Source organism: Nocardiopsis alba (assembly GCF_000710955.1).
Classification (GTDB): Bacteria; Actinomycetota; Actinomycetes; order Streptosporangiales; family Streptosporangiaceae; genus Nocardiopsis; species Nocardiopsis alba.
Genome location: NZ_BAZE01000009.1, coordinates 56,628 through 114,298, shown reverse-complemented (window position 1 = coordinate 114,298; position 57,671 = coordinate 56,628). Strand labels below are relative to the sequence as shown.

Annotated in this window: 44 protein-coding genes, 2 tRNA genes and 1 pseudogene (1 of these 47 only partly in view); 13 read left to right on the top strand and 34 right to left on the bottom strand. The window is 69.8% G+C overall.

All coding sequences use genetic code 11. The annotated features are described in order from the left end of the window. The 14 genes and pseudogenes from TR33_RS17265 to TR33_RS17200 all read right to left on the bottom strand — a co-directional run. Positions 1–476, bottom strand: partial view of a type I polyketide synthase gene (locus TR33_RS17265; protein ID WP_042284126.1) — the 5' end (the start) only. 2,842 nt of this gene lie to the left of the window's left edge; 476 of the gene's 3,318 nt are visible here — the first part of the coding sequence; it begins with the start codon at positions 474–476; its stop codon lies off the left edge, out of view. Continuing rightward, positions 463–6,819, bottom strand: coding sequence for a type I polyketide synthase (locus TR33_RS17260; protein WP_199806151.1), 6,357 nt, complete (start codon positions 6,817–6,819; stop codon positions 463–465). Before TR33_RS17260 ends, TR33_RS17265 begins: the two co-directional genes overlap by 14 nt. A 397-nt stretch (positions 6,820–7,216) precedes the next feature. After that, a complete protein-coding gene (locus TR33_RS17255) occupies positions 7,217–8,476 on the bottom strand; it encodes a styrene monooxygenase/indole monooxygenase family protein (RefSeq protein ID WP_042284123.1) in 1,260 nt (419 codons plus the stop codon). 56 nt (positions 8,477–8,532) lie between these two features. Then, a pseudogene (locus TR33_RS17250) lies at positions 8,533–9,107 on the bottom strand (GTP-binding protein). Between the two features lie 22 nt (positions 9,108–9,129). Continuing rightward, entirely contained in the window at positions 9,130–9,489 is a 360-nt protein-coding gene (locus tag TR33_RS17245) for a DUF742 domain-containing protein (RefSeq protein ID WP_077689177.1), read from the bottom strand. Between the two features lie 48 nt (positions 9,490–9,537). Further along, positions 9,538–9,963, bottom strand: a complete 426-nt coding sequence (locus TR33_RS17240; RefSeq protein ID WP_014911173.1) for a roadblock/LC7 domain-containing protein — start codon at positions 9,961–9,963, stop codon at positions 9,538–9,540. Positions 9,964–10,051: 88 nt separating this feature from the next. Then, on the bottom strand, positions 10,052–12,289 hold the full coding sequence (locus TR33_RS17235; RefSeq protein ID WP_369386046.1) for a sensor histidine kinase: 2,238 nt from the start codon (positions 12,287–12,289) through the stop codon (positions 10,052–10,054). Positions 12,290–13,259: 970 nt separating this feature from the next. Further along, positions 13,260–14,498 (bottom strand): crotonyl-CoA carboxylase/reductase, encoded by a 1,239-nt coding sequence (gene ccrA, locus TR33_RS17230; RefSeq protein ID WP_014909323.1) that lies wholly within the window; start codon positions 14,496–14,498, stop codon positions 13,260–13,262. 262 nt (positions 14,499–14,760) lie between these two features. Further along, on the bottom strand, positions 14,761–16,572 hold the full coding sequence (locus tag TR33_RS17225) for an ABC transporter substrate-binding protein (RefSeq protein ID WP_042284120.1): 1,812 nt from the start codon (positions 16,570–16,572) through the stop codon (positions 14,761–14,763). Beyond that, the gene (locus TR33_RS17220) at positions 16,569–16,760 is read right to left on the bottom strand and encodes a hypothetical protein (protein WP_042284118.1); all 192 of its coding nucleotides are present in this window, start codon (positions 16,758–16,760) and stop codon (positions 16,569–16,571) included. The genes TR33_RS17225 and TR33_RS17220 overlap by 4 nt, the downstream gene beginning before the upstream one ends. 5 nt (positions 16,761–16,765) lie before the next feature. Next, positions 16,766–17,845 carry an ABC transporter ATP-binding protein gene (locus TR33_RS17215; RefSeq protein ID WP_014910133.1) on the bottom strand — a complete coding sequence of 360 codons (1,080 nt, stop codon included), beginning with the start codon at positions 17,843–17,845 and terminating at the stop codon, positions 16,766–16,768. After that, complete coding sequence (locus TR33_RS17210) at positions 17,838–18,908, bottom strand: ABC transporter ATP-binding protein (protein WP_017535586.1); 1,071 nt, start codon at positions 18,906–18,908, stop codon at positions 17,838–17,840. Before TR33_RS17210 ends, TR33_RS17215 begins: the two co-directional genes overlap by 8 nt. A gap of 5 nt (positions 18,909–18,913) precedes the next feature. Beyond that, positions 18,914–19,792 carry an ABC transporter permease gene (locus TR33_RS17205; protein ID WP_014908405.1) on the bottom strand — a complete coding sequence of 293 codons (879 nt, stop codon included), beginning with the start codon at positions 19,790–19,792 and terminating at the stop codon, positions 18,914–18,916. Positions 19,793–19,808: 16 nt separating this feature from the next. Next, on the bottom strand, positions 19,809–20,897 hold the full coding sequence (locus TR33_RS17200) for an ABC transporter permease (protein WP_017535585.1): 1,089 nt from the start codon (positions 20,895–20,897) through the stop codon (positions 19,809–19,811). A 346-nt stretch (positions 20,898–21,243) separates the two neighbouring features. Between TR33_RS17200 and TR33_RS17195 the strand changes: the two genes are divergently transcribed. Next, entirely contained in the window at positions 21,244–22,869 is a 1,626-nt protein-coding gene (locus TR33_RS17195; RefSeq protein WP_042284116.1) for an alpha/beta fold hydrolase, read from the top strand. Positions 22,870–23,332: 463 nt separating this feature from the next. On the opposite strand, the gene TR33_RS17190 is transcribed toward TR33_RS17195, so the two are convergent. The 5 genes from TR33_RS17190 to TR33_RS17170 all read right to left on the bottom strand — a co-directional run bounded on the left by TR33_RS17190 (position 23,333) and on the right by TR33_RS17170 (position 26,799). Next, positions 23,333–23,893, bottom strand: a complete 561-nt coding sequence (locus TR33_RS17190; RefSeq protein ID WP_017535583.1) for a septum formation family protein — start codon at positions 23,891–23,893, stop codon at positions 23,333–23,335. 276 nt (positions 23,894–24,169) lie between these two features. Continuing rightward, a tRNA-Lys gene (locus tag TR33_RS17185) sits at positions 24,170–24,246 on the bottom strand. Between the two features lie 207 nt (positions 24,247–24,453). Then, a tRNA-Lys gene (locus TR33_RS17180) sits at positions 24,454–24,527 on the bottom strand. Between the two features lie 123 nt (positions 24,528–24,650). Then, on the bottom strand, positions 24,651–24,836 hold the full coding sequence (locus TR33_RS17175; RefSeq protein ID WP_026125184.1) for a hypothetical protein: 186 nt from the start codon (positions 24,834–24,836) through the stop codon (positions 24,651–24,653). 178 nt (positions 24,837–25,014) lie between these two features. Then, entirely contained in the window at positions 25,015–26,799 is a 1,785-nt protein-coding gene (locus TR33_RS17170) for an AfsR/SARP family transcriptional regulator (RefSeq protein ID WP_042284114.1), read from the bottom strand. Between the two features lie 211 nt (positions 26,800–27,010). Here TR33_RS17170 and TR33_RS17165 point away from each other — a divergent pair, with 211 nt between their 5' ends. Both TR33_RS17165 and TR33_RS17160 read left to right on the top strand, forming a co-directional pair. Next, the gene (locus tag TR33_RS17165; RefSeq protein WP_026125183.1) at positions 27,011–28,003 is read left to right on the top strand and encodes a MurR/RpiR family transcriptional regulator; all 993 of its coding nucleotides are present in this window, start codon (positions 27,011–27,013) and stop codon (positions 28,001–28,003) included. 77 nt (positions 28,004–28,080) lie between these two features. Continuing rightward, on the top strand, positions 28,081–29,058 hold the full coding sequence (locus tag TR33_RS17160; protein ID WP_014909215.1) for an N-acetylmuramic acid 6-phosphate etherase: 978 nt from the start codon (positions 28,081–28,083) through the stop codon (positions 29,056–29,058). A 41-nt stretch (positions 29,059–29,099) separates the two neighbouring features. On the opposite strand, the gene TR33_RS17155 is transcribed toward TR33_RS17160, so the two are convergent. Beyond that, the gene (locus TR33_RS17155) at positions 29,100–30,662 is read right to left on the bottom strand and encodes a DUF885 family protein (protein ID WP_042284112.1); all 1,563 of its coding nucleotides are present in this window, start codon (positions 30,660–30,662) and stop codon (positions 29,100–29,102) included. Between the two features lie 110 nt (positions 30,663–30,772). Between TR33_RS17155 and TR33_RS17150 the strand changes: the two genes are divergently transcribed. Continuing rightward, the gene (locus TR33_RS17150; RefSeq protein ID WP_042284110.1) at positions 30,773–31,516 is read left to right on the top strand and encodes a SanA/YdcF family protein; all 744 of its coding nucleotides are present in this window, start codon (positions 30,773–30,775) and stop codon (positions 31,514–31,516) included. A 54-nt stretch (positions 31,517–31,570) separates the two neighbouring features. Here the strand turns inward: TR33_RS17150 and TR33_RS17145 are convergent, their stop codons facing one another. From TR33_RS17145 to TR33_RS17135, 3 genes are all read right to left on the bottom strand, one after another. Then, positions 31,571–33,007: a hypothetical protein gene (locus TR33_RS17145; protein WP_042284108.1), complete on the bottom strand. Its 1,437-nt coding sequence runs from the start codon at positions 33,005–33,007 to the stop codon at positions 31,571–31,573. A gap of 66 nt (positions 33,008–33,073) precedes the next feature. Then, entirely contained in the window at positions 33,074–33,685 is a 612-nt protein-coding gene (locus TR33_RS17140) for a SanA/YdcF family protein (RefSeq protein ID WP_187294599.1), read from the bottom strand. 88 nt (positions 33,686–33,773) lie between these two features. Next, on the bottom strand, positions 33,774–34,394 hold the full coding sequence (locus tag TR33_RS17135; RefSeq protein WP_014913309.1) for a DUF1707 SHOCT-like domain-containing protein: 621 nt from the start codon (positions 34,392–34,394) through the stop codon (positions 33,774–33,776). Between the two features lie 736 nt (positions 34,395–35,130). Between TR33_RS17135 and TR33_RS17130 the strand changes: the two genes are divergently transcribed. Continuing rightward, on the top strand, positions 35,131–36,969 hold the full coding sequence (locus TR33_RS17130) for a UvrD-helicase domain-containing protein (RefSeq protein WP_026125182.1): 1,839 nt from the start codon (positions 35,131–35,133) through the stop codon (positions 36,967–36,969). A 76-nt stretch (positions 36,970–37,045) separates the two neighbouring features. Here the strand turns inward: TR33_RS17130 and TR33_RS17125 are convergent, their stop codons facing one another. Together TR33_RS17125 and TR33_RS17120 are read right to left on the bottom strand one after the other, a co-directional pair. Next, positions 37,046–38,446 (bottom strand): DUF6114 domain-containing protein, encoded by a 1,401-nt coding sequence (locus TR33_RS17125; protein WP_017535575.1) that lies wholly within the window; start codon positions 38,444–38,446, stop codon positions 37,046–37,048. Between the two features lie 4 nt (positions 38,447–38,450). After that, a complete protein-coding gene (locus TR33_RS17120; RefSeq protein WP_014908940.1) occupies positions 38,451–39,098 on the bottom strand; it encodes a DUF6230 family protein in 648 nt (215 codons plus the stop codon). 219 nt (positions 39,099–39,317) lie between these two features. Here TR33_RS17120 and TR33_RS17115 point away from each other — a divergent pair, with 219 nt between their 5' ends. Continuing rightward, positions 39,318–41,177 carry a GMC oxidoreductase gene (locus TR33_RS17115; protein WP_014911099.1) on the top strand — a complete coding sequence of 620 codons (1,860 nt, stop codon included), beginning with the start codon at positions 39,318–39,320 and terminating at the stop codon, positions 41,175–41,177. A 46-nt stretch (positions 41,178–41,223) separates the two neighbouring features. Here the strand turns inward: TR33_RS17115 and TR33_RS17110 are convergent, their stop codons facing one another. After that, a complete protein-coding gene (locus TR33_RS17110) occupies positions 41,224–42,003 on the bottom strand; it encodes a MerR family transcriptional regulator (RefSeq protein WP_017535574.1) in 780 nt (259 codons plus the stop codon). Between the two features lie 175 nt (positions 42,004–42,178). On the opposite strand from TR33_RS17110, the gene TR33_RS17105 reads away from it, so the two are divergent. From TR33_RS17105 to TR33_RS17080, 6 genes are all read left to right on the top strand, one after another. Beyond that, complete coding sequence (locus TR33_RS17105) at positions 42,179–43,090, top strand: AurF N-oxygenase family protein (protein ID WP_042284104.1); 912 nt, start codon at positions 42,179–42,181, stop codon at positions 43,088–43,090. Between the two features lie 208 nt (positions 43,091–43,298). Continuing rightward, positions 43,299–44,153, top strand: a complete 855-nt coding sequence (locus TR33_RS17100) for an SDR family NAD(P)-dependent oxidoreductase (RefSeq protein WP_014909706.1) — start codon at positions 43,299–43,301, stop codon at positions 44,151–44,153. A 13-nt stretch (positions 44,154–44,166) separates the two neighbouring features. After that, on the top strand, positions 44,167–45,081 hold the full coding sequence (locus TR33_RS17095; protein ID WP_042284102.1) for an AurF N-oxygenase family protein: 915 nt from the start codon (positions 44,167–44,169) through the stop codon (positions 45,079–45,081). Positions 45,082–45,355: 274 nt separating this feature from the next. After that, on the top strand, positions 45,356–46,879 hold the full coding sequence (locus TR33_RS17090; RefSeq protein ID WP_017536323.1) for a flavin-containing monooxygenase: 1,524 nt from the start codon (positions 45,356–45,358) through the stop codon (positions 46,877–46,879). A 15-nt stretch (positions 46,880–46,894) separates the two neighbouring features. Then, a complete protein-coding gene (locus TR33_RS17085; RefSeq protein ID WP_017536324.1) occupies positions 46,895–47,227 on the top strand; it encodes a DUF4873 domain-containing protein in 333 nt (110 codons plus the stop codon). 132 nt (positions 47,228–47,359) lie between these two features. Then, entirely contained in the window at positions 47,360–48,253 is an 894-nt protein-coding gene (locus TR33_RS17080; RefSeq protein ID WP_199806154.1) for an alpha/beta fold hydrolase, read from the top strand. A gap of 15 nt (positions 48,254–48,268) precedes the next feature. Here TR33_RS17080 and TR33_RS17075 read toward each other — a convergent pair whose 3' ends face one another. Together TR33_RS17075 and TR33_RS17070 are read right to left on the bottom strand one after the other, a co-directional pair. Next, on the bottom strand, positions 48,269–49,621 hold the full coding sequence (locus TR33_RS17075) for a four-carbon acid sugar kinase family protein (RefSeq protein ID WP_017536325.1): 1,353 nt from the start codon (positions 49,619–49,621) through the stop codon (positions 48,269–48,271). A 167-nt stretch (positions 49,622–49,788) separates the two neighbouring features. Beyond that, positions 49,789–50,670: an NAD(P)-dependent oxidoreductase gene (locus tag TR33_RS17070; protein WP_026125330.1), complete on the bottom strand. Its 882-nt coding sequence runs from the start codon at positions 50,668–50,670 to the stop codon at positions 49,789–49,791. A gap of 115 nt (positions 50,671–50,785) precedes the next feature. Between TR33_RS17070 and TR33_RS17065 the strand changes: the two genes are divergently transcribed. Further along, positions 50,786–51,175, top strand: a complete 390-nt coding sequence (locus TR33_RS17065) for a winged helix-turn-helix transcriptional regulator (protein ID WP_042284096.1) — start codon at positions 50,786–50,788, stop codon at positions 51,173–51,175. A gap of 9 nt (positions 51,176–51,184) precedes the next feature. Here TR33_RS17065 and TR33_RS17060 read toward each other — a convergent pair whose 3' ends face one another. The 6 genes from TR33_RS17060 to TR33_RS17035 all read right to left on the bottom strand — a co-directional run bounded on the left by TR33_RS17060 (position 51,185) and on the right by TR33_RS17035 (position 57,610). Further along, positions 51,185–52,291 carry a Gfo/Idh/MocA family oxidoreductase gene (locus tag TR33_RS17060; protein ID WP_014909163.1) on the bottom strand — a complete coding sequence of 369 codons (1,107 nt, stop codon included), beginning with the start codon at positions 52,289–52,291 and terminating at the stop codon, positions 51,185–51,187. A 66-nt stretch (positions 52,292–52,357) separates the two neighbouring features. Further along, positions 52,358–53,287 (bottom strand): fructosamine kinase family protein, encoded by a 930-nt coding sequence (locus tag TR33_RS17055; RefSeq protein WP_378628235.1) that lies wholly within the window; start codon positions 53,285–53,287, stop codon positions 52,358–52,360. Positions 53,288–53,302: 15 nt separating this feature from the next. Then, on the bottom strand, positions 53,303–53,830 hold the full coding sequence (locus tag TR33_RS17050; protein WP_026125331.1) for a low molecular weight protein-tyrosine-phosphatase: 528 nt from the start codon (positions 53,828–53,830) through the stop codon (positions 53,303–53,305). A gap of 94 nt (positions 53,831–53,924) precedes the next feature. Then, entirely contained in the window at positions 53,925–54,359 is a 435-nt protein-coding gene (locus TR33_RS17045) for a response regulator (protein WP_017536330.1), read from the bottom strand. Between the two features lie 24 nt (positions 54,360–54,383). Then, on the bottom strand, positions 54,384–56,324 hold the full coding sequence (locus tag TR33_RS17040) for a sensor histidine kinase (RefSeq protein WP_378628169.1): 1,941 nt from the start codon (positions 56,322–56,324) through the stop codon (positions 54,384–54,386). 26 nt (positions 56,325–56,350) lie between these two features. After that, positions 56,351–57,610 (bottom strand): PP2C family protein-serine/threonine phosphatase, encoded by a 1,260-nt coding sequence (locus tag TR33_RS17035; protein WP_199806150.1) that lies wholly within the window; start codon positions 57,608–57,610, stop codon positions 56,351–56,353. Between the last annotated feature and the right edge of the window lie 61 nt (positions 57,611–57,671).

Below are 57,671 nucleotides of genomic sequence, written 5' to 3'. Positions count from 1 at the left end.
GTGACCCCCATGTACACACCGGTGGCGCTCCCGCCCAGCGAGGAGGGGTCGATCCCGGACCGTTCGAGGGACTCCCAGGCCACCTCCAGCAGCTGCCGCTGCTGGGGATCCATGGCGGCCGCCTCCTTGGGCGAGATACCGAAGAAGGCGGCGTCGAACTCCGCGGCCCCTTCGAGGAACCCGCCCCGGTCCGTGGCGGACAACGGCGTGGAGCCGTCGTTCCCCAGCAGGGCGTCCAGGTCCCAGCCCCGGTCGAGAGGAAGAGGCGAGAGCGCCTCGCGTCCCTCCGACACCAGCCGCCACAACGCCTCGGGCGAGTCGATCCCTCCGGGGAGTCGGCACCCCATCCCGACGATCGCGATGGGGTCCGACCTGGTGTCGAGCTCACGGTTGCGGTCGCGTAGGCGCGCATTCTCCTTCAACGCCGACCTCAGCGCGGTGACGAGCTTGGCGCTCTGGTCGCTATCGGTGGCCATCGGCGGTCTCCTGTTCACCGTCGGAAAGATGCTCCGCCCCCAGGGCGAGATCCAGCAGGTCGTCCACGTCCATGTCGTCGATGTCGTCGACACCGTGATCATCGTCCACCCTCGGATCCCGCGCGGGCCCCGCGTCGGTCCCCCGCGTGGCGGCGGGCTCCTCCTCGGAGCGCCGCGTGTCTCCGAGGGCGACCAGACCGACGAGCAGTCGGGCCAGGGCCCGAGGGTTGGGATGATCGAACACGGCGGTCGCGGTCAGTCGGGCACCGACCTCCCCCGAGAGGCGGTTGCGCAGTTCGACCGCGCCCATCGAATCCAGCCCCAGATCGCGGAAGGACCGGTCGGCCGGGACCGCGGCGACCCCGGCGTGACCGAGGACCTCCGCGGTGTGCGCCCGCACCCTGCCCAGGAGCACGCGTTCGCGCTCTCCCTCGGACAGGGAGGCCAGCCGTTCGGGCGACGCCTTCGGCTCCGTCGAGGGGGTGGGCGGAGGCGGGGCCACGACGGGACGTGTCGGCTCGGCAGGCGGCCCGGATCGGCCCTTGCGCGTCCGGCGGGCGCCGCCGCGCGGAGGTCCGCCGCGGCCGGAGGTCGTACCGACCCCGGGCAGGAACGGATGTTCGGGGGCGTCGTCCTTGTTCACCAGGGCCGGAACGTACACATCGGATTCCAGGTACAGCGCCGCGTCCAGCTTGGCGAGCGCCCGGTCCGGCGGCATCGGGGCGAGCACGCCCCCGTCCCAGGGGTTCTCCGAGGACGGTCCGAGCCCGCCCCACCGGCCCCAGGCCAGAGAGGTCGCGGGGAGACCGCGCTCACGCCGATGGTGGGCGAGCGAGTCGGAGAAGGCGTCGGCGGCGGCCGAGTGGTGCCTCCCGGGTGCGCCCAGCACCCCTCCGGCAGAGGAGAACAGGACGAAGGAGCCGAGCTCCCGGTCGAGGGTGAGCTCGTGCAGGTTCCAGAGGGCGTTCACCCGGTTCCTCAGCGCCGCCACACCGTCGATCGGTTCGGACTCGTCGAGTACGGCGTCCTCCGTGTGGACGACGGCCCCCAACGGACGCTCCAATCCGTCCAAGAGCCGGGACAGGGCCTCCCGATCGGCCACGTCGCAGGCCTTGACCTCGACCTCGGCCCCCAGAGAGCGGAGTTCGCCGGTGCGGCCGTCCTGACCGGGCGCGGCGGCGCCGCCCGGCCCGACGAGGGTCAGATGGCGCACACCGTATCCGGCGACCAGGTGACGGGCCGTCCGGTGTCCGATCTCCCCCGTCCCCCCGGTGACCAGGACGGTCGCCCCTGCCGGGAACGGTTCGGGGAAGGTCAGCACGGTGCGGCCCACGTGGTCTCCACGCCGCAGGGCCTCCAGGGCCTCACGGGCGTCGTGCACGTCGTAGACGGTGACCGGTAGAGGGCGCAGGGTTCCGGCCTCGAACAGCTCCGTGACGCGGGTGAGCACCGTGGCCACCCGGTCGGGGCAGACCTCGGCCAGGTCGAGCGGATGGTAGCCCCGCCCCGGGTGGGCCGCGGCCACCTCGGCCTCCGAGCGCACGTCGGTGACGCCCAGTTCGACCAGGCGACCGCCCACTCCGGCCCCGTCCGCGGGCGATCGCAACAGTCGCAGCGAGGCGTCGACGAACCGACCCGTCAGGGAGTTGAGGACCACGTCGAGCCCGCGGTCGCCGTTGGCGGCGCGCAACCGGTCCTCGAAGTCCAGGTCGCGTGAGGAGGCCAGGTTCTCCGGCGGGACCCCGTACTCCTCCGGCAGCGCCCACTTGTGCGGGGCGGCCGTGCCGAAGACCCGGGCACCCATGTAGCGGGCCAGTTGGACCGCGGCCAGACCCACCCCGCCGGCGGCCGAGTGCACCAGGACGCTCTCGCCCGGTCGGACCCCGGCCACGTCCACCAGGGCGTGGTAGGCGATCAGGAAGGACAGCGGCACCGAGGCGGCCTGTTCCAGGTCCCATCCTTCGGGAACCCGCACCAGGGCGCGCCGATCGGCGACCGCCAGCGGTCCCAGCGCTCCGCGGAACACCCCCATGACACGGTCTCCGGGGGCCAGGTCGGTGACATCGGCGGCGGTCTCCACGACCACGCCGGCCCCTTCCAGACCCATCCGTTCGTCGAGCAGCCCCAGCCCGACCGCGACGTCACGCTGGCCGACCCCGGCCGCGCGGACGGAGATCCGCACCTGACCCGCGTCGAGTCGGGCGGTCGCCTCGGGGGCGACCGTCAGGATCGGTCCTCGCGCGGAGCCGGAGGGGTCGGGCCCCAGGCGCCAGGCGGCGGAGGGCGGGACCGGACGATCCGGTTCGCACGCCGGGGCCAGACGGGGCGCGAGGGCGGCCCCCGAACGCAGCGCCAACTGCGGACGTCCCGTGCTCACCGCGTCGACCAGGACACGGTGGGAGTCCTCCGAACCGTCGGAGTCCACCAGGACCACGCGGCCGGGATGTTCGCGCTGGATGGAGCGGATCACGCCCCAGACGGGGGCTGCGGCCGGCCCGCCCAGGCGGTCCTCCCCCGAGGTCACCACGGCACGCCAGGTGATCAGGACCAGGCGGGAGTCCACGGTGCGCGGGTCGGTCAGCCACTCCCGCACCGTCGCCAACGCCGCCTCGACCCCCTCGCTCACCGCGTCGGGCACGGGCTCGTGCTCGGCGTAGACCTCGCGGGCGGGCAGCTCGGCGTAGACCGTGTCGGGCACCGGTCCGCCTCCGGCCAGGTCGGCCGGGGAGACCAGTCCCACCGGCATCCGACCGTCGCTCTCGGGCAGGGAGAGCGGTTCCCAGAACAGGCGGTACAGGCCGGGCTCCTCCCCCTGGGGAGGGGGCAGGGTCTCGCTCTCCAGCGACCGCAGCCGTACCTGTTCGGCCTCCAGCAGCGGGGTGCCCGAGCGGTCCGTGACGGTGACCCGATAGCGATCGGGGCCCACCGGTTCCAGGGCCACCCGCGCCTCGGTCGGGACCGAGGCCGAGAGGACCCGGACCCCGCGCCATTCGACGGGGACCAAGGGCGGCCCCTCGGTGCGCGGTCCGAAGAGGAGTACCGCGTGCAGGGAGGTGTCGAGCAGCAGGGAGCGGGTGACGGAGGACGGCAGGCCGTGCCCGGAGGGCAGGACCACCCGGGCCAGCAGGGTGTCGCCCAGGCGCCAGACCTCGCGCAGTCCCCGGTTCAGGGGCCCGTGCGTGTGGCCGCGTCGGGCCAGCCGCCCATAGGCCTCGTCCGGGTCGAGGTCGACCGTCACCGCCTCCGGAGGCGGCCAGGCCGCGGGCTCGGCGGTCTCCCTCCGGGTCCGGTCCGGGGCCAGGGTGCCGAGGGCGTGGTGGACCCACTCCCCGTCCGCGGTCCCTCGCGAGTGCACCTCGACCTGGCGCGTTCCGTTCTCCGCCGCCGCGCCCACGGTCACCTGCACGTGGGTGGTGCGGTCTCCGGAGGAGAGCAGCACCGGTTCGGTCAGGTCCAGCCCTTCCACGGCGCCGGTGCCCACCACGTCTCCCGCGTGCAGGGCCAGCTCCAGCACCGCCGTTCCCGAGAGGACCGTGCGACCGAGCATCCCGTGATCGCGGACCCACGGCTGATGGGCCTCGTCGATCCGCCCGGAGAACACGGTGCGGCCGTCGACCAGTTCCACCCCCTGATCGGGCAGGAGGTCGTCGGAGCGGCCGGAGGCCCCCTCCGGGCGCCGCGCCGGTGTGCGCGGCCAGTGGCGCTCACGCTGGAACCGGTAGGTGGGCAGATCGGTACGGCGGGCCCCGGTCCCCTCGAAGAGGCCGGCCCAGTCCACGTCCACCCCCGCGGTGAAGGCGTGGGCGGCCGCCGTCAGCAGACGGGCCTGATCGCCCTCGCCGCGACGCAACGTCTCCAGGACCCGTCCCCGGATCCCCTGTTCGGCCAGAGTCCGTCGGATCCCGTAGGAGAGCACCGGATGCGGTCCCACCTCCAGGAAGGTCCGGTATCCGGCTCCGGCCAGCGCGGCCACCGCCGGGGCGAACAGCACCGGTTCGCGTAGCCCCGAGTACCAGTAGGAGGCGTCCAGATCCGGGGAGTCCTCGCCCAGTTCACGGCCGGTGAGGGTCGAGTAGAAGGGCACCTTGGGGCGCTGCCATCGCACCCGCCCCAGGTAGGAGAACAGGCGTGCGCGGATGCGCTCCACCTGGGCCGAGTGGGACGCGTAGTCGACGTCCACCATCGACCCGTGCAACCCCTGGTCCACGCAGCGGCGCACCGCTTCGCGCACCGAGTCGGGGTCGCCGGAGACCACGACGGCGTTCGGTCCGTTGATGGCGGCCAGGTACAGGTCGGGGAGGCTCTCCGTGAGGGTCTCGGCCTCGATCGCGGACATCCCCAGGGAGGCCATCGCGCCGCTGCCGCCCAGCCCGGTCAGGGCCCGCCCCCGCAGGGCCATGACACGCGCCGCCTCCTCCAGGGTCAGGGCTCCGGCGACACAGGCCGCCGCGAGTTCGCCCTGGGAATGGCCGACCACCGCGGCCGGACGGACGCCCAGCGTCTCCCACACCCGGGCCAGGGACACCATGACCGCCCACAGGGTCGGTTGCACGACGTCCACCCGGGCCCCCTCCCCCATGAGGGCCGGGGCCTGAGGGTCACCGCGCAGCACCGCCGTCAACGACCAGTCCACGTGGGGTTCCAGAGCGCGTTCGCACGCGCGGATCCGCTGCGCGAAGGCTCGGGCGAGCACACCGTCGCCGGCCAGCAGATCACGTCCCATCTCGGCCCACTGGCCGCCCTGGCCGGGGAAGACCAGCACCGGCCCCGGCGTGTCGGCGTCCATGGGGGTCTGCCCCTCGGGCAGGACCGACTCCAGTTCCCGGGTGCTCCCCTCCCCCGAGGCGAACACCACGGCACGGTGTTCGAAGACGTCCCGTGTGGTGGCCAGGGACAGCCCCACGTCCTGGGCCCGGGTCCCCTTCCTGGAGGAGACGTGAGCGTGCAGGGCGGAGGCCTGTTCGCGCAGGGCCGTCTCCGAACGGGCGGAGAGCACCCACGGGACCGGGTCGAGGGCTCGGGCGCCCGAGCCCCCGTTGTCCACCGTGCCCTGTTCGGGGAGCGGCGCCGGGCCCAACACCATGTGGCAGTTGGTCCCGCCCATGGCGAAGGCCGACACCCCGGCCAGGGGCGCGTGACCCGGCCAGGGCTCACGTCGGGTCTGGACCGAGAGCCGCAGGGCCTCCAGGTCGATGTCGGGGTTGGGCTCGACGAAGTTGAGGGAGGGCGGCAACGTCTGGTGGTCCAGGCTCAGCACCGTCTTGACCAGACCGACGATACCCGCCGCGCCCTCCAGGTGTCCGACATTGGTCTTGGCCGACCCCACACGCAGGGGGTCGGGGCGTTCCTTGGAGAAGACCGAACCCAGGGCCCTGGCCTCCACGGGGTCCCCGGCCGGGGTACCGGTGCCGTGCAGCTCCACGTAGCCGACCCGGTCGGGACGTTGACCGGAGTTCTCGTAGGCGGCCCGGATGACGGCCTCCTGGCCGGCCGCGGTGGGTCGTGTGAGGTACTCGCCCGCACCCGAGTGGTTGACCGCTCCGCCGTGGACGACCGCGTGCACGCGATCCCCGTCGGCCAGGGCCCGGGAGAGCGGTTTGAGCAGGACGACGGCCCCGCCCTCGCCTCGTACGTAGCCGTTGGCCCGAGAGTCGAAGGTATGACAGCGCGCGTCGGGGGACAGACCACCGAAACGGACCACCGCCTCGGTGCTCTCCGGGACGAGGATGAGGCTGACCCCACCGGCCAGCGCCAGCTCCGATTCCCCCCGGCGCAGGCTCTCCACGGCCATGTGCACGCCGACCAGGGACGAGGCCTGCCCGGCGTCGATGGTCAGGCTGGGGCCGCGCAGTCCCATGGTGTGGGAGAGACGGTTGGCGATCAGGCTCCGATGGGTTCCGGTGAGGGTGTGCCGGGTGATCGCGTCGGCGCCGCCCCGGTCCTGGAGCAGGTGGTGATCGGAACCGATCGCACCGACGAACACGCCCACCCTGCTGCCACGCAGGGTGCCCGGCGCGACCCGGGCGTTCTCCACCGCCTCCCAGCCCAGTTCGAGCATGAGGCGTTGTTGGGGGTCGGTCGCCACCGCCTCGCGCGGGGAGAGTCCGAAGAAGGGGGCGTCGAAGCCGGCCACGTCGTCGAGGTATCCGCCCCAGTCGTGTCCGCGTTCGGGCGAGAGCGTCCCCAGCCTCTCGGGAGGAGCGGAGATGGCCTCGCGTCCCTCCGAGAGCAATCGCCAGAAGGCCTCCGGCTCCGGAGCTCCGGGGAGCCTACAGGCCAGGCCGACCACGGCGACGGGTTGCCAGGTGTCAGGGGATACGGCCCCGTCCGCTGCGCCACTCACGATCGCTGCCTTTCACTCTCGGCCGTCCCGTCGTCCCCGCCGCGGTGTCCCATCCGGCGGACAGAACATGCTTATGCCCGTGCATCTGCACAGACCAGGGTCTTTGGGCCATGGATTCGGTCACCGCCCCACGTTCGCCCCGAAGGAGGGGACCACGTGCGGGGGAGAACGGCAACCAACCCACGAAAGGCCATTAAGGAACAAATGGACATCAACCCCGATGAGCGTAACGCTTGCTCACAACGACTGACAATGGAGAGTACTTTTTCGGACGGCTGTTTCGTCCTACCCCGCCCCCTCGCCTCCGACGACGTGACCCCCGACACGCAGAAGGGCCCGGCGTCCACTCGGTCGCCGGGCCGGAACCCACGGGCCCCAAGGCCCTCGGTTCAGAGGTTCATCCCCCGTTACGGGCCTTGACATCGGCCAGGTAGCGCTGAGCCGCCTCCGGGTCGAAAAGCCAGCTCTTGTAATCGGAGGGCTGATCCCAGCCCTGAATCCAACGGTCGGCGACCTCCCGGTACTGGGAGGCGTGAATCATCACGTTCGCCACGTGTTCGGGCAGGTCATCGCGTTCCCACATACTGGATGCGAAGTCCGCCCACTGCTGATTGTCCCGTCCGAATTCCCAGAAACGATCGAACGTCTTGAGCAGGAATTCCTCGTCGAACGGCTGATCCCCCTGGTCGAGGATGCTCTCCAGATAGGTCTGGGCGCATCGGGTCGAGTTGTTCCAGGTCTGACCGACGAAGGGGTCCATCGTCACGACCACGTCGGCCATGCCCAGCACCCGACCCCCGGAGGGGAGCCGCCCCACCGGATTGCGCACCTGAGGGGTCAGATCCTCCACCAGGGTGCTGCGGCCGTCGATGAGGACCGCGTCCCGGATCCTCTCGAAGAAGTCCGGAGCGTACTTGCGCAACAGGTCCTTCATCCGGCGCAGCTGCTCCTCCGGGCCCGGCCGGTCCGGCCAGGCGTCCATCGGGCCGCCCTTCTTGTCCACCATGAGCAGGCTGTGGCAGGGCCCCTCCTGGCTCAGGATGGGGATGAAGATGATGTTCCCGGCCTCTTCGGTGACGGCGGACCAGCCGAGGTTCTCGTTCTCCCCGGGGTCGGGCCAGACGTCGTACATGTAGGCCTGGGCGATCGCCCGCTGACGGGTACCGCTGAACCGACTGTCGTCATCGTCGAAGAGCTGACCGAGTTCCCCGTGACCGACCGCGACGATGATCAGATCGAACATCCGGGAGAAGTAGTCGAGGTCGGTCACGGTCACTCCGTGGATGACGACCTTTCCGCCCCGGTCCTCGAAGAACTCGAGCCAGTCGGCCATCTTCACCCGACGGTCCACCGAAAGGCTGTAACTGTTGCCCGCGTGCGAACTGCCCGTCAAAGACGTGACCTCTTGCCCGTCCCTGTACAGGAACAGCTTCTGCTCACGGATCTGAGGGGACAGAGCGCTCCAGAGGTCGAGGTCGAACGCCCGCTCGTACTCCAGCGCGGTGGGCAGGGTGAACTGGGAGATGGAGGGCTTCCCGGTCCTGATCTCCGGTGAGGACTGCCCCGTGATCACCGTGACGTCGTAGCCATGGGTCAGGAGACCGTGGGCCAGGTGCAGGCCGGCATGGCCGGCACCGACGATAAGGATCTTGCGCATATGTCGCTAACTTTCCTGGGAATCTACGGGGCAGTGGGAGGACGGACCTCCACCCGTCAGGCGACGGGCTCGCTCGCCCGGTTGTGCTCCAGCGCGTACCTCAGCAGCGTCTTGAGCACGTCGCCCCCGGACATCCGGTGCCGAGCGTCGAAGTCGATGATGGGCACGTCCGGGCTGACCTCCAGGGCCTCACGGACCTGCTCGGAGGTGTAGTCGAGACGTCCCTCGAACTTGTTGAGCGCGACGATGTAGGGGATCCGCTTCTGCGTCTCGAAGTAGTCGACGGCGTCGAAGGAGTCCGCGAGCCTACGGCAGTCGACCACGACGACGGCGCCCACCGCGCCGCGCACGAGGTCGTCCCACATGAACCAGAACCGAGCCTGGCCCGGCGTACCGAACATGTACATGACCAGCTCGTCGTCGATGGTGATGCGACCGAAGTCCATCGCGACGGTGGTCGTCGTCTTGTCGGGGGTGACCGAGGTGTCGTCGTGACCGAGGTGTCGTCGTGTCCGACGCTGGCCTCGGTCATTATCGCTTCAGTCGTGACCGGCGGAATCTCCGACACCGAGCGGACCAAGGTCGTCTTGCCGGCACCGAAGCCACCGGCGATGACGATCTTGCTCGACATCTTCTTGCGATTCGACCTGTTGTCACTGGAAAAGTCGTTCGAGACCACGAAGAGCCCTCTCCAGAACCTGGTTTTCGGACGGACTGCTGCCGGTGATGGTCGGGTGGATGTACACCAGGTCCTGCTCGGCCAGGTCACTGACCAGAACCTGGGTGACACCCAGCGGGATGTTCAGCTCGGCCGAGACCTCGGCGAGAGACCGGGTCTCCCGGCACAGTTTGTAGATATTGATCGACTCCGGCATGAGGGTGCCAGGAGGGTCCTGCCCGGGCTCGGACGTCGAGACCAGGGTCTGCACCATCAGCGGATGCCGCGACCGTGTACGCCCACCCGTGAAGGTGAACGGGCGAACACGATTACTCCTTCGCCTTCGGAAACTCATAGCCGAGGCAACCTCATTCCTGCCGAACCGTTACGGAAAACACCGTCGTCAGTTCTGGATGACCTCACGCAGCTGCGAGCGCAGCTGCGGCGTGAGCACATGGGCGACGTTGTCCACGAGCTTGGCCATCTGGAAACCGACGATCTTCAGCTCCGTACCGGGTGCGGTCAGCACCGCCATGCAGGAACCGTCACTGATGGCCATGATGAAGAGATGGCCGTGGTTGAAACGCACCAGCAGCTGCTCGCACTCGCCCCGCTGGAACAGTCCGGCCCCGCCCACCGCGAGGCTGTGCAGACCGCTGGCGATCGCCGCGAGCTGCTCGGCGTGCTCCTCGGGGAAGTCGCTGGAGTGGGTGAGGACCAGGCCGTCGGAGGAGACCACCACGGCATGCTCGACACCGCGCACGTCGCGGACGAAGCGGTCGATGAGCCACGAGAAGTTCTCGACGCTGTCGTTGTTGGGTTCAGTCATGCTTGCGCTCTACCTGCCTCGGCCGAGTGTGTGTTCGCTGGGGGAATCATGGGCCCGCACACACGTGTGTGGGCCTTGGGTCTGAAGGTCATTCCTTGCCGTCCTCGAGGTCCTTGCCTTCGAGGGCCGCCCGTTCTCCGTCGAGGAAGTCGCCGAGTTCGTCGCGGATCTGTTCGGCTCGGGCCTCGCCGGTGAGCCTGGGAGGGGTGTCCTCCCGGCCCTTCGGCGGGGGCGGCGGGTTGTCGGAGAGGGCCCCGGGGTGCGGCATCATCCGCAGCGGGGAACCGTGTGGTGTGGCACTACGACGGGGCAGTCCCGCGGAGGTGACCGAAGAGTTCCCGCCCGAGGCCGCCGGAGAGGCCTTGGGGCCGCTGTTGCCGCCGGCGCCGTTGCCGGTGGTCCCGTTCGCGCCGCCTCCGTAGGAGGGCTGCTGCGGAACGGTACGGCTCGCGGGGGTGTTGGTCGCCGGGGTCGTGGAGGTCCGGGCCTGGCCGGGCTGTCTCGTCGTGGCCACGCGGAGCAGATCCTTGGGGATGATCGTGTAGGCGCTGACGCCGCGGAAGGAGCGGGACTCCAGGCGGGTCTCCAGACCGTGCTTCTGCGCGATCCGGCTGGCCACGTACAGACCCATGTGCTTGGGCACCTCGTCGTCCAGGACCGGCTCGCCGTCCAGACGGCTGTTGAGCTCGACCAGCTGGGCCTCGGGGATACCCACGCCCTCGTCCTCGACGATGATCATCAGGCGACCGTCGTCCATCTCCTGGGCGCTGATCACCACCTGGGAGTGCTCCGGGGAGTTCGCGGTGGCGTTGTCCAGGAGCTCGGCGAGCAGGTGGCTGATGTCGTCGGCGGCCAGACCGGTGATGGAGGTCTGCGGAAGCTTGCCCAGACTGACCCTGGGATAGTCCTTGATCTCCGAGGTCGCGGCGCGTGCGACGTCGAGCAGGGGCACGATCTCGTCGTGCGCGTCGGACTCTCCACCGTCGTGCCCGGTCAGCACCAGGAGGTTCTCCCCGTTACGTCGCATACGGGTCGCGAAGTTGTCGATCTGGAACAGCTTGTCGAGCAGGTCCGGGTCCTGGGCGTCGGTCTCCAGGGACTCGACCATCTCCAGCAGGGCGTCCACCAGGGAGAGGTCGCGCATGGCCAGTCCGGCCAGCGCCTCGTTGAGCAGCTCTCCCTTGGAGTCGCGCAGCACCTCGGAGACGGCCTCGGCCACCTCGGCCTTGGCCTTGGCGATCTCGTCCTTCTCCGAAGCGACCTCGGTCGAGGAGTCGGTGTCCTCGGCCGCGCTCGGGGAGGGCGTCTCCTCCTCCGTCTTCGCGCGGGACTCGTCGGTGGACTCCTCCACCGACTCCGACCCGGTCAGGGCCTTGTTCTGGGCGACCTCCTCGGAGGCCGTGGTCTCGCTCCGCTCGGCGAAGAGGGTGGCGGCCGACTCCGCGGTGATCACCTGCGGCTGCTGGCCCGCGCTGAGCACGATGACGTGCTGGACGGGCTGGCCGTAGGGGTGGAACTGACCCGGGTAGACCACCGGCTGTCCCGGAAGGACGTAGCCGGGCGGCTGGTAGGGGGCCGGGTAGGCGTTCTGGTAGGCCACCAGGGGGTGCGGGTACGGGGCCGGCTGCGGCGCGGGATAGGGCGGCACGACCGGGTAGTCGACCCTCTGCTGGTAGGGCGACGGGTAGTGCGCGGGCGGGGCGTGGCCCTCGTGCCGCTGCGGCTGGTAGGGGGCCGGCTCGTGCCGGGCCGGGTAGCCCTGGCCCTGGTGCCCGTAGCCCGGGGGCACGTGCCCCTGGAAGGGGTGACCCTGCTGGGCGTAGGGGTCGTAGGCGGGCGGCGGGCCCTGAGGGGCCGGCTGCTGCGGGTGGTGCGCCGGCGGCTCTTGGCCGCGCGGGTCGTACGCGGGCTCGCTCGGGCCCGCGTAGAACGAGGGCGCGGGGGCTCCCTGCGGGATCGGGCGGTCCGCTTCGGAGCGAGGGGCGCCGGAGGCCTCGGGCATCGCGACCTCCGTGGGCTGGTGGTGGGGCTGGGGCTGCGTTCGCTGCGCGGGCTCGGCGAGGAGCCGCGCGGGTTCGACCGGGGGCGCGGACGGGCCGGGGGTCGGCCGCTGTTCGGTCGTGGGGGGCACAGGGGCCTCGGGCCGCTCTGTGCTCTCTGGTGAGGAGGGCGTCTCGGTCATGGTGTCCGTGGTGGCGAGGGTGGGCTTGCTGCGTGGTTCGGGCTCGTCGAGGCCGACACCGCGCCACTGACCGACCGGATTGGCGCCGGTGTCGACATCGTCGACCTCGACCCGCCTGGTCGTGTAGGGATTCGGTACGCTCACCCGGGATGTGGGGCGGTAACCGTTCTCGGCGGACGCGGAGAAGGGTCCGGTGGGGGGCTCCGTCGCGGATGTCTCCTCGCCGTCCGACTTCCGGTCGGGGCTGTGCGAGTGCGGATGCACGGGCTTATGCACGGGATGTCCTTGCTCGGTCTCCGGTGACGGGGGTTCCTGGGACTTGACCATCCGGGAGATGGCCCGGCGGAACCTTCCTTCACGCCTGGCTCCACGCCCATCCTCCGTCGACATCATCTTGGCCAGGGGGAGGTCATCGCGCTCATGCGGTGACTGCGCCTGTGCCACAATCTCGTCTCCTCGAATCAGGTGGGCGGATTGGCGGCGGCCCCGCACCACCGCCCTGACCAGGGAGGAAGCCATCGGGGGCCACGATCGGTCCCTGGCGGCCAGGCGTCCCGATCGTCGGGGGAACGCCTCGACGGTTTCGGTGGGGCCTCGGCGTCCGTCGCCGCGAGCGGCGACCGGACCCCTGATCCGAAGGACAAGAGTACGCACTCCGCCCAATTCCTGCTCTTCCACCGGGAACCGTCGTTCGGTTCGCCAGACTAACAAAGGTCGCCCGCCTTGACAGAAGAATCAAAGAAGCACTGAAAAAGCACCCCCGAGACCCTTGTGACGTGCGCGAACAGCGTGGGATCAGCATCCCGAACAGAAGCCTTTTGTCCGATTTGCACTATTTTGTCCGGTTCTCGCCAAGAGTCATCACCTTGTGACCACCAACACCTTCCCTTCTTTCTCAACTCCCCCAAGAGACCTCTACACCCCGCCTACCTGGGCACTTCCTCGAAGGTCTCCCGGAGACCCCTCTCCCCCACCTCGAAAATCCTTTCCGCCTCATCTCGAAAGATGAGACGAAACCCCGATCCTCTCAAGGAACCGGGTCTGCGAGAGGCCCGGACGGGCCCGCGTCCGGGTCTTCCTCCACCCCCGAGGACGGCCCCGCCCCCTCGATCCGCTACAGGCCGGTCTGGCCCGGTGCGGCGTTGACGAGAGCGGCCATGTTGCCGGGAGGCTGCCTGTTGTCCCGCAGGAGCTGGTGGGCCTCACCGATCTCGTGGAAGCCCACGACGCGGGTCACACAGGGGTCGAGGCGCCCGCTCTCGACCAGATCGATGACCATGCGGCACTGGGCCGGCGAGGCGAAGTGGGAGCCCTGGAGCCGCTTGAGGCGCATCCAGAGGAATCGGAGGTCGACGTCGGCCTGGAAGCCCGAGGTGGCCCCGCAGATCACCACCATGCCGGAGTTGTCGCACAGGTACAGGGAGGTGGGCAGGGTGTCGGCACCGGTGTGCTCGAACACGATGCGGGGGGCGCGCCGCTCCCCGAGCTCGGCCCAGAACCTCTTCCCGAAGGAGCGCACACCGCGCATCCACTCGGAGTAGGCCTGGATGTCGCCCTCGTCGGGGACACGGCCCCAGTGGTCGAACTCGGTGCGCAGGATGGTGCCCACGGCCCCGAGCTCACGGCACACCTTCGCCTTCTCCTCCGTGGAGACCACGGCGACCGGCTTGCCTCCGACCATGCTCGCCAACTGGATCGCCGAGGTGCCCAGACCACCCGCGCCGCCCCAGATCAGGACGGGGTCCCCGGGACGGACCACGTTGGGCTCCCAGCCGAAGAGCTGACGGTAGGAGGTGGCGGCGCTGACCAGGAAGCCTCCGGCGACGTCCCAGGGAAGGTCGGCGGGCTTGCGATGGAGCTGGACGTCGCGGGCGAGGGTGAACTGCCCGAAGGACCCGTGGTTGTTCTCGTACCCCCACACCCGCATGGTCTTGGAGGCGATGGGATCGCCGCCCATGCGGATGTCGTCCGCGGTCTCGTCCCACTGCCCGGGGGCGATGATGACGTGGTCGCCGACCTCGACCCCGCTGACCCCCTCGCCGACGGCCCAGACCACCCCGGCCCCGTCGGAACCGCCGACGTGGTAGTCCTCCGTCTCTCCGGCCTTCTCCCGCGCGGCGATGACGTCGGCGGGGTGCCCCTTGGCCGCCCAGATGTTGTTGTAGTTGATCCCGGCCGACATCGTCCAGATGAGCACGTGCCCGGGCCGCAGCTCGGGTACGGGGACGATCTCGTGGGCGAAGGCGTCGCGCGGCTCGCCGTAGCGCTCACGCCGAATGGTGAAGGCGTGCATTCGCGCGGGCACGTGGCCCAGGGGCGGCACCTCTCCGAGTTCGTACAGGTCCTTGGGCATGGTGCACCGGTTCCTTTCGAAGGTCGGGGGGATGAGGCGGGGGCGAGGGGACGAAATGGAGCAAGGGAAAATGCGCGTGCCAATGCACACTCTCAACGAACACGAGACTACCTACATTCATCTCATACGCGCATAAACGGTCTCCGACAGAACAAAATTCTTATGGACCGTAATCGACGTTATGCGTCCCGAACACGACGAAGGGGCGACCGCCTCGACGGTCGCCCCGACGTCCGGCCCCGACCGGGCCGTCCGTCCACGGTCAGTCCCGGACCGGCTTCAGCTCGCCCTGGATCAGCGCCAGGATGATGTGGTTGTCCTGGTACTGCTCGTTCTGCGAGGTCGGGGTGTCCACCGGGAACTCCTCGACCCGCTTGCCCTCGATCGCGGGCGAAAGGTACTTGTACGTCCAGATCGGGATGCGGGGCAGCAGCTCGTTGAAGACGATGGACAGCGCCTTCAGGGCCTCCATCTGCTCCTCGTCGCTCTCGGCCCGCTGAGCGGTGTCCACCAGTTCGGCGAGGTCGACCTCCCCCTGGCTCGGGCTCTCCACCTGAAGGTCGAAGCCCTGCCCCGGGGAGTCCTCCGTGCCCGCGTTCTCCGTCAGGAAGTTCATCTGGAAGGCGCCCCAGTAATCGGGCTGCTCGGGGTTGCCCCAGTGGCGGACGGCGACCTCGAAGTCACCCGCGCCCCAGATGCCCCACGGGTTGTCCTCCGGCACGTTACGGGCCTCGGTCTTGATCCCGAAGGCGTTCCACGCCTCCTCGACCTGGGTGGCGGTCAGTTCGAAGTCGCCCCAACCCGCGACACCGATGACCTCGAAACTCGCCTCCTCACCGTCCGGGAGGTACCACCTGCCGTCCTCCTTGGTCCAGCCGGCCTCCTCCAACAGCTCCGTGGCCTTGTCATGGTCCTGGTCGAAGTTCTCGAAGTCCGCGAGCTCCTCCGAGGTGAAGATCTCCTCGGCCTGGATGTCCGCGAGACCGGCGTAGTACTCGACGCGGCTGTAGGCCTCGCCTCGGGCGACCTGACCGATCTGCTCGCCGTCGAGGATGTAGGCGAGCGCCTTGCGCACGCGTACGTCCTGGACCTCGGGCTTGGCCTTGTGGTTGAACATCAGACCGACACCGTCGTAACCGGCGTGCTCGATCCAGCGGAAACCCTCCACGCTCTGGAAGGCCTGCTGGTCGGCCGCGGAGGGGGCGAGACTGGAGTAGTCGACCTCTCCCTGCTGCACCAGGAGCGCCGACTGGCGGTTGTCGCCCTTGTGGATGACGACCTCGTCGAACTCGACCTCGGTCCCCTGGTAGCCGTTCTCATTGCGCACCAGGGTGATGCGTGCGTCCGACATCTGCGCCTCGTCGAACATGTACGGGCCACTACAGACGATCTCGTCCGGGTCGAACTCGATGAACTCGGAGTTCCATTCGGCGTGCTCGTCGTCGCCCTGACGGACACCGTCGTTGACCATCTCCAAGGCTCGTTCGCCGAAGTTCTCGTACGTGACCTTGGAGACGACACGGTGCTTGATGATGCTGCGTTCGATGTTGGGGAAGGGGTTCTCGAAACCCACGCGCACGCTCTGGTCGTCGAGCTTCTCCAGGTCCTGGACCTGGGGGAAGCCGAAGCCCCACGGCGGGGCCTCCAGGACGCGCATCGCGTAGCTGCGGATCATGTCGTCCGCGTTCAGGTCGCTGCCGTCGCTCCACTTCAGCCCGGAACGCAGGGAGACGATGAGGTCGTCGCCGTCCCACTCGTGCCCTTCGAGCAGGAGATAGTCCCACTCGTGGGTGCTCCAGTTGAAGACTCCGCCCGGACACAGGAAGAGGTCCTTGTACACGGAGTTGAGCAGGAGCGCCCCGTCCTCCCGGTGGACGTTGCGCGTCATGGAGTCGAGGTCGAAGTCGAAGACCCCGGTGAACTGTGTGGCGCCGGAGGTGGAACCGCCGCCCGCGGAACAGGCGGAGAGGGCCCCTGCGCCCGCCGCTCCGGCCGCGCCGAGGCCGACGGCCTTGAGGAGGCGGCGCCTGCTCAGGTCTTGAAGGATCGCGTTGCGCGGGGGGTAGGAGGTCATTCTTGACGCTTCCTTTCCAGAAGGAGGGCGAGCAGACCGAGGGCGAGGACGACCAGGCCGATCCCGATCGTGACGACGCTGATGACGAACTCGGCTGTGCCGGGGGATGTGAACACGGCCATGAGGGTGCAGACGAGGACGAGGAAGACCCCGACGAACAGGCCGAAACGGCCGATGAGGAGCAACACCGCCCTCACTCCCTCGTGACGACGTGGCAGGCGAGCGACCGATCGTGGGCGCGCTCCAGCGGCGGCCGTACGGCGTCGCAGTCGCCCTCCACGTAGATCGGACAACGCGGATGGAAGTCGCAACCCGGAGGCAGGTCGGTGAGGTCGGGGATGTCGGCGCTGCGCAGCCGCACCCGTTCCTTGTTCCGTGCCAGGTCCGGGTCGGGTTCGCAGACCGCGGAGATCAACGCCTTGGTGTAGGGGTGTCGAGGGTCGTTGACCACCTTGGGGGTGGCGCCCTGTTCCACGACCTTGCCGAGGTACATGACGGCGATCTCGCCGCGCCAGGCGAAGTACTTCGCCACGGCGAGGTCGTGGGTGATGAACAGGAAGCCGACACCGAGTTCGTCGCGGAGCCTGCCCAGGGTGTTGAGGAGGCTGACCCGGATGGACACGTCCAGCATGGACGTGGACTCGTCGGCGATGATCACCTCGGGGTTCATCGCCAGGGCCCGGGCCACGGCGACGCGCTGACGCTGACCGCCGGACATCTGGTGGGGGTACTTGTCCAGGTAGTCCTCGGCCGGGGTGAGGTCGACGCGTTCGAGCAGCTCGATGGTGGCGCGTCGGGCCTCCTTGGCGTCCTTGACCAGCTTGTGGCGGCGCAGGCCCGCGGAGACCGTGGAGTAGACGGTGCGGACCGGGTTGAGGGAGGCGTAGGGATCCTGGTGGATGTACTGGACGGAGCGGCGGAAGGCCGCCCGCTCCTTCCGGTCCATCTCGGACACGTCCTTGCCCCGGTACAGGACCGAGCCCGACGTGGGCTCGGAGAGAGCGGCCGCCATGCGCGCCGTGGTGGTCTTGCCGCAGCCGGACTCGCCCACGAGGCACAGGACCTCTCCGGGGCGCACTTCGAGGTCGACCCCGGCCACCGCCGGGACCTCTCCCCGGGGCGTCTTGAAGATCTGCCGAGCCCCCTTGAGCGCGAGTACCGGGGGTTCGGCCCGGATCCGGTCCTCGACCGCCCCTCGCGCGGACGGGTCCGCGCCGGGAGGGCCGTCGATCGGAGCTCGGGAGGTCGTGGAGTCGAAGGTGCGGTCAATCACGGGAGACCCCCTCGGCGTGGAGTTCGGCGTCGGTGGCGCGCAGGCAGGCGGCGGCGTGGCTCAGCCCCTCGCCCCGGGGGGTGAGCACGTCCAGGGAGGGGCGACCGGTGGTGCAGTCGGCGATGGCGAGGGAACAACGCGGCGCGAAGGAGCAGCCGGGCGGAAGCGAGGTCAGGCTGGGCGGCCCGCCGGGGAGCGACTCGGGGACGTGGAGGTCGCCCACGACCGGAGGGACCGAGTTGATGAGCGCCGTGGTGTAGGGGTGGCGGGAGCGGTAGAAGATGTCGCCGGTGGTGCCGGTCTCGATGAGGCGTCCCGCGTACATCGTGCCGACGCGGTCGGCGAGCTCCGCGGCCAGTCCCAGGTCGTGGGTGATGAAGATCATCGAGAAGCGCAGCTCCTCGCGCAGCTCCGCGAGGCGTTCGACGATGGAGCGCTGGGTGAGCAGGTCCAGGGCGGTGGTGGGCTCGTCCAGGATGATCAGCTGCGGTTCGAGCGCCAGGGCCAGGGCGATGAGGCTGCGTTGACGCATACCGCCGGAGAGCTCGTGGGGGAAGCTGCGCAGGACCCGGGAGGGGTCGAGGCGGACCATCTCCAGGAGCTCGGCGGAGCGTTCCACGATCTCCTTGCGAGGCCGTCGTCTCCCCCCTTCGTGGGCGCGGAAGGTGTCGACGAAGTGGTCCTCGATCCGCAGCACCGGGTTGAAGGCGTTCATGGCGCCTTGGAAGACCATGGCCGCCTCGTTCCAGCGGAAGCGGCGCAGGCGTTCCTTCTCCAGGGTGCGTACGTCGACGCGGGTGCCGTCCTTGCGTCGGAAGAGGATCTCTCCCTTGGGGACCACACCGGCGCGCGGGAGCAGACGGAGCAGGCCGAGTCCGAGGGTGGTCTTCCCACAGCCGGACTCGCCGACCAGGGCCATCGACTGTCCCGGATGGAGGTCGAAGGAGACGTCGTGCACCGCGGTGACGTGGCTCCGACGTCCGGTGCGGTAACCGACGTCGACCCCGCGGACCGACAGCAGGGCGCCCTCGGAGGGGTCCGGGGCGGTGGGAAGGTCGTTCACTGGGCTCACCTGTCCCGGAGTCGGGGGTTGAGGGCCTGTTCCAGGGATCGGGTCATGGTGACGAGCCCGATCTGGAAGAGCATGATCATGACCATCGGGGCGATCAGGAAGGGCGCCGCCTGGGGCAGGAGGAAGGCGTTGTTGTCCCAGGCCTGCTGGATCATCAGGCCCCAGTTGTCGGCGGTGCTGGGCAACAGGCCCAGCAGGTACATGCCGACCACGGCGTAGATCGCGTTGGTGATGGCGATGATGAAGTTGATGAAGATGTAGCCCAGCATGTTGGGCAGCACCTCGACGAAGATGATCCGGGCGGTGCCCAGGTCCTGGAGGCGGGCGGCCTCGATGAACTCGCGTTCCTTGAGGGTGAGCACCTGCGCCCGGATCGATCGCATCAGGAAGGGCCAGGTGACCAGACCGATGATGAAGGAGACCACCATCGGAGAGGAGGTGCGGTAGAAGGACGCGATGACCAGCATCAGGACGATGAACGGAATGGTCATCGTGATGTCGGTGAGCTGGAGCAGCAGGTGGTCGATCCGGCCTCGGACGTACCCGGCGACCGCGCCGAGGACGACGGCGATGGCGACCGTGATGAGGGCGGCCATGAAACCGACGAGGATGGGTTCGCGCCCGCCCAGGACGAGCTGGGTGAAGGTGTCCTTGCCCTCGTGGTTGGTACCGAGCCAGTGCTCGGCGCTCATCGGCCCCCAGATCCTGGAGACGTCCGTGGGGTTGTGGTGGTCGATCAGCAGGGGCCCGACGAAGGCGAAGAGCAGAACGCCGATGACCAGGCAGAGTCCGATGAAACCGCTGGTGCTCCGGGTGATGCCCTGCCAGATGGTGCCCCAGACCCCGGTGGCGGGCGCCGTGGTGGTGACGGCCATGGTGTCGTCGTCCCCCTCAGTTCTGGATGCGCGGATCGAGCCTGCTGTAGAGCAGGTCGGAGACGAGGTTGGCGATCACCACGCACGAGGTGATGATGATGAGCAGGCCTTGGAGCAGCGGGTAGTCGCGGTAGTTGACCGCGTCCAGCAGGAGTCCGCCGACCCCCTTGTAGACCAGGACCTGTTCCACGAAGATCGCGCCGCCGACGAGGGTGCCGAAGGAGATGGCGATCTGGGCCACCAGGGGCAGGACGGCGTTGCGTCCGACGTAGGCGGTGGCGATGCGCGCGTCGCGCAGACCGCGGGCGCGGGCGACCGTCACGTAGTCCTCGCCGAGCACCTCGGTGGTGGAGGCCTTCATGATGAGCATCCAGGTGCCGATGATGGCGAGCACGTAGGTGATGATCGGCAGGGCCGCGTGGAAGAACGCGTCTCCGATGAAGACGAACGAGAACTCCGGCTGGACCCCGGGGCTGAGCGTGCCCCGTAGTTCGATCGGGTTGAACCACCCCAGGTACATGCCTCCACCGACGACGAGCACCATGGCGATGAGGTAGTTGGGGATGGCGCCCAGGACCGAGGCGACGACACTGAGGACGTGGTCGACGACCTTGTTGCGCTTGTAGGCCATGACCATGCCCAGGGCCAGGCCCAGGGAGATGGCGATGAGCGTGCCGACGCCGATACTGAAGAGCGTCCAGGGGAGATAGGCGCCGATGGCGTCGGTGACGCTGAATCCGGGCCGGTTGATGGTGCCGCCGAGGTCGAAGGTGAGGATCCCGGTGATGAACTCCCACCACTGCTCGTAGAGGGGGGCGTCGGGGTCGTAGGCGAGCGAGTGCATCGCGATGGCGCGTGCCTCGTTCATCGACATGCCGCCCTGGGTGAGGCGGCCCGCCATGACGTCGATCGGGTCGCCCGGCATCGCGCGTCCCAGGAAGAACGTCACGTTGGCCACGACGAAGACCACGACGGCGGCCTTGCGGACCTTGACGAACACGTAGTTGCGCCAGATCCGTGCGAGGAGGGGTCTGGACTTCCGGGGGGCGGAGGGCCCCGAATCACCGGTCTCCGGTGGTGGGGCGGCCGCGAGTTCGGTGGCCACGGGGCTCCTTCGGGCATGGGGGGACAGCTGAGGTGAAGGGACCTCTTTCATCTATTAGGAAACTTTCCTAATAGATGATCACGGTAACGCCCCTCATGTGGCTCACACCACCCTCGTGACCAAAAGGCGTCTTTCGTGCGACATGATCGGCATCACAAAAAGAACAAAAGATGACAAACAGCCCAGAAGGCAACAGGAGAAACGTCCTCATTCGGCCATTGGACCGAGTGATGACATTTGTGAGTGTTCGAAGACAGGGTCCGATTCGTACGGTTGCCGCACGACCACGTCGCCGGGGAGCCCCCGCCCTCCTCCGCGGCACCCCAGAAGACGGAGGAGACCCCCCGTGCCCCCGAAACACCCGGCCGTACGCGGAACCGCCGCGGTCCTGGCCTCCGGGCTGGCCCTGTCCCTGATCGCGGCCTCACCGGCGACGGCCGACGCCCCTGTCCCCGAGCCCACCCGCTTCCACGAGCAGGAGATCGACTGGGCCCCTTGTGAGGAGGAGGTCCTCTCCTCCCTGGAGTGCGCGCGCGTCGAGGTCCCCCTCGACTACTCCGACCTCGACGGAGAACGCATCGAACTGGGCGTCCTACGTATCCCCGCCACCGACCCCGAGGCCGCGCGCGGGGCCCTGTTCCTCAACTTCGGCGGCCCCGGCGGCCCGGCCCGACTCTCCGCCACCGGCTACGCCGGAACGGAGCTCAACGAGGTCTACGACATCATCGGCATGGACCCGCGCGGCGTCGGCGCCTCCACCCCGCTCGACTGCGGTATCGATTTCCCCATGATGGACCCGCGACCCACGGACGCCGAGATCTCCGCGTACACTCGCGAGACGATCCGCTACAGCCGGGCCTGCGACGCCGCCCAAGGCGAACTCCGCCGGCACATGACCACCGCCAACACCGCACGTGACATGGACGTGGTCCGCGCCGTCCTGGGCGAGGAGAGGCTCAACTACCTCGGCTACTCCTACGGCACCTACCTGGGCGCGGTGTACGGAAGTCTGTTCCCCGAACGCCTGGACCGCAGCGTCCTGGACAGCGCGATCGACCCGGACGAGATCTGGCGCGCGACCTTCATGAACCAGGCCCCCGGCTACACCGAGGGGGTCGAACGATACGCGGAGTGGATCGCCGAGCAGAACGACGAGTACGGGCTCGGCTCCACCACGACGGAGGTCATGGACACCTTCCACACGACCTCGGCCCGACTCACAGAGGAACCCCGTACCGACGTTCCGGGGATGGGCGGCGAGGCCTACGACGGGGCGTTCTTCGACGCCTCGGCCGGCGAGTACGCCCGTTACCAGGAGTCCTGGGCCGAGACCGCTCCCTTCCTGGCCGCGCTCGCCCTCGAGGAGAAGGAGGTGCCGCCTCCCCCGCTCCAGAGGGAGCTCCCCGACATCGACCCGACTCTGTACGCCTCCAACATGGACCTCTTCTCCGCGCTGGTGTGCGAGGCGGAGTGGCCGCGACGGATCTCCACCTACCGGCAGGACGTCCGTGAGCACCGGGAGCTCTACCCGTTCGGGGTCGGAGCCTTCTTCGCCGCGGTCCAGAGCTGTACCTTCACCGAGTATCGGCCGACCGAGGCTCCGGTCGAGGTGACCCGGGACGGTTACGAGCCGGGGGTGATCATCGGTGGCGAGTTCGACCCGCAGACCCCGCTCGCCGGGTCGGTGAGCCTGGCCGAACGGCTCGACGGCCCGCTGATCACCGTCACCGATGACGGGGCCCACGGCTTCTATCTGCCCGGGGTCGGCGCTCAGGACCCGTACCCGTGCGTGCGGGAGAAGGTGGACTCCTACCTGATCGACGGGGATCTGCCCGACGATACGACCTGCCCGGGTCGACCTCGACCCACGTCGGTCACCGACGTTCCGGACGAGGCGCCGATCGCACCCCTCTGGGAGCCGGGCCGACCGCTCCCGCAGGCCGGGCCCGTACCGACGGCACCGATCGGCTGAGTTCCGACCGTCCGGGCTCCGGGGAACGGAGCGGTGGCCCGCGCCGAATCGGCACGGGCCACCGTGTGGTCGACGTCCGCCTCGAGGGTCAGGGCGTCCTGGTCCTCTTCGCCGAGGGTCAGGGGCGTCTCGATGGCGAACGGCTTCTCGTTCTCGAAGGTCTCCGGCTCCTCCGTCTCGACGATGGCGGTCTCCGGGGCAGGGACGGGCTCCGCGTCATCGTGGGAGGAGGGAGGGGGCGACGGAAGTCCGCGTTCCGAGAGGGTGAGCGCCGTGCCCACCGCCGCGCCCGAGGCGAGGTGATCGCGCTGGGGACGACGTGTCGCGGACGGCATGCTCACTCCATCGGTTCGCTCGTAACGGGACCGGTCGAGGCTCGACGACCGGTACATCAGGAGCAGACGCGTCCGAAGCGAGAACGGTTCCGCCCGAACACGAATTCTCTCCGTGTCCGGGATACGAGCTAGCGGCCGGCGCCTTCGAGGGTGCCGGTCGTGGTCTCGTCCGGGAGCATGACGTAGCAGAGGATCTCGCGGTCACCGGCCTCCCAGCCCGCCTCGATCGGGGTCAGGTACGAGGCGTAGATCTCGGAGACCGCGTAGTCGACGCCGACGAAGTCCATGAAGGGCTGGCCGTAGCAGGCCTCCTCGGCGGAGGCGTTGACCGACTCCGTGCCGGGGAAGTCGCCCTCCGGGAGGATCTCGCTGTAGAAGAACTCGGAGTCGTGCGGCTCCGAGCAGTCGACCACGGGGACGCCCTGGACCTCGGAGCCCATGAGGGCCGAGTTCATCTCGGACTCGTTGAAGCAGTCACCGACGGTGAGCTCCATCACGTTGTTCTCGTTGGAGCCGACGCTGCCGGCGCCGGAGTCGGTCCCGGTGGTGCCACCGGAACCGCCGTCGGCGCCACCGGCCGCCTCTTGAATGATGGACTGCGCGATCCCACAGGAGGACAGGGCGAAGGCGGCCGCGACGGCACCCACGGTGAGGGAGATGTTACGGAGGGCAGGGGAGAGAGCGGGCATTGATGGCTCCGGTCGGGTCAAGGGATGTGAGAGGGGGATGGCAGGAAGACAATTCACCACACAAGCCCTGACTGTCAATCCGATTCAGCCTGGTCACGGAGGGGCCACGGGACGAAACCCCATGTGGCGTAACGATCGGGACATGTGCGAAGAACCGAAAAGAACTTTAGAGGAGGGTAAGGACAGAACCGACCGACGGCCCCCGACAGTCTCCCGACAGTCCCCTGAACACGAAGAATCCCGGCCGGTGGGCTTCGCCCTCCGACCGGGATCATGTGGTGCGCCATCAGGGACTCGAACCCCGGACCCGCTGATTAAGAGTCAGCTGCTCTGACCAACTGAGCTAATGGCGCCCGCTTCCCGCCGAGACCTTCCGGCTCTCCGCGGCAACGAACTCAACTCTACAGGAACTTCCGAGCGGCTCGCGCCGTTCGACCCCCTTCCTCCGATGTTGTGCTCCAGACCACGCGAGATGTTCGACCACGTCACACGTCCGAACCCGTGGGACGACGAAGGGCCCGGACGACGGAAGTACCGTCGTCCGGGCCCTTCGGCTCCGGTGCGTCATCAGGGACTCGAACCCCGGACCCGCTGATTAAGAGTCAGCTGCTCTGACCAACTGAGCTAATGACGCCTGTTCCCCGCCGAGGCCTTCCGGCTCTCTGCGGCAACGGAGTTAACTCTAGCAGGGCCGCGGAGTGGTCGCGAACCGTTCGCGGGGCCGGCCTGGGTCGGCCCCGTCACGGGGTGGCGCCCGTCAGGAGAACGCCAGGACCAGGGCGACGATGATCGCGATGGCCAGAAGCACACCCACACCCGCCAGCACCAACGGCAGGATGGGGCGGCGCGGGGCCTCCTCGGGCTCGGGGTTCTCGTCGACGAAACGGCGGAAGTGCTGTGTGGTACCCGCCGGGTCCATGCTGGGATCGTTGTTCTGCGTCATGGGGTTGACACTAGCGACTCATGGGACCACTGAGCACCCCTCACCGAAGATCCGGTCGATCTCACAACCGTTCGTTGACGGAACACATACCCGGGCCCGCCTTTCGGATGACCTTCGGTCCTCCCCCGCACCCGACGCCCCGCGACTGAAAACCGAACGTAAGGCCCGTGCCGCACACTCAGGTCGGGTGCTCGGCGCCCGACCGGTACTTCCCCGCGGCCGTGCCCGAGCCCAGGGGCCCGGCGCGCAGGACCGCGGCCATCCTGGCCGTGGGAGAGACCCCGCGCGCCGGGTCCACCCGTTCCACCAATCGCACCAGTTCCTCGGCGTCCCGCTCCGGGTGGGCGTCCAACCAGGCCACGGCCATCCTCAGCGACAGCGGCAGCCGTCCGGCCAGCTCCGCGACCCGACGCAGCGTCTCCCCTCGGTGCCGGTCCGTTCCCAGGAGCGAGCGCAGCAACGCCACGGCGTCCTCCGTCTCCAGAGCTCCCACGGGGAGCGCTCGGAGCCCGTCCCTGACCAGCAGGTCCGTGAGCCAGTTGCGGCTGGTCACCACCGCCGCGCTACCGGGTCCGCCCGGCAGGAGTGGCCGCACCTGGCGGGCGGTCGCGGCGTTGTCCAGGACCACGAGCACCCGCCGCCCGGCCAGCAGGGAACGCAGACGGGCCGCCGCCTCCTCCGGCTCGTCGGCCCCGATGTCCGAGGGACCGGTGCCCACCGCCCCCACCGACAGCGAGCGGACCAGGCGTCGTACCACCTCCCCCGGTTCGCGTGGCTCGCCGTCCGCGTCGCGCAGGTTGACGTAGAGCTGGCCGTCGGGAAAGTGAGAGGTCACCGAATACGCCCAGTAGAGCGCGAGAGCGCTGCCTCCCGCCCCCGCCGGGCCGCGGACCAGGACGCTCCCGGGGGTGGTCGAACAGGGGTCGACGAGACGATCGAGCTCGGCCAGGGCGTCGGCGCGTCCGATGAGGCCGCGAGGGGCGGCCGGGAGTTCCGCGGGCACGAGGCCCCGCCTCCCCCTGCCCCCTCCTCGGACCGTGCGGGCGTGGACGTCGCGGTGGGAGCGCTGGCGGGGCACCACTGATCGTGGGACGCCGTCCCCACCCCGCAGAGCCCCGGCGGGAAGGGGCCCGTGCTCGGGCCGATCGTCCAGATCCCCCCTCAGGACGCCGTGGAAGGTGTCCTGGAGTTCCCGCCCCGGATCGACGCCGAGCGCCTGGGCCAGAGCCGCGCGGGTGCGCGAGTAGACGCGCAGGGCCTCGCTCCGACGCCCGCAGCGGTAGAGGGCGATCATCTGGACCCGGACGAGGGGTTCACGCTGGGGGTGGTCGGCGGTGATGGAGGCGATACGGGTGGCGACCCTCTCGTGCTCACCACGTGCCAGTGCCGCGCCGAAGCCGGTCTCCGCCACGCGCAGCAGCTCCTCGTGGAGCGGCGGCACGTCGTGTTCCCTCAGCAGGGGTGAGTCGATGTCGGCCAGCACAGGGCCGCGCCACAGTGACAGGGCTTCGCCGAGCAGGTCGGCGTGGGCGTCGGTGTCCCCCCGGTCCGCCGCGAGATCGGCCTCCCGCACCAGGGACCTCAACGTCAGCAGGTCACTGCGATGGTCGTCGAGCTCGATCCGATAGCCGCCGTCGGAGCTGTGGATCAGGGGGTGTCCCAGGGTCTGGGCGAGCAGGGCCCGTACCCGGGCGACGTGCACCTGGAGCGCTCCCCTGGCGGCGGGCCCCGGTTCGTGCCAGACACGGGCGATGAGAGAGGCCGTGGAGACGGTCTTGCCCGCGTTGAGCAGCAGGGTCGCGAGCAGCGCTCGACGACGTTCTCCGCGCAGGCTCAGAGGGGCACCGTCGACATGCAGACCGAACCGCCCGAGCAACCGGACGTAGAGGCCCTCGCGGGCGGGTTCGGGGGATCCGTTGTCGGCCACCTCGCCCCGTGTCCCCGCCGGGCCGAACAGCGACACCGCGTTCTCCTCCCCTGACCCCGATGCGGTGGGAACGCGACCCTGTGCGGCAGGGCGCGTCACCTGGACCCCAAGCGTCCCGCCTGAACTGGGATTCCGCAATCAGAACGGGGATACTTGCCGCACGGACCGTCCCTTGAAATCCTTGAATCTCCCGGTTTTTCCCGTCAGCGCGTTGACTCTGACCCTTGACCGAAAGAAACTTTCATCCATGGCGCAAATCCCGAAACCGATGGGCGAACGACCGAGCCGGGGGGAGGCCCCCGCGCCACCGGCCCCGACCACGGTGCTGAGGATCCGGTCGCTGCTCCCCTCGCTCGCCCCCGCGGAACAGCGGGTGGCCCAGCGGGTCATCGACGACCCCGAACGCGCGGCCGCCTCCTCCATCACCCAACTCGCCAAGGACTGCGCCACCTCCGAGGCCACCGTCATCCGCTTCTGCCGCACCATCGACTTCAGCGGATACCGCGAACTGCGGCTGGCCCTGGCCACCGAGGCCGGGCAGGCCCGGGGCGCCCGGACCAACATCCCCGAGCTCGCCGGCGACATCAACCCCGACGACACCCTGGTCACCGTCGTCCAGAAGATCGCCTACACCGACGCCCGCGCCGTGGAGGAGACCGGGGCCGCCCTGGACGTGGAGGTCCTGCGCACGGTCATCGACGCGCTGGCCAACGCCCGACGCATCGACGTGTACGGCGTGGGCGCCAGCGCGTTCGTGGGGGCCGACCTCCAGCAGAAGCTGCACCGGATCGGTCTGACGTCGTTCGCCTGGTCGGACGCGCACGTGATGTTGACCAGTGCCGCGCTCCTGGAGGAGAGCGACGTGGCGATCGGCATCTCGCACAGCGGCACCACCATCGATACCGTCCAGGCGCTCACCGAGGCCGGACGCAGGGGCGCCCGGACCGTCGCGATCACCAACTTCCCCCGCTCCCCCATCGGCTTCGCCGACCACGTCCTGACCACGGCGGCGCGCGAGACCATGTTCCGCTCGGGCGCCACCGCCTCCCGGCTGGCCCAGTTGACGGTGGTGGACTGCCTGTTCGTGGGTCTGGCCCAGATCCGCTACACGGACAGTCGCACGGCCCTGGAGACCACGTACGAGGCGGTGCGCGGCCTGAGAATGCACGAGGACCGCAGACGTCGCCGGAACGAGACCCCCGATAAGAAGACCGAGAACCCCACCGGCAACGACGACTGACCCTCGACCCGCGTCGGCCTCTCCCGGAACCCCTCCGGGCCCGGGGCCGACGCCACCGGATGGAAGGACGAGCCCGGGTGCGGACCGAACAGGAGACCCCAGTGCGCGGCGGTAGTGACGGACAGCGACCGGACCGGACCGGACCGGGAGGAGACGAGGCCGTGATCGTGCGGTCTCCCACGGAGGCCCGGAACTCGGGCACCTACGACATCGACCTGCTCTCGGCTCTGGAGATCCTGCGACAGATCAACGCCGAGGACACCACGGTCGCGGCGGCCGTGGGCGCGGTCCTGCCCGAACTGGCCGAGGCCGTGGAGCTGGGGGTGAAGGCGCTGGAGTCGGGCGCCGCCATCCACTACTTCGGGGCCGGCACCTCGGGGCGGATCGCGGCCCAGGACGCCGCGGAGCTGCCGCCCACCTACGGGGTCCCTCCCGAGTGGGTCGTGGCCCACCACGCGGGCGGCGGCGACGCCTTGACCAAGGCCCTGGAGGGGGTCGAGGACAGCCGGGAGGCGGGGCGGGCCGACGCGGCCGAGGTGCCGGAGGGCTCCCTGGTGGTCGGTCTGGCCGCCAGCGGCCGCACCCCGTACGTGGGGGGCGCTCTGGAGGCGGCGCGGGAGAGGTCGTGCGCGACCGTGCTGATCAGCGCCAACCCGGACGCGCCACTGGCCTCCTCCGCCGACGTGCACGTGGGTGTCTCCACGGGCGCCGAGGTGATCGCGGGATCGACCCGGATGAAGGCCGGCACGGCGCAGAAACTGTTGCTGAACTCCTTTTCCACCGCCGTGATGGTGCGGATGGGTCGGACCTACTCCAACCTGATGGTCGGGGTGGACGCCACCAACGGCAAGCTGCGAGGACGCGTGGTGACGATCCTGGTCGAGGCCACCGGCCTGTCCGAGGAGGCCTGCGCCGAGGCGTTGAACGCGGCCGAGGGCGACACCCGGGTGGCCCTGGTGTCGTTGCTGGCCGGGGTCGACGCCGAACGGGCGGCGTCCGCCCTGGACGTGGCACGTGGACGGGTCCGGGTGGCCTTGGGCGAACTCGGTATCTGACCGTCGGGCCCGCGTGCCGAGGGCGCGCGGGCCCGGTCGGGTCAGTCGTCCAGGATCGCGTCGATCAGACCGAGCGGAGGCGCGCCCAGCGCCAGGAGCTCACGGTGGAACCGCTGGAGGGAGAATCCGCTCCCCCACCGTTCCCGGGCCCGTTCACGCAGCGCCAGGATCTCCAGCTTGCCCCAGGTGTAGCGACCGTAGGTGGGGTCGAAGGTGGCCCTCTGGGCCTCGGCCAGCGCGGCCGGTCCCTGGAGGGGCGTGTCCTCGACGAAACGCGCGGTGGCCTCCTCCACCGTCATCGAGCCGGAGTGCACGCCGATGGCGACCGCCAGACGGGTGACCCGGATGAGCGCCTCCAACCACACACCGATCTCGAAGTGGTCGGCGGTCCAGTCGGGGTCGCCCAGACGCTCGGCGGCGTACTCGCCGAACCCCTCTTCGACGCACACCTCCTCCACATAGTGCGCCCATCCTTCGACGAACGACATGGAGGGCAGGGCCCGTCGGACCGGGCTCTGGAGTCGACGCAGGGCCCGTCCGTGCGAGTAGTGGCCGGGGGCCACCTCGTGCACGCTCACGGCGGGCAGCGTGGTGTGGCTGAACATCTCCAGCCACTCGTCGGCCTCCTGCTCGGACCACTCCGGGTCCGGCGGGTTCACGTAGTAGAAGGAGGGGGTGTCCCTCTCCCACGGCCCGGACCAGGCCATCATCGCGGTCGCCCAGCGCTGGGCCGGCGGGGGCACGTCCACCCGGCACTCGCCGTCGCTGTAGGGCGCCAACCCGCGTTCGGCGGTGAACTCCAGGCAGAGTTCGGTCCAGCGTCGAGCGGATTCCAGGACACCCTCGGTGTCGGGGTGATCCCGGGTCAGCTCGCGGGCGACCTCCAGCGGCTCCCGACCGGGTGCCAGGCGGCCGGTGGCCTCGGCCAAGAGGACGCGCAGACGGTCGCGTTCGGCGTCGGCGCGCGCGGCGAGGTCGGTCAGGTCGACCTCCATCGCCTCGGGCGTCCCCATCAGTCGGGCGAGGGCCTCGCCGCCCAGGGAGACGTCCGCCGGGCCGTGCTCCGCGGCGTGCTCCAGGTGTGCCACCAGGCGCGCGTGGGCGGCGAGGGCGTCACGGCGCACGTCCTCGGGCATCTCGTCGGGCAGGGAGCCGGAGAGCCCCCGGGCCGCTCCGAGCAGGGACTTCGCGGTCGGAGCGCCGACGCGGTCCAGGGAGGCGATCGCGTGATCGACCAGACGGGGCCATAGGCGCAGGTGGGCGATCCGCGCCGCGTCCCTCTCGGCGGCCGGGGCGTACTCGCGTTCGTAGTCGGACAGGTCCATCCCACCGATGTGGACGAGCGGGTTGTCCCGATGCGACTGGAGTTCCCCCAGTTCGTAGCGGAGACCGTTCTCGAAGGCGGTCAGGTGGGCCTCGTCGTGCGGGTCCTCGAGGGGGTCGCCGCCCAGACGTTCCAGATGGGCGCGGACACCTTCGGGGGACAGGTCCGCGGCCGTGCCGTCGTACTCGTGCAGCCCCGCGTGCCCGCGCATGGCGTCGGGAAGCAGTTCCGCGATGGCCCTCAACCTCGGGGGGAGTTCCGGATGGATTCGTTCGGACATGCGGTGACCCTAACCCGGGCCTTTCCCGGAGGGAAAACCCTTATCGGGGCCCGGCCGCCCGCCCCGGCCCGATCGGGAACCCCGGCGCCGCCCCACGCGTCTCCCCTGGTGTGAAGACCTCCGAACCCTCCTCTCCCGATCCCGACGACGAGGCCTCCCGGAGCGGAAGAGGGCCCACGCCGCGCCACCGGATCCTGCTCTGGTCGGTCTCGGTCCTGGTCCTTCTGGGGTGCGCGCCGTTCCTGTGGCAGACGGCCACCACCGCGGAGTACCGGTACACGGTCGACGACGTGCCCGAACGCCCGGTCGGCGTGGTGCTGGGCGCCGGGGTGCGCCCCGACGGTCTGCCCAGTCATCTGCTGGCCCAGCGGCTGGAACTGGCGGTCGAGTTGTACGAGGCGGGGCGGATCCGGGCGGTCCTGGTCACCGGGGACAACGGTGAGGAGCACTACAACGAGACCGACACCATGCGCGACCACCTGATCGCCGCGGGGGTCCCGCCGGAGCGGATCGTGGGAGATCACGCCGGGTTCAACACGTGGGACTCGTGTGTACGGGCCCGTGAGGTGTTCGGGGTGGAGGAGGCCGTCGTGCTGACCCAGGAGTTCCACCTGTCACGGAGTGTGCGACTGTGCCGGGCCGCGGGGATCGACGCCGTCGGGGTGGGCGACGACAGCATGCGCGAGCGCACGACGGCCACGGTGTACGGGTGGGCGCGCGAGGTCCCGGCGGCGGTCTCGGCGCTGGGCAAGATCCTCTTCCGCCCCGATCCGCGGTTCCTGGGCGACTACGAGCCCGGTGTGGACGAGGCCCTCGCCGAAGCCGACGAGGCCGAGGAGGCGGACCGCGGCTGATCGGGTGCCCGTCCCGGCCGAGGCCGCTACGGACACCCGACCGGGCACCACCTTCTAGCGTCCGCCGAAGAGCCTTCCGAACAGTCCGCCGGGGGCGGGCGCGGCCTGCGCGGGGCTCTGAGGGGCCTCGGGCTCGGGCTCGTCGTCGGGCTCCACGCCGACCAGGGCGCGGTACTCCTCGGCGTTCTCGGGGAACGCCCAGGCCGTCAGGGTCGCGGTGAACTCCTCGTCCTCCCAGGCGTCGTCGGGGAGTTCTCCGATGGCCCACAGGACCTTGAGGGTCTCCTCGTCGTAGTCGGCGCGGGTGTGCTCTTCGAGCGTGCGCTCCTTGGAGCGGGGGCCGAGGACCAGTTCGAGGCCGACCCCGGCGACCAGGGCACGGGACTCCTCGTCGCTCTTGAGCAGGTCGGGCAGGATGTCGAGACGCAGGCGGCGGGAGCGGTCTCCGGCCCTCCCCAGCGCCAGGAGGCCCAGGACCTGGGGCGAACGGTTACCGCAGTGCGGCCAGGACTCGTTGAAGAGGCCCTCGTAGCCCATGGAGGTGCCACCGCCCCGCCCGATCCGGCGCAGCCCCTCGCGCGGGGTGTTCTCTCCGTGGATGAGGACCAGGGCGACGGAGGCGGCGAAGGAGTTGTAGAGGTTCCCGCCGGCCATCTGATGGGTCAGGCCCACGGTGAGGTCGACGTCGGTGGGGTCGCCGAGCAGACCGAGGGCGAACAGTTCGGCGGGCAGGGGCTCTCCGCCGCTGCCGAGCGCGGCCTGCCTGATGGCCTCGCTCACCGAGGTCGCGGAGGCGCCCGGGGTGGGGCGCAGGTCCTTGGCGAGCAGGACCTGGGAGGCCGAGGTGATCTCGGAGACGATGCGCTCGGACTCGGTGGGCAGGAAGGCGAGCAGGTAGCTCACCCACTCCCCCGCCCGGTCCATCCCGCTGCGGTTCCTGTCGTCGTGCAGGAGGGCGACCAGGTCGGGGACACGGGCGAGCACGGCCTCGTAGGTGTCCAGTTCGGCCTGGAGGAGGGCGACGCCGTCGTCGGCCTCCAGCACCGCGAGACGGTTGCGCATGCGGTGGTGGTGCTGTTCGTCGGGTGCCTCCTCGCTCCAGGTCCGGTACTGGGCGCGCACCTTCTCCAGGTCGTTGGAGGAGGCCCAGGCCACCTCGTCACGCCACTGCGCGAGGTCGGTGGTCCGGGGAAGACGGTCCTCCGGGTGCGCTGCGACCAGTTCCAGCAGGAGGCTGAGGGGACGCCACCGGTCCATGTCGGAGGTCTCCGGGGAGACCGCGAGGTCGACGAGGCGGTCGACGACCTTGGGCGCGGCACGGTGGCCGGGGGCGGGGAAGCGGATGATGTCGTGGAGGTCGGACAGCGCGCCATCGCTGGTCGCGGCCGTTTCGAGCAGCTCGGGGATGCGTTCTCCGCCCTCGGGCGCGAGGGAGGCCCAGTCGACCTCGGCGGTGTGGTCGTGTTCTTCGTTTCCCGTGGTCGCGTTCATACGCCGATTATCCCGGCTCGGAAGGGGTGCGCGTATCGAAGGGGCGGGGTTCACACGGCGGACCGATCAGATGTCGGTGGGGTCGGGGCGTCCGCTCCGCAGGGGGTCCGGTCGGGTCAGGGCGTCGCGCAGGGCCTTGGCCGCCGCGGGGATCTCGCGCAGATAGCCGATGAGGGTGGAGCGTCGGCGGGCGCCCATGCTCGAGTCCCCGACCCCCAGGGCGTCGATTCCGGCGGCGCGGGCCAGGGCGATGGTCCTCGGCAGGTGGAACGACTGGGTGACCATGACGGCGGCGTCCACTCCGTACCAGCGTCCCACTCTGGTGCAGGTGTCCCAGGTCCGGTATCCCCAGGGGTCCGCCTCGACGCGGTCCGCGGGGACTCCGCGTTCGACGAGGTACCGGGTCATGGTGTCGGTCTCCCGGTTGGAGACCTCGCGGTTGTCGCCCGAGACCAGGATCCGGTCGACGCGCCCCCGTTCCATGAGGGCCACGGCCAGGTCGAGCCGCCGGGCGAGCAGGGGCGAGGGCCCTTCGGGCCAGGCCGCGGCGCCCAGGACGACGGCGACGGGACGGTGCGCCACACGTTCGACGTCGGAACGGCGGCCCGCGGCGGCCAGGCGGGTCCAGGCGAGGGGGGCCAGCGCCAGGGCGCACACTCCCACGCCGGTGATCGTCATCGTGGTGAGCAACCCTGCCGTCCTCCCGTGCCGTGGATCCCACCATCATGGCGTACGGAGACCGGCGCGGGGACCCCGCGAGGAGGCGTCAGCCGAAGAGGCCGCCCCAGCCCTTGGCACTCTTGTGGCGCACTCGAAGGCTTCCGCCCTGGCAGGCCCCGGTGATGACGAAGTGGGTGACGCCGGCCCGACGGATGGAGTCCACGTCCGAACGCAGACTGCCGAACCATGAGGAGTCGACGTCGACCTCGGCGGTGGCGGTCTCGGGAAGGATCAGGTCGGCCCCGCCCCAGGAGGCGTCCAGGTGGACCTCCACCACGGGGGTGGAGATGAGGGCCTCTCGGAAGTCGAGGCGGATGGAACCGAAGCGGCCGTCCACCTCGATACGGTGCGGCACGGTCCATTCGCCCTTACGGACCATCGGCTGGCCCTTGGCCTGGAGCACCAGGGGCGGTCCGCCGCCGACCACGGCCCCGTGGGCGGGCACCGCCGGGGAGGTCCCCACGATCGGTCCCGTGGCCCCGGTGGGGAGGTCGGCCACGATGGGTTCGAGGTCGGCGTAGGTCTTGGCCGCGTAGACGGCGTTGAGCCGTTCGTCCAGTTCGTCGAGGTCCAGACGCCCTTCGCCGGCCGCCTCCCTCAGGATCTCGGCGACCTGGTCGCGTTCCGCGTCCGAGATCCGCATCCTGCTCATGTCGTTGGGGGCCACGTGCGCGCACCGTTCCTTCCACCCGTTTTGTCAGACCCACGGTAGAGCATGAGGAACGAACGGAGCGGCGAGCCTCTCACCGGGGCACCGCCCCGCCCCGCTTCGGAGGGGGCGGGACGGGGCGTCGCTTCCCTGGAGTGGTCGAGGACGCTGCCGAGGCAGGACGGGCCCCGGCAGCGTCCTCGACCACAGGAGATCCCCTCCCCGGGTGGATCAACGATCTCGCACCGTGCGCCGTCTGCACAGAGCGTGTCCTCATCCGGCCAGAGAGCGACCTTCCGGGAGGCCGGAACCTCGACGTCACCCGCACCGGGTTTCGGTCGAGGCCTCCGAGCCGACCACCACCCCTCATCCCACTGTGAAGACCACTCGAGGGCGGCCCTTCACGCCTTGGAGAACCAGATTTCGGACGGCACATTAACCATGTTTCGGACCAAGAAGCCCCCCACAAAGACGCAGGTCGACGAGCCGCCTCCGAAGACCCTTCGAAGCCTCATCGCAAATCTTCGAACACCTCTCCGTAAAACATCCTTTGATCTGCGAAAACACCGCACCCCAAGGGTTCCCGGAATCTGCCCGTGATCGCCCGGTTAAGGGCGTTTGCCCAAATTCCCCGGCGAGCATGTTCACAGTGAAAGCGAACGGTCGCCCGAGCGATCTCCCCTCGCACGACACCCGTCCGATCCGACCGTCCGACAGAGCCATCATCAGGTCGAAGACCGGAGGAAACCACGACGTGTCCGCCCTTGCGATCGCCCCGACGTTTCTCAGCGATTTCGCCCGTCTCACGCCGGACGTCCAGCTCGGCACGCTGGACGTGATGCGCGCCTACCAGGCCGGCGAGCACCCCGACCTGGAATCGGTCGCGGGCGCCGCCGACCCTCGTGTCAGGGTCGTCGACATCGCCCCCGACTGGTCCGGCGTCATCGTTCCCGACCCCCGCTCCGAACAGGAGGCGGACCTCCACGAACGGGAGGACGCCGAAGAGGAGGGGCCGGACTATCGACTCCTCACCGTGCGCCCGCGCGACGAAGCCCTCCGCTACGCCCGCGACCTGCGTCCGGAGGCCCTGACGAACCCGCCCTCCGCGGCCGGCGTCGGCCCGGCCGATCTGGCCCCCTCCGGCCCTCCCGAGCTCTCCGGCGCCCTCACCGCCCCCTTCGACCAGTGGCGGATCACCCTCCACCCCGACCAGCACCGTCTGGCCGAGGGGGAGTTCAAGGGCTCCGTCCAGGTCACGGGCGGGCCCGGGACCGGCAAGACCGTACTGGCCCTCTATCGAGCCGCGTACCTGGCCGAGATGGACGCCGAGGCCCACCCCGAACGGAACCGGGAGTCGGTCCTGCTCACCACCTACAACCGGGCTCTGGCCCAGACCCTCTCCGACCGGCTCGACCGGCTCCTGACCTCTCCCGGAGCCCGCGCCCGGGTGCGGGTCGTCACCATCGACGGACTGGCCCGTTCCGTCGTCCAGTCGCACAGCGGCATGGCGCCCCGGATGATCGACGGCGACGAGCTCGCGCAGCGTTGGCGCGCGGTCGCCCTGGCCGACGGTCTGCCCTTCTCCGGCCGGTTCCTCGTGGACGAGTGGGAACAGGTCGTGCTGGCCAAGGGATTGGAGTCGCCGGTCGACTACATCCGTTGTGAACGCAGCGGTCGTATCCAGCACCTGGCCCCCGAACACCGGCGTCAGGTCTGGGAGACGATCCGACGCTATGTGGGGGCGATGCGGGTGGAGGGCCTGTGGGCCTACCCGCAGCTGGCCGCCGAGGCCGCGCGGTTGCTCGAACGTTCCGGCCCGTTGTACCGCCACGTGGTGGTCGACGAGTCCCAGGACCTGCACCCGGCCCAGTGGCGGATGCTGCGCGCGGCCGTCCCCGAGGGGCCGGACGATCTGTTCATCGTGGGCGACCCGAACCAGCGGGTCTCCGACAACCGGGTCTCGTTGGCCTCGCTCGGTATCAATGTGCGCGGACGCGGTCACCGGCTCCGGGTCGGTTACCGGGTGACGCAGGAGATCCTGGATTGGAGCCTTCCGATCCTGGGGCGGCGGGCGGCTCTGGGAATGGACGACAACGCCGACACCCTCGCCGGGCTCCGCTCCTCACTGCACGGCCCCGAGCCCGTGGTGCGGGGCTGCGACAACCGGGCCGAGGAGCTCCGTGCCCTGGGCGAGTGGGTCGAGGTGTGGCTGGCGGCCGGGGTACTGCCCGGAGAGATCGCGGTGGCCGGACGCAATCACTGGGTGGCGCGCGAGGTCGCCAAGGAGTTGGAGGCCAGGGGCGTTCCCACCTCGCCTCTGGAGGGCGCCGGACGGTCGGAGGCGGTCCGGGTCGGCACGATGCACCGGATGAAGGGGCAGGAGTTCCGATGCGTGGCCCTGGTCGGGGTCAGTGATCACCTCTTGCCTCCCAAGGCGGCCATCGAGGCGGCCGAGGGCGACCCCGTCGCGTTGGAGCACGTCGTCCAGCAGGAGCGGACACTGCTGTTCGTGGCCTGCACCCGTGCCCGAGACGCTCTGTACGTGTCCCACGTGGGCCGCCCCAGCAGGTTGATCACCGGCGACGAGATCTGATCGTTCCGAGAACGTCCCCGGGGCGTTCCGACGGACGGGGGGCACCGCGTGACGCGGTGCCCCCTCTCCCGTCCTGTCAGGTTCCTCCGCCGTACCGACCGTCCAGACCCGGGATGGTCATGAGATCGGTCGAGGCCATCGGGTCACCGACGTCGACGTCGGTGACGTACATGATCGGCAACAGCAGGGGCGGCGGGAAGTCCGGGGTGAAGGTCAGCGGGATCCCCAGAATGCGGACGTGCATGCTCGTGACGTGCAGTTCGACGTCGCCGTCGAGGTTCATCGTGGGCAACCCCAGCGACCTGCGGCTTCCGGCGTCGTCGAACCACAGCTCGCCGCCTTCGAGGACGGTGCTGCTCATCGTGATCCGGATGTAGCGGCGCGGCCCGTCGGCGGTGGGGCATTCGACCACTCCCTCGTAGCGGGCACCGAACATGGCGAGGCTGTCGGCGGTCAGCCCGGAGTCACGGACCGACCCTCGGAAACAGTCGTAGTCGGAGTCGACCATGACCTCGGGGTAGTCCCCCGCCTCCTCCGCGGCCCGACAGGCCATGACCGCTTCGAGGAAGTCGTCCTCGTCCTCGACGACGGCGGAATCCCCGACCCGCAGGTCACAGTCCTCCGGAGCCGCGTCCTCTTCCTCCTCGTCGGTCTCCTCGTCCTCCTCGCGCCCGTCGTCCTCCTTCTCCTCCTCTTCCTCCTCGTCACCGTCGCCCTCTCCGGGGTCGGGTCGTTCGGGAGGCACGGAGGCCCCGTCGGAGGGTTCGGGAGAGGGATCCCGTTCGGGCTCCTCCTCCGAACTCTCGTCTCCGTCCCCGGGGAACAGCCAGTCCCAGGGCCAGCCCGCTGAGGACGTGGGGGCGGCGGTGAGGGCGACCGCGACGGCCAGGGGAAGCGCCAGCGCGGCCAGGGGGCGGGCCCCCCGCCCCGGACCGTCGACCGAAGGCTCGGAGGCAGGGGTATCGGGGGCCCCCTCCGCGGGTTCGGGGACGTCGGTGCCGGTGTCCTCGACGTCCCGTGTGTCCTCGTCCTCCTCTTCGGGCCGTTCCGAGGTCTCCCCCTTCCTCGCGCGGCGTGCTCGGCGCTGGTCGAGGGCCTTGGGCCCCCAGGCGAACACGAGCGCCCCGCCGACGATGCCGACCAGCATGCCGATGACGAAGCCGCCGAAGTTGGAGGTGACGAAGGAGGCCAGGGAGAGCATGACCCCGACCAGGCCGAAGAAGACGTTCTGGGCCGGTTGCAGCCAGCTCAGCACACCGAGCGCGATCAGCAGGAAGCCGATGAGGGTGCCGGAGACTCCGGCGACACCGGCGTAGACGATCAGGTCGATCGGCAGGATCAGACTCTGGGCGGCGGGGGCGACCAGCAGCTCGATTCCGGCCACGACGAGGAGGAGTCCGCCCCAGAACGGCCGTGTGCGCCGCCAGTCGCGGAACCGCTCCCGCCCCGCCCGGAAGAGGGTCATCGCTTGGGCCATGGGATCAGAAGCACTCGTGGTTGCCGGGGCGGATCGCCAGTCCGAGCCCGCTCAGCCGCAGGGAGCCGGAACTGACCGCCCAAGAGGTCATCTCCATCTCGGAGACGGTGATGGTGTCGGCCTGGAGTCCGAAGCCCCCGGCCGGCCCCTGACCTCCGTCGGCCTTGTCCAGTGTGCTGGCGTCACGGCCGATCTCGATGGCGCCGAACTCGGCGTTGCCCTGGAGCTGTTCGATGTCGATGACCATCGAGGTGCCCTCGACCGGGGTGTCGGCACCGGCGGTGATGACCAGGGTCGCCTCCCCGATGGGCAGGTCCCACAGAGAGGACATGCACAGGTTCTCGAGTTCGGCGGAGTCGACGGTGGAGAGTCCCACCGGCCGGGCGGAGCCGTCGACCGAGGAGGCGACGTCCCCGTACTGGCTGAACCCGGTGCCGGAGAGTCGGTCGGCGGACATCTTGAAGCTGTCGCCGGAGACCGCAAAGGAGGCGGCCAGCAACCCCTGCGTGGTCATGCCGCCGAGCACCGCCGCCGCCACCAGACCGGGGACCGCGACCAGGGCGAACCTGCGCCAACGGGTACCGCCTCGGCCTTCGTTCGTTCCGGACGCGTCTTGAGGCGCCTCCGGCACCTCTTCCGGGGCCTTGGGCATCTGTACCTCCAGAGGTTCCGTCACCCCTGGGGGCGACGAGGGGGAAGGAGACTTGCGCCGACGCGCGCCACGTGTGTTATATGGAACACACCTACTCGGCGGTAGTGACGAACATTACAATATTGGTTGTCACATTTCCAGATGACTAGTTCATCGTTGCGGACTCGTATCCGGCGCATTACGGGCAACCGCTTCCGACCTGGAGAGAGGCCGAGTTCCATGCCCCCTCAGAGCACAGAGGCCCCCGCCGATCGATACGCATCGGACGACGACTTCGACTACGACGTCGTCGTGATCGGGTCGGGGTTCGGCGGATCGGTGAGCGCGCTCCGCCTCACCGAGAAGGGATACCGCGTCGGTGTCCTGGAGGCCGGACGCCGTTTCACCCCCGAGACCCTGCCCTCGTCCTCCTGGGACCTGAGGAACTTCCTCTGGGCCCCGAAGGCCGGCATGTACGGGATCCAGCGCATCCACCTGCTGCGCGACGTGATGATCCTGGCCGGGGCCGGGGTGGGAGGTGGTTCGCTCAACTACGCGAACACCCTGTACCACCCGATGGACCCCTTCTTCGAAGACCCCCAGTGGCGGCACATCACCGACTGGAAGACGGAACTGGCCCCCTTCTACGACCAGGCCCGTCGCATGCTCGGCGTGCGCACCAACCCCACGATGACCCCCTCCGACGTCCATCTGAAGGCGGTCGCCGAGGACATGGGCGTCGGTGACACCTTCCGGCTGACCCCGGTGGGCGTGTGCTTCGGCGACGGACGGGACGGGGAGGGGAACAAGGCCGCCCCCGGCGAGTCCGTGGGGGACCCCTACTTCGGCGGCGCGGGCCCCGAGCGCAGGGCCTGCACCGAATGCGGTGAGTGCATGACCGGCTGCCGGCACGGCGCCAAGAACACCCTCACCGAGAACTACCTGTACTTCGCCGAACGCGGGGGCGCCGAGATCCACCCCCTGACCACGGTGGAACGGCTCCGGGTCCGCCCCGACGCCGAGGGCGGCGGTTTCGCCGTCGACACCCTCCGCACCGACGCCCCGCGACGGAGGGAGAACGCCCGCACGTTCACCGCCCGTCAGGTGGTGGTGGCCGCGGGCACCTACAACACGCAGGACCTCCTGCACCGGATGCGCGACGACGGTCTGCTGCCGCGCCTGTCCTCCAGGTTGGGCACCCTCACCCGCACCAACTCCGAGGCGCTGGTGGGGGCCATGAGCAAGCAGGTGCCGCCGCCCGAGGACCTCACCCACGGCGTCGCCATCACCTCCTCCATCCACCCCGACGAGAACACCCACATCGAACCGGTGCGCTACGGCAAGGGCTCCAACGCGATGGGGCTGCTCACCACCATCCAGGTCCCGGGCGGCGGGAGGATCCCGCGCTGGCTCCGCTACCTGGGGCTGATCGCGCGCAACCCGTACGTGTTCGCCCGCAGCCTCTCCAACCGGCGCTGGTCGGAGCGGATCATCATCGGTCTGGTGATGCAGTCGTTGGACAACTCGTTGACCACCTCGGTCAAGCGTGGACCGTTCGGCGGCCGGAAACGACTCACCTCGCGCCAGGGCCACGGGGAGCCCAACCCGACCTGGATCCCCGCCGGCCAGGAGGCCGCCACGCGGCTGGCCGAGCGGATCGACGGCTACCCCGGCGGCACCATCGGGGACCCGTTCAACATCCCGATGACCGCGCACTTCCTGGGCGGCTGCCCGATCGGGGACGGCCCGGACACCGGGGTGATCGACCCCTACCACCGGCTGTACGGATACCCGGGGCTGCACGTGGTGGACGGTTCGGCGGTCACCGCCAACCTGGGGGTGAACCCGTCGTTGACGATCACCGCGCAGGCCGAACGGGCGATGTCGTTGTGGCCGAACAAGGGCGAGAAGGACGCCCGACCGCCCCAGGGCGAGGCGTACCGCAGGGTCGACCCGGTCTTCCCCCACGCTCCCGCCGTACCGGCCGGCTCCTTCGCCGAACTACGGCACACCGGGTCGCTTCCGATCTCGGTGGTCACGAAGCGCTCCTCCGAGACGGGCGGGTCCCCCGTGCGGGTCGAGGACCGTCCTTCGGGGTGAGGCCTCCGGGGCCCGGACGTCGCTCGCGGCGTTCGGGCCCTCCCGGTCAGGCGGGGCCCGCGGGCCCCTCGTCCCCGTCCGTCTCCCTCGTTCCGAGGTGCTCCATGGCCTCGGCGAAGTGGTCGCCCATGGCGTTGGCGAGGTGGTGGGCCATCTCCTGGGCCAGGACCGCGTCGACCGCCTGCTGCGCCAGGGGGCGCACGCGTCGGACCAGTTCGGCGATCTGGGCGACGTCCTCGCTCTGGACGACGGTCCCCGGCGCGTACTCGTGGATGATGTGGTCCGAGACCAGCCGCACCATGTGCTCGGAGACGTCGCCGATGTGCTCCCTCAGGTTCTCCGCGATGTCGAGCACCGAGGAGACGCTCATGCCCAGGCGGACCAGTTCGACGCCGGCGTGGAACAGGCGCGGGCTGGGGATCCGGAAACGCAGACCGTCGCGTTCGAGCAGGCGCAGGTCGAGGGCGCGCTTTATCGTCCGCGGGGTCACCTCCTTGCCGAAGATCTCCCGCAGTTCGCCGATCCCGACGTAGTCGGCGATCTCGTCGCTCCAGGCGTCGCCGATGGCGGACTCGAAGCCGAGGATCTCGGACAGGTCGCCGCCGCGTTCCCATACCTGGAACATCTCTCCGATGTTGGCGAAGGTGTAGCCGCGACGGAGGAGTTGGCCGATCAACCGCAGGCGCGCCAGGTGCGCCTCGGAGTAGATTCCGACGCGGCCTTGGCGTCGGGGTGGGGCGAGCAGCCCTCTGTCCTGGTAGACCCGGACGTTGCGCACCGTCGTCTCGGCGAGCCGGGCCAGTTCGTCAATACGGTATTCGGCCATGGGACCAGCCTAGAGATCCGTGAGAGCCGTACTCATCGGTGTTCCGATCCTTTCCCGCCATTGAACGTTGTCAATGAAGATTGTAACGTTTTAACCAAACGGAGTGAACAGGGTCACATCAGACGAACCCCTCGTTCGGCGCGCCTCCGACACGGAACACCCTCGGGAGGGATCCATGTCCGCAGCCCGAACCCCTGAGGTCGCGCCCACCGACCGCGAGGACATCGCCAAGCGTCTCCTGCGCGGATCGGCCAAGGCCTCCTACGACCCCCTGGTCCAGATCGACTGGGACGCGCCACTGAAGGACCTCTGGGGCATGCGCCCCGAGCGCGTATCCCTCTACGGCACCCACCTGTGGGACCGGCTCACCGAGGAAGAGCGCAAGGAGCTGTCCCGCCTGGAGGTCGCCTCCACCATGGCGACGGGCATCTGGTTCGAGACCATCCTCATGCAGATGCTGGTCAGGCACGCCTACCACAACGACCCCACCAGCCTCCACGTCCAGTACGCCTACACCGAGATCGCGGACGAGTGCCGCCACACCGTCATGTTCGCCAAGGCCATCGAGCGGCTCGGATCCCGGGCCTACCGGATCGACCCGCTCGCGCACGCGCTGGGGCGGGTCTTCAAGGCGCTCGCCCACGGGCCGCTGATCTTCGGCGGAGCCCTGTTCGTCGAGGAGATCCTGGATCGGCTTCAGCGGGAGATGATGAAGGACGAGAGCATCGAGCCGGTCGTGCGTTCCACCTCGCGCATCCACGTGATCGAGGAGGCCCGGCACATCCGGTACGCCCGCGAGGAGTTCCACCGGGACTGGCTCCGGAGGGGCCCGGTGAACAGGGCCTACAGCCGCCTGGTCCTCGGCGTGGTGGCCTACTTCTCCGCCACCCGCCTCATCCACCCGAAGGTCTACGCGCGGGTCGGTCTCGATCCCCGGGAGGCCCGTCGGGTCGCCCGCCGTAACCCGCGTTTCATCGACAGCAAGACGGAGCTGTCCCGCAAGGTCGTGTCGACGCTCGACACCGCAGGGGCGATCTCGGGGATCGGCCGTCGTTTCTGGAGGAGGGCCGGCCTCCTGGGTCGCTGACCCGACCCACGGGCCCCTCTCTCACCACCGGACCCGGCGCCCCCACCGGCCGCCGGGCCCTTCGTGATGTCCGAAAAGGCCGAGAACACGGCGCCTCGGACACCTTCCCGACATCTCGACCTACTCGCGAGTAAATTCCGCGTCACACCCCATTGCATTGTGACAATGCTCGTTGTAACGTTCCGGCAATGACTGTGGAGGAGATCACATGACGACCCCCTTGCCGCGCCACCTGCGCCGTCTCCCGGGCCAGAACGCCATCGTCACCGGCGCCTCCGGAGCGTTCGGCAGCGCCACCGTGGCGGTCCTTCGCCACATCGGCGTCAACGTCGTCGGACTCGACCGCAAACCCTCCCCCGGTGTGATCGCCTGCGACATCACCGACGACCGACAGGTCGAGGAAGGGGTGGCCGAGGCCGTCGACCGCCTCGACGGCGACCTGGACCTGCTCGTCCACTACGCCGGGATCGGCCCCTCCGTCGATATCGGGCACATGCCCGACTCCCACGCGCACCAGGCCCTGGAGGTCAACCTCCTCGGAACCTGGAGGGTCACCGCGGCCGCCATGCCCCACCTGGTCCGCAGCCGCGGTCGGGTGATCGTCACCGCCTCCCTCCTGGCCGGACTCCAACTGCCCCTGGCCGGCGCCTACACGGTCTCCAAACGTGCCGTCTCCGCCTACGCCGACTGCCTCCGCGCCGAGTACGGCACCCACGTCGGTGTCACCACGATCTATCCGGGCTTCGTCGACACGCCCATCCACGAGAGCTCCCGGGCCACCGGCGCCTCCCTCGACGGGCTCGTCCCCGCCGAGACCGAGCGCGACACCGTCATGGCCGTGGTCCGGGCCGCCGGAGCCAAACACCCTCCCCGCGACATCGCCTCGACCGCCCTGGGTACCGCGGCCCTCCATCTGACCCGGCACTTCCCGGGCACCACCGAGCAGATCGTGGCCCTCCAACTCGGCCTGCTGCTCACCGACGGCGCCTTCGCCGACGCCGAGATCGCCCGCGGCCTCCACGCGCGGTACGGCACCCCGCACGCACAGACCACCCGTTCCTGAAGGAGACAGTCGGATGACCGCCGAAGTCGTCGCCAAACCCAAGCTCACCGACCGCGAGGACATCGCCAAGCGTCTCCTGCGCGGATCGGCCAAGGCCTCCTACGACCCGCTCGTCGAGATCGACTGGGACGCCCCCGTCGACCCCGACATGTGGGCCATCCGTCCCGAGCGGATCTCCCTCTACGGCACCCACCTGTGGGACCGGCTCACCGAGGAACAGCGCAAGGAGCTGTCCCGCCTGGAGGTCGCCAGCGTCGCCACCATCGGCATCTGGTTCGAGACCATCCTCATGCAGATGCTGGTCAGGCACGCCTACCACAACGACCCCACCAGCCTCCACGTCCAGTACGCCTACACCGAGATCGCGGACGAGTGCCGCCACACCGTCATGTTCGCCAAGATGGTGAAGAAGCTCGGCTGGGAGGCGCACCGGCTCGACCCGGTCGCCTACCACCTGGGACGGGTCTTCAAGGCGATCGCCCACGGACCTCTGATCTTCGCGGGCGCCCTGTTCGTCGAGGAGGTGCTGGACCAGCTCCAGCGCGAGGCCGTCCCGGACGAGCAGATCCTGCCCCTCGTACGCTCGGTCGCCCGGATCCACGTGACCGAGGAGGCCCGGCACATGCGCTACGCCCGTGAGGAGTTCCAGCGCGACTGGGTGGAGCGGGGAGCCCTCAACAGGGCCTACAGCCGGATCGTCCTGGGGCTGGTCACCTACTACTCCGCCACCCGGCTCATCAACCCGAAGGTCTACGCGCAGGTCGGACTCGACCCCAAGGAGGCCTACCGGGTCGCCCGCCGCAACCCCCACTGGATCGAGACCAAGACCTGGGCGGCCCGCAAGGTCGTCGGCACCCTCGACACCGCGGGCGCCATCACCGGGCTGGGACGCTACTTCTGGAGGAAGGCCGGCCTCCTCGGCCGCTGACACCCGGGAACGAACACGGCCCCGCCTTCTCCGGGGCCGCTCCGACCACCGCCGAGGGACCGGACGTCCCTCTCCCGAACGCCGCCGTCGGAAGACGAAACGCGCCACGTCTTCCGACGGCGGTCCCAGACGTCGGGTTCCGGGAGCGAACGCGCCACGCTCCCGGGGCCCGGCACCCCTCCCCTCGAAGGCGGAACGCGCCCCGCCTTCGAGGGTCATCCTCACCGGGCGGCCGGAGCGGACCGTCGGCCGGACGTACGAAGGGAAGAGCGACGTGACCGAAGCAGTACCGCACTACCGGGTCGCCGTCATCGGCACCGGTTTCGCCGGGATCGGCATGGCGATCCGTCTCAGGCAGGCCGGGCTCGACGACTTCGTCGTCCTGGAACGGGCCGACGACATCGGCGGCACCTGGCGGGACAACTCCTATCCGGGAGCCGCCTGCGACGTGCCCTCCCACCTGTACTCCTTCTCCTTCGCCCTCAACCCGGGCTGGAGCCGGACCTTCTCCCCCCAGCCCGAGATCCGGGACTACATGCGACGGGTCGCCGGAGAACACGGGATCCACCGCCACGTCCGGTACGGCAGCGACGTCAAGGCCGCCCGCTGGGAGCCCGCGGACAACCGCTGGCGGATCGAGACCGCGAGCGGCACCGTCACCGCGCAGTTCCTGATCAGCGGCGCGGGCCCCCTCGCCGACCCCGTACTGCCCGATATCAAAGGCATCGACACCTTCGAGGGGCGCCTCTTCCACTCCGCCGAGTGGGACCACGACCACGACCTGACCGGGCGGAAGGTGGCCGTGATCGGCACCGGCGCCTCCGCCATCCAGTTCGTGCCCAGGATCCAGCCGAAGGTCGGCCGGTTGAGCCTGTTCCAGCGCACCGCCCCGTGGGTGATGTTCCGGCACGACCGCGACATCACCCGCCTGGAGAGCTGGCTCTACCGGAACATCCCCGGAGCCCAGCAGGTCGCCCGCAAGAGCATCTACTGGGGTCGCGAGACCTACATCCTCGGTTTCGCGAAGAACCCCCGGCTGTTGGGCATCGTGGAACGCCTGGGCCGGGCCAACATCGACCGTTCGGTCAAGGACCCCGAACTGCGACGCAAGCTCACCCCGACCTTCCGCGCCGGGTGCAAGCGCATCCTGATGTCCAACGACTACTACCCCGCCCTCGCCCGACCCAACGTCGACGTGGTCACCGACGGGATCGTCGAGATCCGGCCGAACTCCGTGGTCACCCGGGACGCGTCCGGGGCCGAGACCGAGCACGAGGTCGACACGATCATCCTCGGAACCGGCTTCCAGGTCACCGACCCGCCCATCGCCCACCGCATCCACGACGCACGCGGCCGCTCCCTCGCCGAGCACTGGGGCGCCGACGTCCAGGCCTTCCGCGGCACCACCGTCAACGGTTTCCCGAACGCGTTCGTCCTCGCCGGGCCCAACACCGGGCTGGGGCACACGTCGCAGGTCTTCATGATCGAGGCCCAGATCCGGTACACGATGGAGGCGCTCAAGTACGCCTGCCGCAACCGTGTGGACCGTCTGGAGCCCCGGGCCGAGGCCCAGCGCGCCTACAACGAGATGGTGCACAGGTCGATGCGGGGCACCGTCTGGGTGACCGGCGGCTGTGACAGCTGGTACCTGAACGAGGAGGGCCGCAACACCACGCTGTGGCCCACCTTCACCTGGAACTACGCGCTGCGCACCCGCTGGTTCGACCCGCACAACTACGACCTGCGCCGTATCCGTTCGGCGAGGAGGGACGAGGCCGCGGCCCGGTCCGCGGTCTGACGAAGGAGGAACACCATGAGCGGGTTCGGTGACGACGAGGAGGAGTACCGGGGCACGGTCACGGTCCTGTTCTCCGAGGAGGCCGAGGAGGGCGTGGAGGTCGCGGCGCACCTGGCCGGCCACTTCTCCCCCCTCACCGGCGACTACCGGTGGACCGGCCGTCTCGCCGCGGAGCCCGGGATCACCAAGGCCTACGAGGACGGTGTGCGCACCGTCGTGGTCCGCACACCGGACGGCCACAAGGGCGTGGGCACCCTCGACGCGCCCAACCTGTGGGGCGGTCACCCGGTCAACGGAGCGGGCGCCCCTCCCTTCGCGGTCCCCCGGATCGTCATCGAGGACGACTGACGACCGAGGGGGACACAAGACGTCCCTCCAGGCCACGCGCCGACCTGGAGGGACACCCTCACCGCGCCGCGGCGGCCCCGCAGGCCGTCGCGGCGCGTCCGTTCCGGATCCGTCATTCGAGAGGTGATCCCCATCGCGACACGACACGTGGACCACGCACAGGAACTCCAGGTCCACTCCGCCGACGGCACCCGACTCCACGTGGAGGTCCGCGGTCCGGCCGACGGCCCGACCGTGGTCCTCTCCCATTGCTGGTCGACCTCCCTCGCCTCCTGGGGGCCCGTGGTCCGCAGACTCGACGAGAACCTGCGGGTGGTCCTCTACGACCAGCGCGGGCACGGCCGCAGCCAGACCCCGCTCACACGGGCCGGATACGGCACCGGGAAACTGGCCGACGACCTGTGCGCCGTGCTGGAGGCCACCGTCCCCGAGGGCGAGAAGGTCCTGGTGGCGGGGCACAGCATGGGCGGTATGACCATCATGGCCTCGGCCCCGCGCGCGGTCTTCCGCGACAGGGTCGCCGCGGTGCTGCTCACCAACACCGGCTGCACCGACCTGGCCCGCAGGTCGACCGCGATCCCGCTGCCCGGCCCCCTGGGCACCCTGGGGTCGAGGATCTTCCTGACCGCTCCGCTCCCTCTGGGCCCCGCCAACCCGGTCAGCGCGAGGATCTTCAAGTACCTCGTCATGGGCGGCGGCGCCGACAAGGCCACCCGGCGGCTGTGCGCCAGGCTGGTCCACGACTGCGGCGGTGTCCCCCGCGGCGAGTGGGGTCGGGTCCTCACCACCCTGGACCTGGACGACTCCGTCCGGCGGATCACGGCGCCCACCATCGTGGTCGGCGGCGCCGAGGACAAGCTCACCCCGCTCTGGCACGCCCGCCACATCGGCGATCTCGTCCAGAACCTGGAGGAGGTCCGGGAGATCCCCGGGCTGGGTCACATGGGACCGTTGGAGGCTCCGGAGGTGCTGGCCGAACTGGTCGACAAGCTCGTCGTCGCCCACGTCGCGCCCCGCTCCGCCTGAACGGGCCGTCCCCGCTCAGAGGTCGGGGGTGGGGATCACGTGCTCGGAGACCTCGGAATGGACCTGGTGGAGGCGTGCCTGGACCGCCCGACGGAGCTTGGCCAGGCACTCGACCAGGGTGATGTCGTCGCCCACCATGCCGCCCTTGGCGATGGCGGGCGTGCCGTCGAGGGGCCCTCCGCTCAGGTGTCCGTGCACGGCCAGGGGGACCACCTCGCCCCCCACGTCGAAGGCGTGCACGCCCAGCTCGTCGAGGACGCTGGCGGCCAGGTCGCCGCCGGTCAGATAGAGCCCGCTGGGCAGGGCGTGCGCGCCGACGGTGTCGGCGAGCTCGTCGACCGCCTCGGAGACCACGCTCGCCAGACGCCCGGGCAGTTCCGCCCGGGCCTGGGGCGGAAGCCCTCTGATCCGCTCCGAGGACGTGGTCACCCGCAGCACGCACAGCTCGGGGAAGCCGGAGGAGGACAGGTGCTCGATGAGCCGGGCCGTGACACGGTCCGCGTGATCGCTCTCGGGGTCGCTCAGTTCGACGGCGTCCACGTCGACGAAGCGGACCGCGCCGGTGCGGGCCACCGTGGCGAGCTGGCGGCGGGTGAGATCGGTGGTGCTGCCGGTCACCGCCAACAGCGGGCCCCGACTCCCCGCCTGGCCCCGCAGGCGTAGGGCGTAGGCCAACAGGGCGCCCGTCGTCCCCGGATCGACCGCCACCCACACGACGCCCTCGGAATGATGCGCCGCGGCCGCCGCCTCAGCGATGTCGGTGAGATGCTGTTCGGAGGTCGCGTCGCACACGACCACCGGTTCGTCTCCGGCGAGCAGCTCGGCGGTGAGCATCTCCCGGGTGACCTGTCGCAGGGGCACGTGGCGCACGGCGAGGTCGCTCTGGGCGCGCAGGATGTCCTCGACCACGCTCGTGGTCATCGGCGAGAGCGGATCCAAGGCCACCTCGGTATCCTCCAGCGGACTGCCGTGGAGGAACTGGGAGCCGCCCTCGGTGGTCCGCCCCGCTCCGGGAAAGGCCGGGGTGAACAGAACGCGCACACGGGTTCCGGGCCCCACCCCGTCTCGTACGGCCTCGTAGGCGGCCTCGACCTCGGCGCCCACGTTCCCGCGCAGCGTGGTGTCGGTGCGCTTGACCACCAGCCCGACCGGCCACACCGCCTCGATGACGTCGGTGACCAGGTCGGCCGCCTGTTCCCCGGGCACGTGGCGACTGTCCAGGTTGGCCACGACCACGTCGTAGTCCCCCGCGACCCGGCTGACGTGCTCCGGGGTCACGGTGGCCACCCGCATCCCGGTGCGGGCGAACCTGGCACCGGTGGCGTTGGCCCCGGTGAGGTCGTCGGCGACCACGAGAACCTGGGCCACGGCGTGTCTCCTTCGGTGTGTGAAAAGCCTGGGCAACCTCCCTCCAACATAGGGCCACGGGGGAGGAGGGAGGTCGCCCGAGGACGATCCGGAGGGCGCCCCGCACGATGGGGCCCGCTCGAACGCACGGCTCGACCGGGCCCCTCGCCCCTCCTCGGATCACCGGGTCACCCGGCCCGCAGCTCCTCGTAGATCCGATCGGAGTTCTCGTTCCCGTATCCGGCCTCGATCTGGGCGAGGACGAGCGCCCGTGTCATCTCGATCGGCCCGGGAGAGACCCCCTGCTCGGCCGAGGCGCGCGCGATGGTGTCCAAGGCCGTGGCGGTCCATTCGAGGCTCTGCCCGGGCCCCGTGTAGTCGCCCTCGTCGATCACCTTCGCCGTCATCGGGAACACCCCGGTCATGGCGGACAGGAGCCGTGCGGATCGATGGGCGAACTCCTCCGCGGTGACCCCCGCCGACGTGACCATGGCGGCCCCGTGCGCGAAACCGGTGAACATCGTGTACATCCCCGACAGGAGGGCCAGGTCGAACAGCGACGCCGCCCCGTGGTCCGCTCCGTCGTAGGTGGCGCTCCCCCAGACCTCGAAGAGGGTCCTGTGGCGTCCGAAGGCCTCGGCGGACCCGCTGTAGAGGAGCGACGCCTCGGGGGCGCCGATCATCGACGGGGTCGCCATGATGGCGCCGTCGAGGTGCTCGATGCCCCGTTCCTCGGCCCATCCGCCCAGCCATCGGGCCTCGTTCGGGGTCGTCGTGGTGAGGTCGACCAGAGTCCTGCCGGCCAGGTCGGCGCCCACCGGTTCGAGTGTCTCCCGCACCGACGCGTGGTCGAAGAGGCAGGTGACGACGGTCGTCGCGGCGGTGACCGCCTCCCGTACCGTCTCCGCTCGCCGTGCCCCGCGTTCCACGAGCTCCGTGTCCCGGCCCGGGGTCCGGTTCCAGACCGTCACCGGATGTCCGGCGTCGAGGAGCCGTTCCGCGAGTACCCGCCCCATCGCGCCGAGCCCCAGAAGGGCGACCGATCCCTTCGTCACCCCGTCGTTCTTCATCTCGTTCTCCACTTCGTTCTCTCGGATGCCCCCATCGTGATCGGCTCGGATACGTTTGCGGAAGTACGCACTTTTTACTGGGGTACGCACCTTCGGGTAAGTACAGGAGGCCACGATGACCCGAGCACCGAGACGTGGACCCTACGTCTGTGGCCTCGACGCCGCCATGGACGTGGTGAGCGGCAAGTGGAAGGTCCTGATCCTCTGGGAGCTGGAACATCACGGGATCCGCCGGTTCGCGGAACTCCGTCACGGCCTGACCGGGGTCAGCGAGAAGATGCTGACCCAGCACCTGCGGGAGATGGAGCAGGACGGGCTGATCCACCGAGAGGTCCATCCGGAGGTGCCGCCGCGGGTGGAGTACTCCCTGACCGAGCACGGGATCGCGCTCAACCGGGCCCTCGAACCGCTCGGGTTCTGGGGAAGGGACCGTCTACGCCGCGAGGGGATCTCCACCGTCGAACGCGAGGGAGTCGTCGAACGCCGGTGCACCGCCGCCTCGTGACGCTCGCGCTCAACCGATGGGGAGCTCCACCACGGAGCGGGTACGGGCACTGCGACGGGCGGCCTCGATGATCTCCAGTCCGTGGATCACCTCGTGCGGGTCGACCGGCAGCGGATCGGCCTCGCCCACCGCGTCGCGCACGCCCGCGTAGAACTCCTGGTAGGCGCCGCGCACGGCGGGGACCTTCTCGGTACGACCGTCGATGGAGAGCGTCCCCCACCGGTCCTCGGGCGACTCTCCCCAGTCGGCCGCGTCCGGGCGCTCCCCCGCGACCAACCGGGCCTCCTGCCCGTCCATGCCCCACGTCGTATAGGCGCCCCGATCGCCCAACACCCGGAAGCGAGGCCCCTCCTGCGCGCTCAGGGCGCTCATCCACAGATGGGAGCGGGTGCCGCGCGCGTGCTGTAGGGCGAGGAAGACGTCGTCGTCCGCGCGCACGCCCTCGCGTCGGGCGTCCACCTCGGCGTAGACGGACACGACCGGCCCGAACAGGTTGACGGCCTGGTCGATCAGATGCGGCCCCAGGTCGTAGAGGATCCCCGCGCCGTCCTCCGCCTCTCCGCTCTCCCGCCAGGTGTCCTTGGCCCGGGGACGCCAGCGTTCGAAGCGCGATTCGAAACGGTGCACACGCCCCAGCGTGCCCTCCTCGATGAGCCCCCACAGGGTGAGGAAGTCGGCGTCCCACCGCCGGTTCTGGTAGACGGTGAGCACCTGGCCGAGCTCTCCGGCCAGGTCGGTCAGCTCGCGGGCCCGAGCCGAGGTGAGCGCGAACGGTTTGTCCACGACCACCGCGAGCCCGGCCTCCATCGCCGCGCGGGCCAGCGGCGCGTGGGTGTCGTTGGGGGTGCTGATCACGGCGATCTCGTAGCGGCCGGCGTCGGCCCACAGGTCCTCGACGGTGGGGTGGACGGTGATGCCCGGATAGCGTTCCGAGGCCGAGCGGGCCCGCTCGGGGTCCCCGGTGACCACGGCGGACAGGCACAGTCCGGGTACCGCGTCGATGAGCGGGGCGTGGAAGACCTCGCCGCCCTTGCCGTAGCCGATGAGGGCGACGTGCAACTCGGGTCCATCGTGTGCGGGAGCGCCCTGGAACGGGCCGTCGATCGCGTTGGCCATGGGTCCAATGTACGGCTCCGGCCGGGGCGGGGCCCGTCTCACCCGCTCGGAGAGCCCGCCGTTCCCTCAGCTCCCCCGGAGCGCGGCCTTGGCCGTCTCCAGCGCCGTCGTCCGGTAGGCGGCGCCGAACAGGCACAGGTGGACCAGCAGAGGGTGCATCTGGTGCAGGGCCACCCGCCCCCGCCACCCCGACGACAGAGGGGCCACCTCGTTGTAGGCGTCCCGGACACGGTCCAGATGGGGCAGGCCGAACAGGGCCAGCATCGCCAGATCGGCCTCCCGGTGTCCACCGTGCGCGGCCGGGTCGATGAGCACCGCGTCGCGCTCGCGCCAGAGCACGTTCCCGTTCCATAGGTCGCCGTGGATCCGGGCCGGGGGTTCCGGCTCCCCCGCCAGCTCCTCGACCGAGTCCACCACGCGTTCGATCACGCGTGCGTCGGAGGGGGTCAGCGCCCCCTGGTCCAACGCCTGGCGCAGGTAGGGGCGCAGCCGCTGTTCGGCGTAGAAGCGCGGCCAGTCGCGCGCCGGGGTGTTGTCCAGGGGAAGGGGGCCGATGTAGCCGGGCCAGTCGGCTCCGAAGGAGCCCGCCCCGGTCAGATGGGTTCCGGCGAGTTGCCGGCCCAGGCGCTCGGCCGCGGCCGGGGTCGGATCACGCTGCTCCACCAGGGGCAGGACGAGGATGCGCTCATCCCAGGCCAAGGGTGTGATCACCGGAGACCCGAAGCATCTGCCCAGCCATTCCAGGCCGCGGGCCTCCGCCTCGAACACGCCCGTGGCCCCTTCTCCTCGGGCCGTGGACTTGACGAACAGACGGGTGCCATCGCTCAGTTCGGCGTAGGACAGGGTCCAGTCGTGGCTGGCGCCGGCCCGGGCCGCGCGCCGTACACGGAGGCCGAGCACGGCGGAGACCCGGTCGGCGAGCGTGCCGGCGAGCGGGTCGCGACCGCCCCGTCTCGCGCCGTCATCCCCGTCCCCGGAGCCGAAGGAGCGCGCCATCGGTTCGTCCACCCGTCAGTCCCGCAACCGGGCGACGAGCGCGCCGGTCAGCCCCTTGGACGCGGCCTCGACCATGTTCAGCACCGCAGTGAAGCCGTCGTCGCCCCCGTAATAGGGGTCGGGCACCTCGGGGTTGGGGCCGCTGTCGGGGGCGAAGGAACGGAACAACCGCAGCCGTGCGGGGTCGAAGCCGAACTCCTCCCCGCGTTCGTCGACGGCGCGGCGCAACTCGTCCAGGTTGTCCAGGTCCATGGCCAGGACCAGGTCCCGGTCGGCCAGACGCTCGGCGGAGAATCGACGGGCGGTGTGATCGGTGAGGTACCCGTGCACTCGCAGCGTGGACGTGGCTCGGGGATCCATCCCGTCGCCGACGTGCCAACCTCCCGTACCGAAGCTGTCGACCTCGACGAGGTCGCCGATTCCGGCACGTTCGAGGTCGGCGGTGAGCACCTTCTCCGCCATGGGAGAACGGCAGATGTTGCCCAGGCACACCACACTGACGCGGTAGGGACCGGCGGGGTCACGCGGTTCCGGCAGGCTCATACCCCTTACCGTAACGAAAAACCGTCGCACCCACCCGTTCTGCCGCGACGAACGCGCCCCCGGACCGTCGGATCCGGGAGAGGACGGCCCCGATTCAGCCCTTGGGCAGGCGGACCACGGTGACGAAGAAGTCGTCGATCTGGCGCACCACGCGGATGAACTGCTCGAAGTCCACCGGTTTGGGCACATAGGCGTTGGCGTGCAGACGGTAGCTGCGCAGCACGTCCTCTTCGGCCTCGGACGTGGTGAGCACGACCACCGGGATGTGGGCGAGGTCGTCGTCGTTCTTGACCTCCTGGAGGACCTCCCTACCGTCCTTACGCGGCAGGTTGAGGTCGAGGAGGATCAGGTGAGGGCGCGGGGCGTCGGCGAACTCCCCTTCACGACGCAGGAAGCGGAGCGCCTCGACGCCGTCGGAGACCACGTGCAGGCGGTTGCCCAGCTTGTGTTCCTCGAACGCCTCCTTGGTCATCAGGACGTCACCGGGATCGTCCTCGACCAGCAGCACCTCAATGGGATGCACCAACATGACCTCGCTCAAGCTTCCAGACCCCTATACGGGCCCCGACCGGTGACCGGGCGGTGCCGTATCGCCGGCCTCCTCGGACACGGGGTGGTCTCCCCCGTCCGGTTCTGGGCCGGGGGGAACGCTCTCCGTGTCGTCGGTGCCGGACTCTCGTGCGGCCGTCGGAGCCTCCTCCGCGGGGGCGGATTCGGCAGCCTCGGTGCCCTCGACTGCGTTAACGACCGTGGCGGCCGCTTCGGTTTCCTCCTCGGAGACCGTTTCCTCGGCCTCCGCCTCGGTGTCGACGGGCAGGGTCCAGCATATGCGGGTTCCGGTCCGCCCGGAGTCCGCCTCGTCGGAGGTTTCGGACTCCTCGGGGTTCTCCGCGTCCTGTGTCCCGGTGTCGAGCCACATCCGGCCACCGTGGAACTCGACGATCTTCTTGCACATGGCCAGGCCGATCCCGGTCCCGGTGTACTTGTCGCGGGTGTGCAGGCGCTGGAAGATGACGAAGATGCGCTCGGCGTACTGGGGTTCGATCCCGATGCCGTTGTCGGAGCAGCAGAAGACCCACTCGTCGCCCTGTCGTTCGACGGTGATGTGCACCTCGGGCGGGTCCTCGCCGCGGAACTTGACCGCGTTGCCGACCAGGTTGAAGAAGACCTGGGTGAGAAGGGTGCGGTCGCCCTGGATCGTGGGCAGCGGATCACCGGTGATGACGGCGTCCGCCTCCTCCAGACGCGTCTCGAGGCTGCTCAGGGCGTCGTCCAGGGCCACGTTCATGTCGACGGGGGCGAAGTTCTTGGTCCGCCCCACCCTGGAGAAGGCCAGCAGGTCGTTGATGAGCGTCTGCATGCGCTTGGCGCCCTCGACCGCGAAGTCGATGTAGGAGTCGGCGCGCTCGTCCAGCTGACCGTGGTAACGACGCTGGAGGAGCTGACAGAAGCTGGCGACCTTGCGCAACGGCTCTTGGAGGTCGTGCGAGGCGACGTAGGCGAACTGCTCCAGCTCCAGGTTGGAGCGGCGCAGCTCCTCGGTCTGGTGCTCCAGCAGACTGGACTGCTCCTGGAGTTTGCGCCGGGCCGAGGCCACCTCGTCCAGGTCCTGCACGATGCGCTCGCGCATGGCGTCCACGTCGTTGCCCAATTGGACGATCTCCGGAGGGCCGTGCAGGGAGATGCGGTGCGCGTAGTAACCCTCGGAGACCTGACGCATGTGCCCGGCCAACTCCTCCAGGGGACGCAGCACCCACTGCTGGAGCATCACCCACAGGAACACCGACAGGAACACCACGACGAGGCCGACGAGCACGAGCAGCGCCACCACCTGCTGGGTGGCCAGGGTGAGACCGCTCTGGGCGTCGGCGATCTCCCGCTCCAGGTGGTTGGTGGTCGCGTCGGCGGCCCGGTTGAGTTCGAGGAAGAGCACCCGGCCGCGCTGGAGGTCCTCCTGGGTCGGGGTCTCCCCCTCCCGGACCTTCTCGGCTACCGGTTCGGCGAACTCCTTGCTCCAGACGTCGCCCGCCGCGATGAGCTCCTCGATCTTGGGGGCGACCTCCTCGTTCTCGGCGGCGAGCTCGGTGAGGGCGTTGCGGTACTCGGCCAGCGATCTGCGCTGTTCGACGTAGGGCTCCAGGAACTCCCGGTCACCGGTGAGGATGTAGCCGCGCAGGGCGTGGTCCTGGCTCAGATAGGCCGAGCGGGTCTGTTCGACGGTGCTCAGCCCCGGGGTGAGCGACTCGACCTGGAGTGTCAGGGAATCGCGGGCCTGGAAGGCGGCGAGGGTGATCACCGAGACGGCCACCACCAGTACGACGGCGACCACCGCCAGCAGGCTGGTGACCCTGCGGCGAAGGCTCCAGGAGCGGCGGGCGGGCCGGTCCCAGGAGTCGGTGATCCTGACGAACGAGACGGGGCCACGACCGTCCCGTTCCGTTCCCGGGCCCGCCCCCCCGTCCTGTCCGGAGCCGATGGCGGACTCGGTGTCCATGGTGTGGTCTTCCTCCCCCGTGGGGTTCACTCAGGCTCTCCGTGGGTGATGAGCAGCATCGCCACGTCGTCCTGCAACGGCCCCCCGTTGCTGCGCTCGGCCTCGTCCACCAGGTGTTCGGGCAGATTGTTCAGGGCCACGCCCTGGCCGAGGACCCCGTTGACCAGGCGACGCAGTCCGGCGACCTCCAACCGCGCGGGCGGACCGCCGTCGTAGGCGTCGACCAGGCCGTCGGTATAGAAGAGCAGACTGACGCCCCGGGGCAGGACGACCTCGGTGAACTCGTCCTGATCGACCGGAAAGACGCCCAGGGGCGGCTGGGGCACGGCCTGGATCTCCTCGGCGACCCCGCCCTTGACGATCATGGGCGGCGGGTGACCGAGGCTGCGCACCCGGGCACGGTCACTGCCGGTATCGAGGCTGGTCATGCACAGCGTCGCGTACATCTCCTCCTGCGCCCGCTCCGTGGCCAACAGCTCCTCGAGGTTGGGCAGGACCCGCTCCTCGCTGATCCCGCTCATGACCAGGGTGCGCCAGGCGATGCGGAGGCTGACGCCGAGGGCCGCCTCGTCGGGGCCGTGGCCGCTGACGTCGCCGATGATGACGTGGGTGGTGCCGTCCTTCTCGACCGCGTCGTAGAAGTCACCGCCGACCAGGGCGCGTTTGCGTCCGGGGCGGTAGTAGGCGCGGTGGCTCAGGGGGGAACTGTCGAGCAGGACCTGCGGCAGCAGACCGCGTTCCAGCCGCATGTTCTCGCGGGCGCGCATCCGGGCCTCGCGGAGCTGGCGGGCGTTCTCGTCGGCGCGACGGCGTTCCAGGGAGTAACGCAGGCTGCGGGCGAGCAGGGAACCGTCGACCTGCCCCTTGACCAGGTAGTCCTGTGCGCCCGCGGCGACCGCGGCTATGCCCTCGTGCTCGTCGTCCAGGCCGGTGAAGACCACGACGGCGGCCGAGGGCGCGGTGTCGAGGACCTCGCGCAGGAGGTCGAGGCCGTGCCCGTCCGGAAGGTTGAGGTCCAGGAGGACGCAACCCCGGAAGTCGGTGAGGTGCGCGCGTGCGGCCTTGAGCGTGGACACCCAGGTGATGTGGGTGGTCAGGGCGGTGTCGGCGAGGAGTTCCTCGGCGAGGAAGGCATCGCCGGGATCGTCCTCGATCAGCAGAACGTCAACCGATTCGACGGTAGCCTCCACCCGGTCGTCCAGGACGGTGTCGTCACCCAGGGAGGCTCCGCCGTTCACGACGGTGCCCTCGGCGGACCCTGCCGCTCCGTCACCGATCACCATCACGGGATGGTGCCCTGTTCTCCTGGTATCCACTCATCGCCTCTAGGTTCGCGGTCCGCGGGAC

Bases quoted from the DNA above. Each gene is read 5' to 3' on its own strand.
- TR33_RS17165 (WP_026125183.1), top strand. From the start codon at position 27,011: ATGGCGCAAATCCCGAAACCGATGGGCGAACGACCGAGCCGGGGGGAG.
- TR33_RS17140 (WP_187294599.1), bottom strand. From the start codon at position 33,685: ATGACGATCACCGGCGTGGGAGTGTGCGCCCTGGCGCTGGCCCCCCTC.
- ccrA (WP_014909323.1), bottom strand. From the start codon at position 14,498: ATGCCCAAGGACCTGTACGAACTCGGAGAGGTGCCGCCCCTGGGCCAC.
- TR33_RS17245 (WP_077689177.1), bottom strand. From the start codon at position 9,489: ATGAGTTTCCGAAGGCGAAGGAGTAATCGTGTTCGCCCGTTCACCTTC.
- TR33_RS17175 (WP_026125184.1), bottom strand. From the start codon at position 24,836: ATGACGCAGAACAACGATCCCAGCATGGACCCGGCGGGTACCACACAG.
- TR33_RS17240 (WP_014911173.1), bottom strand. From the start codon at position 9,963: ATGACTGAACCCAACAACGACAGCGTCGAGAACTTCTCGTGGCTCATC.
- TR33_RS17190 (WP_017535583.1), bottom strand. From the start codon at position 23,893: ATGCCCGCTCTCTCCCCTGCCCTCCGTAACATCTCCCTCACCGTGGGT.
- TR33_RS17225 (WP_042284120.1), bottom strand. From the start codon at position 16,572: ATGACCTCCTACCCCCCGCGCAACGCGATCCTTCAAGACCTGAGCAGG.
- TR33_RS17255 (WP_042284123.1), bottom strand. From the start codon at position 8,476: ATGCGCAAGATCCTTATCGTCGGTGCCGGCCATGCCGGCCTGCACCTG.
- TR33_RS17065 (WP_042284096.1), top strand. From the start codon at position 50,786: ATGACCCGAGCACCGAGACGTGGACCCTACGTCTGTGGCCTCGACGCC.
- TR33_RS17095 (WP_042284102.1), top strand. From the start codon at position 44,167: ATGACCGCCGAAGTCGTCGCCAAACCCAAGCTCACCGACCGCGAGGAC.
- TR33_RS17205 (WP_014908405.1), bottom strand. From the start codon at position 19,792: ATGGCCGTCACCACCACGGCGCCCGCCACCGGGGTCTGGGGCACCATC.
- TR33_RS17100 (WP_014909706.1), top strand. From the start codon at position 43,299: ATGACGACCCCCTTGCCGCGCCACCTGCGCCGTCTCCCGGGCCAGAAC.
- TR33_RS17060 (WP_014909163.1), bottom strand. From the start codon at position 52,291: ATGGCCAACGCGATCGACGGCCCGTTCCAGGGCGCTCCCGCACACGAT.
- TR33_RS17070 (WP_026125330.1), bottom strand. From the start codon at position 50,670: ATGAAGAACGACGGGGTGACGAAGGGATCGGTCGCCCTTCTGGGGCTC.
- TR33_RS17040 (WP_378628169.1), bottom strand. From the start codon at position 56,324: ATGGACACCGAGTCCGCCATCGGCTCCGGACAGGACGGGGGGGCGGGC.
- TR33_RS17055 (WP_378628235.1), bottom strand. From the start codon at position 53,287: ATGGCGCGCTCCTTCGGCTCCGGGGACGGGGATGACGGCGCGAGACGG.
- TR33_RS17155 (WP_042284112.1), bottom strand. From the start codon at position 30,662: ATGTCCGAACGAATCCATCCGGAACTCCCCCCGAGGTTGAGGGCCATC.
- TR33_RS17110 (WP_017535574.1), bottom strand. From the start codon at position 42,003: ATGGCCGAATACCGTATTGACGAACTGGCCCGGCTCGCCGAGACGACG.
- TR33_RS17085 (WP_017536324.1), top strand. From the start codon at position 46,895: ATGAGCGGGTTCGGTGACGACGAGGAGGAGTACCGGGGCACGGTCACG.
- TR33_RS17125 (WP_017535575.1), bottom strand. From the start codon at position 38,446: ATGGCCCAAGCGATGACCCTCTTCCGGGCGGGGCGGGAGCGGTTCCGC.
- TR33_RS17115 (WP_014911099.1), top strand. From the start codon at position 39,318: ATGCCCCCTCAGAGCACAGAGGCCCCCGCCGATCGATACGCATCGGAC.
- TR33_RS17045 (WP_017536330.1), bottom strand. From the start codon at position 54,359: ATGTTGGTGCATCCCATTGAGGTGCTGCTGGTCGAGGACGATCCCGGT.
- TR33_RS17105 (WP_042284104.1), top strand. From the start codon at position 42,179: ATGTCCGCAGCCCGAACCCCTGAGGTCGCGCCCACCGACCGCGAGGAC.
- TR33_RS17120 (WP_014908940.1), bottom strand. From the start codon at position 39,098: ATGCCCAAGGCCCCGGAAGAGGTGCCGGAGGCGCCTCAAGACGCGTCC.
- TR33_RS17050 (WP_026125331.1), bottom strand. From the start codon at position 53,830: ATGAGCCTGCCGGAACCGCGTGACCCCGCCGGTCCCTACCGCGTCAGT.
- TR33_RS17145 (WP_042284108.1), bottom strand. From the start codon at position 33,007: ATGAACGCGACCACGGGAAACGAAGAACACGACCACACCGCCGAGGTC.